Below are 47,531 nucleotides of genomic sequence, written 5' to 3'. Positions count from 1 at the left end.
TCCTTCAACACCCACTTAGGATCGCGAATTAAATAACTTACAATTTTAATTGTTATTGTGGGATGGGCGTCCCGCCCCTCCTTTTTGGACGGGCGGGACGCCCATCCCACTTTCAAAAGTGGAAGTTATTTAATTCTCATTCCTAATAGCGACTGCTCAGGGAGATTGTGCTGTATTTTAACAACAAAAACTTATTTGAATACCTGTAGTAATCTCGCTAGGGCTCCTTTTAAATTGCTATTAATTCCTAGAGTTAAATATTTTAGCCACCCTCATTTAGGCACTGTCCACAACTAGATTATTGGGAATCAAGCTAAAAAAAATACGTAGAATATCCGGCTTTTGTCTGCTTAGGGAGCTTTCTACTGAGAGCAGTTGGTTTCAAAACAGCGAATTACCACGAATCAATTACTAATTGCCGATTAATTTATTCAGAGCGATTCTGTTAGTCAAGTAAATTTTTATCGTTTTTTATCGCTGACAGCTAACCTTCAGCCCTAGGATCGGCTATATAATGTATTTGGAAGTACATTAATTTGTCCGCAAAGCGGTATAGTCCCATCGCCGCCGATCGCGTCAGCTTCTAAATAAACATAGTCCGCTGTCAATAACAGCAAGGAAGTGGGGAATCATGTCCAAAATTTTAGTAGTGGACGACGTTAAGAGCGAACTAGAAATTATCTGCCGCATTCTTCAAGATGCCGGATTGGATGTGATGCGGGCAGGTGACGGCGAAGAAGCGATCGCCCTGATCCGCAAAACCCCTCCGGCTTTGGTCGTTTTAGATGTAGTGATGCCACGAATGAACGGGTTTGAAGTGATCAGAGAATTGCGGGGCGATCGCACAACTGCCAAATTGCCCGTAGTATTTTGTACTCATAAAAACACCGAGATCGATAAAGCTTGGGGAACTGATTTAGGGGCCGACGCTTACGTCAGCAAACCCTTTGAACCTCAACAACTCGTCCACATAGTGCAGCGCCTGCTTTCAGCGTAAACCGAATATAAAGCGATCGGCCGCTTCCCAAAAAACATTATACCGACAAACCCCGTTTTTTTTAATAAACTGGGTTTTTGAATTCCATAAAAGTTTATGTTTAATGATAAAAACCTGCTTATTTGCCCAACCGCGATTTATTTAACGGAAACATTTGAGGCACCCAAAGTGATGCTGAAAAACTCGATGGGCGATCGGCTTTAGGGTCAAAGCAACACTCTAATTTGTAAGCTACACTAGAAACTAAAAATAAGCCATGAAAATAACGGCTCCCCCCGCTGGGGGGAATCAGACAAGTGCAACAAAGCAATTTCTCCTGTTCGGTCAAGGAGGCAGTCTGTTCGGCATAGAATTAGAGGCAGTGCGGGAAGTCCTTTCCCTCAAGGAACAACCGATTTCCCTGGTTCCCAATACCCAGCCATTTTTGCTGGGATTAACCAACTTGCGGGGCGAAATCTTAGCAGCGGCAGACTTTGGACTGTTTGTAGGTATTGAGTCGGTTGACACCTACCACCCAAACAGTCGCATCTTAGTGGTAGAAGCGCCCGATCCACGAGACGTGAGATTGTTGTCGAAAATGCGCCTGGGATTAGCCGTCTCCCGCGTCGAAGGAGTTTTACCTCTCAATCCCGATCGCATTGTCTCAGCACTAGATGTCAGTCCTGACCTAGCTCCATTCTTAAAAGGTCTGTACAATTCCGAAGGACGCTTGCTAATGATTGTCGATGTAGAAGCGATCGCCCATTCCGAACGCTGGTAAAAATCAACAATACAGATAAGTCTGCAACGGCTGTGCATGAATAAATTTAACTAACGATCGCCCGCATCCGATTTGCCCATCCTTAATCTTATGATCGAAATTCTCTATACCTGGATCGCAACGACTTTCACCCTGACGTTGCCTGACTTCTCCCAATCGGTGGTAACTGGAGCTGCTAATTGCATCATTTGTGTGTGTTACTTTGCCATCGCCTGGATAATCAGCTTAGGTTTGTGGCGAAACCGTCAATTCGGGTTCGACATCTTCGCCACAGCCACAGCAGGCATATTTTGGAGCTGCGCTTTCGGCCACAGCGGCCACGCCGCCGAATACCTAGGGCTGCCCCACTCTCAGGTGGCACAAAGTGTGTTCGATTGGATAACTGTAATGGTGGCGCTCGTTTTTTTGAGTTTGTCCAACCGTTACGGATTCTTAGTAGGTTCCAAGCAAATCTTGAGCTCTAAAAAAGAAACAGAACAAGCACTGAGCGAAACTACCCAGCGATTTCACGCAATCTTCGACCAAGCTTTTCAAGCGATCGCAGTATTAGATCCAGACGGTACTCTGATCGAAGCAAATCAGACAGCGCTAGAATTGGGCGATTTCCAAGCATCAGAAGTGCTGGGGCTGAAATTTTGGCTGACACCAGGGTGGGCATCATCTCCAACCAACCAGCAGCGCCTAAAAATGAACATTAAACAAGTCTCTGCAGGCAAGTTTGTCCGGGAAGAATACGAAATCACCGGCCCCAACAACCATGTGACAGTAATTGACGTGTCCTTTAAGCCGCTGTTAAATGAAACAGGAGAAGTATTTCAAATCCTCGCCGAAGGCCGCGACATTACCCAGCGCAAACAGACAGAAGCGACCTTGCAGCAGCTAACGGCAGAACTAGAGCAGCGAGTGAATGAAAGAACCGAGCAGCTCCTGCAAACTAATGCACAATTGGAACAGGAAATTCGCGATCGCACCACAGTACAAGAGCAATTAAAAGCCTCAGAAAAATTTTTAAACAACATCCTTAACAGCATCCCCGACCCGATTTACGTCAAAGACAAACAGCACCGCTGGTTAATATTAAACGATGCTTTTTGTCAACACCTAGGTCACAGCAGAGAAGAACTAATTGGCAAATCCTACGACCAGTTTTTGCCCAAACAGGAAGCAGAGACATATCGAAAAAAAGACGAATTAGTTTTTTTGACAAATACCAGCACCGAAATCCAAAAAACTATCACAGACCAAGCAGGAAACACCCGCTTTGTCTCCGCCAAAAAATCTACCTTTGTAGATGCCGAGGGTAGACAATTTCTCGTTTGCGCGATTAGAGATATCACCAATCGCGTGCAAATGGAAGAACAACTGCGGCAGACACTGGCAGAAGTAGAAAGCTCCCAAAACTTGCTGCGAACAGTCATTGACGCTACGCCAGACTGCATTTTTGTCAAAGATCGAAACTTGCGCTACACCCTAGTCAATGCAGGTTTCGCCGCCGCCTTCGGCAAAACCCAAGCAGAAATTATCGGTAAAGACGACGCAGAAATTGGTATATCGGTCGATCGCATCTTCGCCAACTTCCACGCCGAAACCGATTCCGAGAACCAAATCCAAAACTTCCGGGCCGGCAACCACCGGGAGCATCCCGGTTACAACGACTTAGCCACCTTAGCCGACGGCAAAGTACACAGCTTCGACACCCAGAAATTGTCCCTCAAAGATGCAGAAGGCAACATTTTAGGAATGCTCGGCTTGGCGCGCGACATCACAGATCGTCGCAAATCTGAACAAGAACTATTGCGGTTCAAAGCAATTTTAGAAACCACAACAGACTGGGTAGGCATCGCCGACACCCAACAGCGCACCATTTATATCAACCGCGCAGCCAGAGAAATGTTGGGAGTTGGCTCTGACGCCGATTTAACCGGAATCCGCATTTCTGACCTGACATCCCCCAAAAGTATCGACACTCTTGTGAACGTCGGCATCCCCGCAGCTTGCCGGGACGGGGTGTGGAGTGGCGAGACAGTTTGGCAGAGTTTAGACGGCGAAGAAATACCAGTTTCTCAAGTAATTGTTGCCCACAAATCCGAGAATTCAGAAGTTGAATTTATCTCAACGATCGCCCGCAACATTACAGAACGCAAGCGCGTAGAAGAAGCCTTGCAGCAGAACTTGCAAATGCTCGACCTTGCCAGCGATGGCTTGATCGTTCGGGATATGGACGGCACGATTAATTATTGGAGTCAGGGAGCCGAACGGATGTACGGCTGGACAAAAAAAGAAGCCTTGGGGAAAATCACCCATACTCTATTGCACACCATTTTCCCCCAGCCTTTAGCCGCTATTTCGGCACAGTTAGAAGAGCAGGATTATTGGGAAGGAGAAGTAATTCACACCACCAATTATGCTACCAAAATTACCGTATTCAGTCGCTGGAATTTGCAGCGAGATGAACAGGGAAAACCGAAAGCAATTTTAGAAACTAACAACGACATCACGGAGCGCAAGCAAGCAGAAATCGAAAAGCAAAGATTGATTTCGCTCGTAGAAAGCAGCTCGGATTTTATCGGCACTGCCACCATGGAGGGAGAGGCAACATACCTGAATGTCGCGGGAATGAAACTAGCAGGATTGCTAAATATTGAAGAAGTCAAAAGCAAAAGTATGTATGACTTCTTCTCAGTAGAAGATGGTAAGATTTTCAAAGAAGAAATCGTGCCGGCTACTGTACGAGACGGTTTTTGGCAGGGCGAATTCCGCTTGAGGAACTTTCAAACCGGCGAAGACTTTCCCGTTGACTTCACCCTATTTACAGTCAAACACCCAGAAACCGGCGAGCCGATGGGGTTCGCAACAGTTACTCGCGACATCACCGATCGCAAACGTGCAGAAGAGATGCTGCGCGATCGCGAAAGACTATTCCGAGCCATTTTCGACCAATCGTTCCAATTCATAGGTCTGCTCAAACCGGACGGCACCGTTTTGGAAGCCAACCAAACAGCCCTCGCCGCCGCAGGCCTGCGGAGCGAAGAAATAATAGGCACTCCGTTTTCCGAAACCCTGTGGTGGCAGATTTCCCCGGAAACCAAGCAACAGATACAAGAAGCGATCGCCCTCGCCGCGGCGGGCGAGGTAGTCCGTTACGAAGTGGATGTGCTAGTTGCCAACGGTGCAGTGGCGACAGTTGACTTCTCCATCAAACCCATCACAGACGACAGTGGCAAAGTCTTGATGCTAATTCCAGAAGGCCGCGACATTAGCGATCGCAAAGCCCTAGAACGAGAATTAGTTTTGCGTCAAACCCGCTTTGACGCATTTTTCACAGCCGCCCCGGCCTCAATGTTTATTTTTGACGAGCAGTTGCGCTTCGTCCAAGTTAACGAGAAATTAGCCGAAACCACCGGCGTCTCAGTTGCCGAACACCTCGGCAAGACTGTGAGGGAAGTTATACCCGAAATGATCGATACCCTACAGCCGATGTTGCAGCAAGTTCTTGTCACCAACCAACCGTTTTTAAACGTTGAGGTGTCGGGCACAACCGTCAACGAACCGGGCGTCCTGCGAGATTGGCTGGCGTCATACTTTCCTTTGCCCGGCCCTGACGGCAAACCCATCGGTGTCGGCGGTGTGGCGATCGAAATTACCGATCGCAAAAAAGCAGAAGAAGAGCGCGATCGATTTTTTACCCTTTCCCTAGACTTGGTTTGTATTATAAGTTTTGAAGGCAAATTCAAGCGTATCAATCCCTCTTGGGAAAACACACTCGGCTACAAGGCGCATGAACTCGAAGACAACTATTATATCGATTTAGTCCATCCAGACGATCGCGAATCAACCCGAAAACAAGCGGAAAAAGTAGCTAGTGGCGCCGAATTAAAATCTTTTGAAAATCGCTACCGCTGCAAAGACGGTTCCTACAAGTGGCTGTCGTGGAAAGTGCGACCTGAAACCGAACAACAGCTCATGTATGCAGTCGCTCGCGACGTTACTGAAAGCAAACAGGCGATGGTGCAACTGGAAAAAACAACAGCCCAATTAGCCCGTTCCGAAGACCAATTTCGGCAACAAACCAATCTCTTGCAACTGCTAATAAATAGCATGGGCGACGGCATAATTGCTGCCGACGAAAAAGGCAATTTTGTGTTGTTCAATCCCGCCGCCGCAGATATCTTTGGCACGGGTTCGACAGATACTCTTCCCGACGAATGGTCGGCAAGATACGGTTTATTCTTGCCCGATACGGTAACTCCCTATCCCACAGCCGAGATCCCCTTAACACGGGCAATTAGAGGAGAATCTCCTGAGAACGTAGAGGTTTTCACCCGCCACGCAGGGAATCCAGAGGGCCTGTGGGTGAAAATTACCGGCCGGCCGCTCAAAGACGAAACGGGCGCACTCAAAGGCGGCGTAGTAGTTTGCCGCAACGTCACCCAGGAAAGAGCGTCCCAGCAGCAAATGCAGCAGTTGGCCGAGACACAGGAACGCTTGCTGCAAGAACTCAAAACGCGGCAAAATGCCCTAGACGAATCGGCGATCGTCAGCGAGACCGATCTGCAAGGCATGATTACCTACGTCAACGACGGATTCATTGAAATCTCCGGTTACAGCATGGGAGAACTCCTGCACCGCAACCACCGCCTCGTCAATTCCGGCTACCATCCCCAATCATTTTTTGAAGAAATGTGGGTGACACTTTCTCGCGGTTTGGTGTGGAAAGGGGAAATCAAAAACCGACGTAAAGATGGCTCGTTTTACTGGGTAGATTCGACGATCTCCCCCATCTTTGATACCAGCGGCACAATAGTCAAATATATCGCCATTCGCTTTGACATTACCGAGCGCAAAGAGGCAGAAGAACGACTAGGAAAATTAGCAGCAGAACGTAAAGCTGAAGCTGATTCTCTGACGCAGCAAGTCCTTAAATTGTTGGGAGAAATTAAAGGCGCGGCTCAAGGCGACTTGACAGTCAGGGCGGAAGTGACTAACGATGTTTTAGGTGCTGTCGCCGACTCTTTCAACTTCTTAATCGGTTCTCTGCGGAAAGTAGTAACGGGAATTCAAACTTTAGCCGAACAGGTAACATCTGCCACCGACGAGTCAATTAACAATACCAGTCAACTCACCCAACAGGCAGAAATTCAAGCAGCAAAAATATCTGCCATCATGCGCGAAATAGAGCGGATTGTGAATTCGATCCGCGACGTGCGAGATGTTTCGGTGCGGGCCGAAACAGTGGCTCAGCAGTCTTCTCAAACGGCTGAAGTCGGCGGTATGGCGGTCGATCGAGCTGTCGAAGGCATTAACGGGCTCCGGTTGACGATCGCCTCTACCTCGAAAATGATGAAGCGTTTGGGCGAATCTTCGCAGCAAATTGGCAAAATTGTGACTTCGATTTCTCAACTTGCTTCGCAAACTAATTTATTAGCTCTGAATGCTACTATTGAGGCGGCGCGAGCCGGCGAACAAGGTTTAGGCTTTGCAGTTGTTGCCGAAGAAGTGCGGAAATTAGCAGAAAGATCCGCCGGCGCTACGGAGGAAATCTCGGAAATTGTCGGTACAATTCAAGAAGAAATCAGCCGCGTGATGAAGGCAATGGAATCGGGGACGCTGGAGGTAGTGGAAGGCACTAAGCTAGCAAGCGAAGCTAAAACCCACCTCAATGCCATCATCGAAGTTAGTCGAGAAATGAATGCTTTGGTGCAGAATATTACTATTGCATCTGCCAAGCAAACTGTTTCTGCTGAGGGAATTGCTAACAGTATGCAGCAAGTCAACGAGATTGCGAATACTACCGCACAAAAAGGTGCGGATGTCAAAGCATCTTTGGACGAGTTGTCTGGTTCTCTGGGCCAATTGCAAAAGTCGGTGGCGAATTTCCGTTCGTAATTTTAGAACCCCGACTTATTGAAGAAGTCGGGGTTCTAGGTATTGTGGCAGTGTGCGATGATGAATGGTAAGATGGCTGAGTATTTGAAATATTTTTAGGTTGTGGCGATCGTGTTTGAGATTGAGTTTACAGACCAAGCGATTGAGGATTTGCAGTGGTTTAAGAAACACGAACAGAATGTAATTGTTGACGGTATTGAGGCTAACCTTTGTTATGAACCCACTACCGAGACGCGCAACCGGAAAGCCCTGCGTCCAAATAATACAGCAGAATGGGAATTGAGATTGGGCGTATATCGCGTTTTGTACAACGTTGACAAGCAAGTTAAAATTGTCAGTATAGAGCGCATCGCTGGTAAGCAGGGGAATAGATACATATTTCAAGGAGCAGAGGAAGAACTATGATGAACTGGGATTATCGAGTATTTTTTGAGGAGGGCGGGTACACAATTCGCACGGTGTATTATGACGATAAGGGTGCGATCGCAGCCTGCTCTGAAAAAGAAACCGCACCTTTTGGAGAATCAGTGGAAGAACTTCAAGAAGAATTAAACCAACTCCTTGCTGCTCTAAAAAAACCAGTTATTTCGGCTGACGATGTGCCGCCTCCAAGCGATCGCCCGAAGGCAAAAAGAGGAAAATCATTGCAAGCAGTGCGGCAACAACTTGGCTTGGGATCGGAAATAACGAAAGAAAATTCCTTGAGTTCAAACGATTAGCAAAGAACCGAGGTTATCGGTAAGAGTTCAAAACTACTGGCCGCTTATCTTGGCCGCTCATATGAATGATGACGATTTAAACGAATTAATAGATGCTTTTACCGCAGAATGCGAAGAGTTTCTTCAGTCAATGGAGACGAATCTGCTGGCGATGGAAGCTGCGGGTTTGAAAGAGCGACAAGCTGCCGTTAAAGAAATGTTTCGGGCGGCTCACTCGATTAAAGGTGCGGGTTCGATGTTGGGCTTTCAAAACGTATCGGCGGCGGCTCACACGCTGGAGGACTGTTTTGTCATTTTGCGCGATCGCACAGACTTGGCGGCCCTGGAACCGACTACTGTGAGTGTTTTGCTGCAGGGGGTGGATGCTCTCAAAAAGATTACGATCGAATCAGTTCAACACTCCGATGTCACAACTCCGGATCAAACGGAAAACTTGGAGGCGATCGCCCAAATTTTCGATCAGTTCCAGGCCAAGTACGGCAACTCAGAACCGTCGCCAGTCCCCACAGTCAGCCAATCGACCGCCCCGGAAACCCTGAAACAGATTTTTGAACACCAAGTGCCGGCACTCTTCAATCGCCTAGAAACCGAGCTTTCCCAAGCTCCCGAGGCAGATTTGGCAACAAGCGTCACCGCCCTCAACCAGGTTTACTACCAACTCTCCGGTTTGGCTGGAATGCTGCAATTGCCGGATTTTGGGAAAGTCGCCGCAGCCCTCAGAGATTTGATCGACTCTCCAAACTTGACTCTACAACGGTTGCAATCCGAGGGTTGGGCGATCGCCCAAAACTTGCAAACCGCACGCCAACAAATATTGGAAGGAAGGGCGATCGACATCCCCGACATCTCCCCCACTCCCCCCCACTCCCCCTCTCCCCCTCTCCCACTCTCCCCCATTTCCACTCCCCCCGAAATCTCCCCCTCCCCCACTCCCCCCGAAATCTCCCCCACTCTCCCAGTCCCCAACCCGCAAAGGCCGACAATCCGGGTAGACTTAGAACGCTTAACGGAATTGGTGAATCTAGTCGGGGAATTAGTCATCAACCGTACAAATTTAGAACTTCAAGAATCCGAACTGCGGGGCGAAGTCAAGCGCATCCGCCGCAACATCGTAGATTTGAACCAATTCGGCGGTCAGTTGCGAGAAGAATACGACAGACTGAGCTTTGCAGAGTGGAGAGGGGGAAACGGGAACTCTGGATTGGGAAAACTTGCAGCCGCAGAAACAGAATTCCCCATGATTGCTAACGGCAAATCCTCTCCGGCCCATGCTCACTTCGATATCTTAGAGATGGATCGTTATACAGAGTTCCACTCGACAGCCGCCGAAGTCATCGAAACTGCCCAAGCAATTTCTCACTCCGCCACCAAATTAGACACTTTAGCCATGAAATTCGAGCGCAGTACCGACCAACTGCGCCGCATTACCGAACAACTACGCAGCCGCGTCATGCAGTTGCGAGTCGTGAGTTTCAGTCGCGCCGTCGATCACTTGCCCAGAGCCCTGCGGGAGATGTGTATCACATACGATAAAGATGTCAACCTGCTGCTAGTGGGAAGAGATACCAAAATAGACGAAAGTTTGCTCGATGCTTTGCGCGATCCCTTAATACACTTAGTGAGAAACGCTTTCGACCACGGCATCGAAATTCCCGAAGTTCGGCAAGCAAGCGGCAAGCCGGCCAGCGGTCAAATTGAAATAGAAGCCCGCCACCAAGGTGGCCAAACTATTATTACTGTCGCCGATGACGGCAAAGGTATTGACCCGGAAATGATTCGCCGTAAAATTGTCACAAAGGGTTTGGCTACGGAGGAACAAGCTCAAGAATTTTCCATTGCCGAACTCTACGATTTTCTGTTTTGGCCGGGTTTCAGCACTACAGAAGGGGTCAGTGACCTTTCGGGGCGAGGAGTCGGGCTCGACGTGGTGCGAACAAATTTGCGGACTGTGCGGGGGACTGTGAAGGTAGACTCTCGCCTGGGAAAAGGTACGAGTTTTATCATTAAACTGCCACTGCTGCTGTCGATTACTGATGCTTTGATGGTGAAGACAGATCACAATAAAATAGCAGTGCCGCTGGATGCAGTCGAGGAAATTCTGCACATTAAAGCCTCGGAAGTTCACATTGCCGGCAATCAGCCGATGCTGTGGTGGCGGGAGGAATTTATTCGTTTGGTGAGGATGCAAGATTTGCTCGAATACAGCGTCCTCCCGCCGGATGCCCCCTCTCCTGACCCTTTGACCCAAGAGGAAATTCCTGTCCTGGTTTTGGCTTCTACCGAAGGAATGCTGGCGGTGGCCGTGGAACGGCTGATCGGTCAGCAGGAAATTGTGGTTAAACCTTTGCCACCGCCTCTATCCAAGCCTCGCGGCGTTTTGGGGACTACGATTTTGGGGGACGGGCGCGTGGTGAATATTCTGGATGTGGACGATTTGGTGGGCCAACCTGTGGTAAATAGTTCGATCGCCGCTGTCTCCGGTAAAGTGCAGGAGATGCCGGCGAGTGCGAGTCGGTCACCGCAGATTTTGGTAGTGGATGATTCCTATACAATTCGCCAGTTGTTGTCTCTGACGCTGACTCGTGCTCGCTACCGGGTGGTACAGGCTAAAGATGGTGTGGATGCCCTGGAAAAGTTGCAAAATGGTCTTGATTGCAGTTTGGCGATCGTGGATATTGAAATGCCTCGGATGGATGGATTTGAATTGTTGCGATCGATCAGATCGACCCAGCGGTTTGCTAAGATTCCCGTAGCCATGCTGACATCCCGTAGCGGGGCAAAACATCGGCAAATGGCAATGGAATTAGGCGCAAATCAATATTTCACCAAACCTTACAGCGAAGCCCAACTTTTACAAGCTATCCCCAAATTAATCCACCACTCAATAATTTAATCCACAATCTCAAATTTCTAATCAAATAATCGCTAACCTCAAACGAAACTTAGACCAAAAGTAATTGCACCCGCTAATTATAGTTAAAAGCTACGCAGCCGACTCACCTACTAAAATCCCATAATCTTCTATTTAAAACCTAATATCTATTCTGGTTGTATCGGAATGATTTAACCGCAGAGGACGCAGAGGATACAGAGAAAGGGAAGAGAGAGATGAATAATTCAGATCCCAAGGGAGTTGATATAAAATGAATAATCTTCAATCTAAAATCAAATAATCCTCAATCTAAAATCTAAAATCTAAAATCTAAAATCGAATGACTCACGCCAATTACAATCGCCGCTTTCGGAGCAAGAAACACGCCACTGTTAGAATTGCTCCTCATAAGTTTGTTTCCTTTGAACTAGGAAATATTTACTATGCTGTTCCTATTGAGCGAGTGGAACGCATTGTTAAAAACTTTAATGCCTACGGTCTTTTACCTAACGGTAATAGTTTACTGCGGCATCAAGAAGAACTGATTACCATAATTAATTTATCCACAATATTTCCCAGCAGTCCGAGCATTACTGAGTGCAAATACCTGATTATTTGTACTTTAAATAAAAGCGCTCGGTTGGGAATTCCCCTTCCTGATATGCCAAAAATTTTGGAAATTACCGAAGAAAGCTTCTGCGAGATTCCTGAATTGTACCGTCAACAGCAACTGCCTCCGGTAATAGAAAAGTTAATTCGCGCACCTGATGGTTCCGAAGTTTTTTATCTGAATTTCGATTTATTTACCGAAATGTAGGGAATTCACTTTTCGAGGTATTATACCATATAAATGGTATTTTTGCAAACAAAAAGTTATTGATTTATGAAAAAACTCACAATAATGTCGATCGCCCTACTAATTTTTGCAGCAACTCTCGATTTGCCGAAGGTGGGGCTGCAACTAAGTGCGATCGGGCAAATAGAAACACCCCAACCAATCCCAACACCCCAACCAATCCCAACACCCCAACCAATCCCAACACCCCAACCACAAACACCCCAACAAATCCAAACACCCCAACAAATCCAAACACCCCCAATCCAAACACCCCAACCAAAAGCAAACGACCCCAAAAAGCTCGGCTACGTCTCCCCACAATTTGCCGAAAATTTCTCCCAGCAACAAATCGACCAAATCAACGCCAACGTCGAAACGCTGCTGCTAACTCAAAGCTGCTCCCGCTGCGACCTCCGAGCCGTAAAATTAGTTAACCTTAACTTAAAAAATCCCATCCTGACAGGATCGGATTTATCAGATGCCAACCTCAGCGGTAGTCGCTTCGAGATATCAGATTTTGTCAACACCAATCTAGCTCGCACAAACTTAAGCGGAGCCGAATTAGTAGGAGCGAGAATCAGCAACGCTAACCTTAGAAAAGCTAACTTGACAAAGACAAATCTAGACGGTGCAGACTTGCGATTTTCCGACTTGAGAGATGCCAATCTTTCCGATGCCAACCTCCGCAATGCTAATATAGATGGCGCTACTATCGATCGAGCAAGCATGGCCGGCACCACAATGCCCGACGGCAGGAAAAATAATTAATATAGTCTCGTTTCCGGCGCGATTGAAATCGCTTCTTTTCAAACAAAGTGGGGATGGCGTCCGAACGGAATCCCTTGTTCCCAGGCTCAGCCTGGGAATAAATATCTAGAGGCTCTGCCTCATTCCCTCGTTTCCTGCTTCCCTCTTCCCTCTTCCTTCCATCCGTTACATCCGTTACATCCGTTACATCTCGCGCAAGCGAATCCGTTGCCGAACTTCCTTCAATTCTATTCAAACAGCCAAAAACCTCTGAATCACCTCATCACTTAACTCGCTAGTGCTTCCAGAAGCCACAATCCCGCCTTTTTGCATAGCATAATACCAGTCAGCTTGCCGCACAAAATGCAAATGTTGCTCCACCAACAAAACAGAAATTCCCCTAGTCGCAACTACGCGGCGCACCGCAGCTTCAATATCTAAAATAATCGATGGCTGAATCCCCTCCGTAGGTTCATCCAAAACCAGCAACTGCGGCTCACCCATCAAAGCCCTAGCAATAGCTAACTGCTGCTGCTGTCCCCCGCTCAAATCACCTCCCAGGCGATCGAGCATAGTTTTCAAAACCGGAAATAACTCAAAAATTTCATCAGGAACTTCAGGATTTTTGGTTTTGGTTGGTTTCGCTTCCAAACCTAACAAAAGATTTTCTTTTACAGTCAAACGTGGAATAATTTCACGCCCTTGAGGCACATAACCAATGCCTAATCTAGCCCGCTGGTAAGTCAACTTAGAAGCAATAGATTCTCCGCCAAAAGCAATAGTGCCACTGCGCGGTTGCAACAACCCCATAATCGTTTTTAGCATAGTAGTTTTGCCCACACCATTGCGGCCGATCAAGCAAACCATTTGCCCCGCCATGACGCTTAAATCGACATCGCGCAAAATGTGACTTTCGCCGTAATAAACATTCAAATTAGAGACTTGTAGCATATTCTTTGGAGTAGTAATGAATAATTGGTAATTGGCAATCGGTAATCGACAACAGTCAACTAACTAATGACTAATGACTAATGACTAATGACTAATGACTTCTTACTCTTCAGGTTTTCCCAAATATACCTCAATTACTCGATCGTCATTTTGCACCTCATCCATAGTCCCCTCACACAAAACCGTACCCTGATGCAACACCGTCACCTGCCGCGCAATTTGCCGCACAAACTCCATATCGTGTTCAATTACCAACACCGAATGACTTTCGGCCAACGAAATCAGCAACTCCCCAGTTAACATCGTTTCCTCATCCGTCAAACCCGCCACAGGTTCATCTACCAACAACAAATCAGGAGATTGAGCCACCAACATTCCAATTTCCAACCATTGCTTTTCCCCGTGAGAAAGCAAACCCGCCGAAATATCAGCCTTAGCAACTAAACCAATGGTTTCTAACAAACCAGAAACCGTGCGTTTTTCAGCAGCAGAAGCAGGCTGGAACAAAGTTGAAAAAACATTTTTGTGGCGACTGCAAGACAATTCCAAATTTTCGCGTGGCGTTAAATTCAAGTAAACTCGCGGCGTCTGAAACTTGCGGCCAATTCCCAAACGCGAAATCCTATCTTCCGACAACTTGCGTAAATTTTGTCCCTTAAATAACACCCTGCCCTCAGTCGGCTGCACCTTCCCAGTAATTGAATCGAGAAAAGTAGTTTTCCCCGCACCATTGGGCCCAATAATAACTCGCAGTTCGCCCGCATCCATGCTGAAATTTAAACCGTTGATGGCTTTAAAACCATCAAAACTCACAGTCAAGTTTTCTATTTCTAATACTTTGCCATTCATAGGTAATTTCTCCGGGTAGGGTGCGTCAGTTAAAAGTCTCTCGGTAAGCCAGAAAATCTGTGGGCTGACGCACCTGAGAGCGCTGATTTTCTCTGAGAAGGTGCGTCAGTTAACAGTCTCTGGGTAAGCCGGAAAATCTGCTAGCTGACGCACCCTACACAAGCAGATAAATGGTTATTTTACTCTAAACTAAAACTGCTAGAGCTGCTCGAAATAGGAGGTGGAGAAGCAGCTAAAATCCGTTCAGCTAACTTCGAGAGTGGCAAACTTTGCACGTATACTTTTCCCGGCCCAGTCATCTTTGCCAAAAACAAGCCTTCACCTCCAAATAAAGCATTTTTAAACCCGCCAACAAACTGAATATCGTAATCTACAGTCGCTGCAAAAGCTACTAAACAGCCGGTGTCTACTCGCAACACTTCGCCAACTCCCAAATTTTTCTCAACTATTGTTCCTCCCGCATGAACAAAAGCTAGCCCGTCACCCTGCAACTTTTGCAGAATAAAACCTTCTCCGCCAAAGAAACCGGCACCGAGCCGCTTGGTGAATGCTACCTCAATGTCAATGCCGTTGGCCGCACAGAGAAATGAGTCTTTTTGACACAAAAATTTACCGCCAAGTTGGCCTAAATCTAGGGGAATTACTTTACCCGGATAGGGGGCGGCAAAAGCTACGCGGGCCTTGCGATTTCCGGCATTGACAAAGGTGGTAATGAAAAAACCCTCTCCTGTCAGCATTCGTTTGAAACCTTGAAATAAGCCGCCGCCTGTGGATGTTTGCATTTGGATGTCGCCTTCCATGTATGTCATGGTTCCAGCTTCAGCCCTGACGCCTTCTCTGGGGTCGAGTTCAATCTCGATGAGTTGCAAATCGTCGCCGTAGATTTTGTAGTCAATAATATCTGCCATATGTTGTCCCTCAAGTTAAAGAACGAAGCTACTTGCTACGGATATCTAAGTAGGTGGACATATATATTGCGTCTCCTCAGAGAGAAACGCAGATTTTCCCAAGTCTATTGCGATTGCTTTGTTTGTCTGTTGTAGGTGACATTTATTTATGTCAGCCTACTTATAAATTACACGATATTTTTGCACTCAATGTTCAAGTTCTTCTTTTTCGAGCTGCACTTGGGGGTCTTGTTCCAGGCTGGGGTAAGTAGATACGTACTTCGGTTTTCTGAACAGGGCGCGGATTTGGTCGAAACTTTGATCTTGCAGCCATCCGACTATGCCGTCGGGCAGGACTGTTACTACTATTAAAAATAGCGCGCCTTGGAAAAATAGCCACACTTCGGGAAATTGTTCGCTCAAAAAACTCTTGCCAAAGTTGACTAGCAGCGCTCCTAATATTGCTCCAGATAATGTGGCGCGGCCTCCCACTGCGACCCAGATTACCATTTCAATTGAAAAGGCAATATCCATTGCTTTTGGCGAAATGATTCCGGTTTGTACGGTAAATAATGCGCCTGCAATCCCGGCTAAACCGGCGGAAATTGCAAAGACTAAAACTTTATATCCTGTGGGATTGTAACCTGAGAAACGCAGGCGCACTTCGTCGTCGCGAATTGCTACTAGCAGGCGACCGAAGCGTCCGCTGGTCAGCCATCGGCAGAGGGCGTAACTTGCTGCTAGAAATAGTATGGTGAGAATGTAGAAAATATATTGAGTATCTCGGTCATTGACTGTGGCTCCGAACAAGGTTTTAAAGTCGGTGAGTCCGTTGGTGCCGTTAATCAGTTTTTGCTGACCGTTAAAGAAGTTGAAAAATACAATGGTTGCTGCTTGGGTAAGAATTGAAAAGTAAACGCCTCGAATCCGATTGCGGAATACTAAATAACCTAAAAGTGCACCCAAGATGGCGGGGATGAGAACTATTGCTAATGCTGAGAAGGGAAATGAATAAAATGGTTGCCAAAACCAGGGGAGTTCGGTAACGCCGTAGAGGTTCATAAATTCTGGCAATTGACTGCTGGCGGTTGGGGGAATTTGCAGTTTTAGGTGCATGGCGAAGGCGTAGCCGCCGATCGCAAAAAACACCCCATGCCCTAAACTAAGTAAACCCGTGTATCCCCAAATCAAGTCTATGCCGAGGGCGGCAATTGCTAGTGCTAAAAACCGCCCCAATTGATTGAGGCGAACGTCGGGGAGTATTCCTGGGATGAGTAAGATGAATGTGAGGGCGATCGCGCTGACAATTGCCGCTTCTTTTAGCCAGGGTTTTTGATGTGTTTTCTGCATTTTTCGCTACACTCGCAGTTGTAATTTTTAATTTTCTACCGTCCGCCCTTTTTGCGGGAAAATCCCTCCCGGCTTCACTTGCAGAAAAGCCATAATTAAGGCGAATACCATTACTTTTGCCATGCTGGTTGTGGCGAAAAATGTGAAGAAGTCGGCTAAAGGCTTGATAGGAGCGAACATTAATGCTAATGTTCCAGAACCGATCAGGTAATTTGCAGTGCCGATCGCGATCGCAGCAACTACACTCCCCACAATCTTGCCGACACCGCCCACAACCACCACCATAAAAGTATCGACTATATAATTTTGTCCAGTATTTGACCCTACCGAACCAATCAAACTAATCGCGCACCCAGCGACACCAGCCAAGCCTGAACCCAAAGCAAAAGTCAGCGCGTCTACTTGTTCGGTAGGAATACCCAAACACGCACTCATGCTGCGATTTTGCGTCACGGATCTAATCCGCAATCCCCACACCGACTTTTGCAAAAATAGGTAAATTCCCGCCAAACAAATTCCGGTGAGGACAATAATAAAAATTCGCGCGTAGGGCAACTGAAAATTGCCCAGCGGTATGCCGCCGCGCAGCCATGCAGGCGCAGTCACGTCCACATTTTGAGCACCAAACCAAGGTTGAGTTACTGCCAGTTTGTAAGTTTGCCCTAAAAAGGTGCTTACCGCCCAGGAAATACCCAAAGATAAAGGCAAAATTAGGGCGATAATTTTGCTGCGAATGCGATCGAAATCCAGGCGCGATTTCAGCAACCGCAAACCGCCAAAAAACAGCAAACAAAACACCGCAATCCCAATTACCAGCACCCAACTGACGCTGCGGACAAACTGCTGCAAAATTAAACTTACGCCCCAAGTTGCCAGCAGAGTTTCTAGTGGCCGCCCGTAAAGATAGCGAATCACTCCCCGTTCGAGAATTAATCCTACCAATGCAGCGACTAGAAAAGCTAGGGGAATTGCAAATAAAATGTAGGTTTCAAAAGCAAATCCTCCGATACCTTTGAAGACATTTTGCACTACGAAAGTTGTATAAGCCCCCAGCATCATCAACTCGCCATGAGCCATATTAATTACGCCCATCAGCCCGAAAATAATCGCTAGTCCCAGGGCTGCAATTAGTAAAACAGCGCCGATGCTAAGGCCGTTAAATAAACCATCTAATATCGCCAATTGTGTTACTCCTGCATCAAGTCGGTTAACTTTGTTCGCGGATAATTAGGGGCTGATTTTACCCCATTGGTGTCAAGTTAGAACTAAAACCCTCTGTATATTTCGCTTGTAGCCGAGTCTCGATCCCCCTAAATCCCCCTTAATAAGGGGAGTAGGGGGTGACTTTGAAGAGTCCAGTTCCCCCTTATTAAGGGGAGTAGGGGGTGACGCAAGAACACTCTTGTCCCCCCCTTCTTAAGGGGGGCTAGGGGGGATCGGGCTTAACCCAAGCGTATTGAAATTGGTATTACCTACTTATCAAACTTTGAATTTGCCACCTTTTGCGGGGTCTGACCAATCGCAAGCAAAGCCTTGTGTTTCAGCAACAAATTGATTCCAAGGCACCGGCTTCACTGCTTCGGGTGTAGCAAATGCGATGTTAAATAAACCGTCGTCTCTAACTTCGCCCAACCGCACAAATTTAGAAAGGTGATGGTTAACTTCCATCGTTACTGTGCCCCCCGGCGCGTCAAAGGTTTGACCCAAAGCTGCTGCCCGCACTTTTTCTAAATCGTCGGCTGTCCCTGCTTTTTCGACGGCTTGCTTCCACAGGTAAACCATGATGTAAGCTGCTTCCATCGGGTCATTTGTCACTCTATCTTTGCCGTATTTTGCCTTGAAAGCTTCCACAAATTTTGTATTAGCCGGAGATTCTACAGTCATGAAGTAATTCCAGGCGGCGTAATGGCCTTTAAGATATTCTACCCCGATCGCCTTTACTTCTTCTTCTGCAATACTGACAGACATTGATGGATATTTGTCCGGGCCCAAACCTGCACCCTGCAACTGTTTGAAGAATGCTACGTTGCTGTCGCCGTTGAGGGAATTGAAAATGACGCCGCCGTCTGGCAAAGCTGCCTTAATTTTAGTAATAATTGGCGTGACTTCTGTCCCGCCTAAAGGAATGTAATCTTCCCCAACTAATTCGCCGCCTTTGGCTGCTAGCTGTGCCTTGATAATGGTATTTGCCGTGCGGGGGAAAACGTAGTCAGACCCGACTAAGAAGAATTTTTTCCCTTTATTTTCTAGCAGCCAGTCAACTGCTGGTTCGATTTGCTGGTTTGGTGCTGCCCCAGTATAAAAGATGTTCTTGGAACACTCTTGACCCTCGTATTGTACGGGATACCAGAGCATATGATTTTTTTCTTCAAATACTGGCAATACTGCTTTGCGACTAGCAGAAGTCCAGCAGCCGAAGACGGTGACAACTTTATCTTGGTCGATCAATTTTTTGGCTTTTTCGGCAAAAGTCGGCCAGTCTGAGTTGCCATCTTCTATTACTGCTTCGATTTGTTTTCCGAGGACGCCACCAGCTTTATTGATTTCTTCGATCGCTAATTGTTCGGCATCGACAACGCTTTTTTCGCTGATTGACATCGTGCCGCTCAAGGAATGCAAAATTCCTACTTTGATCGTGTTTCCGCTACCTGCTGCTGGTGTAGTTCCTGTTGATGTGGGAGAAGCTGCGGGAGTTGCTGTTGGAGTTGGAGTTCTACAAGCTTTTAGAAATAAACTTGATGTTAGGGTAGCAGAACCGTATAAAAGAAATTTCCGTCGATCGAATCGCTTTGTCATTTTTTCTTGTTACTCTTGAATAGATGAGTCAGATGATTGAGAATAATAACACATAGCGACTTGATATTAAGACTCGCGTCAGCAGACTGTTGTATTTTTAGCTACAAAACTTATTGTTTTTGAGAAAATGAATGTTTTGTGGGGATTGAGGGCAACTGCGCCAGAAACCGGGCGGATACCTTGTTAGATTTTAGATTGACTGATGACATCAGGGTGGCGATCGCGGGCTTACCGGATTTTTTTGGGAAACCAGGTTGAGACACCAAAATACGTCTTTTCAGCAATTAGTGTGTAATTAGAAACCCGGTTTCTTTACATAAATTATCTTATTGATGCTACCAGTTAGGCATACACTGGTCGATCGCACAAAATAGAAAGCGGGTTTCTCGCTCTCCACAGGTTATTGATGCTAAAACTTAGGCAGCAACCGAGTCGATCGCACTTGCATAGGCGAGTATCAAAGCAGGTGACGATCGCACTTCGCTTTGAGTACGATCGTCACCTGTAGAAATGCCCCTGATTTATGGAGAATAGCGGACTCGAACCGCTGGCCTCTGCGGTGCGATCGCAGCGCTCTACCAACTGAGCTAATTCCCCTGATTGAGTTTTAATTTAGCATTTTAGATGCCGGATTGCCGAATCTAAAAGGCTTACAGGTCTTGCTGGCTCTCACTTTCGCAGACCGTCACTTACACTAGCACGTAACTGCTAAAAAGGTCAAGTGTTTTCCGCAGCCGGCTCAGTGGGGGCGATCGAGCAAAATGCCACCACTCTATCCAACTCTAAATCAGCAAAATAGTCCACCGTCCAATTAGCTTGACGCTGGATCATGTGAAACGGGTAAGTGTGAGTCACACCCGCAACCTGAATCCCCGCTTTTTTCGCCGCTTCAATCCCCGCAAAAGTATCTTCTATTGCCAAACACTCGATCGGTTGCAGGTTAAAGTCGGGATATTTCTGGTTGAGAAGTTGCACAGCCAATAAATAGCCATCGGGTGCTGGTTTGCTCACCGTCAAGTCGTCGCCTGCGACAATTAACTCAAAGTTTGCCGCCAAACCGGCTCGATCTAACACCAATTCTATATCCGATCGCATTGCCCCGCTAACTACAGCCATTTTCAGTCCGGCGGCCCGAATTTTGTCAATAAATTCTGCCAAACCGGGATAAATCGGCAGTTTCTCCAAAGTATCTATTTGAGCTTTGTAAGCTTGGGCCTTGCGCTGCAGCAGTCGATCGAGATATGTTTCTGTTAGATATCGTCCTCGGCGCTTGAGCAGTTCGGTAATGCAAGCGCGATCGCTCCTTCCCAAACAAATTTCTCGAAACTCCCCACGTTTGAGATGGAGATTTTCATCGAGCATCAATTGATCGATGATTTTCTCGTGAATAGGCTCGTCATTAACAATCACGCCATTAAAATCAAATAAAACTGCTTTTAGAGTCATTAGTCATGAGTCATTAGTCATTAATCATCAGTCAATAGCAAGTTAGTAGGGGCGGGTTTTACCAACCATCTCAACCTAAAACTAACCATCTATGAAACCCGCCCCCAAAGGGCGAAAAATACACCTCAACAATACATCAAGCAGGAGCTGGAATGCCCGGTAAATCGCCATCAAAATCAGGAGTTCGATCGCCCCAATTCCACCCCCTCGCCACCCGCACCTGTTCCAAATCTTCCCCAGGCAAAGGTTTCACGCCCTGCGTCACCTGATTTACCCACCAGTGTTCGTGAGTTTGCACCGCCGCGAATCCTGCCGCCCCCACCCAAGCATCGAGGCTGCCAGCCGCGTAAGACTTAATATAAGGCTCTTCAAAGATATCAGTCAGCCACTCTGTCTGCTGCAAAGTTTTTTGATTTCCGTCCAAAATTGCCACTTGTCCCCCAACCTTCAGCAGTCGGAAGCTTTCTCGCAAAATTGCCCGCGATACAGCAGGTGGCGTCTCGTGAAACAGCAAGGAAGCTGCGACTAAATCGAAGCTGGCATCGGGAAAAGCAACGCTTTCGGCATTTCCGTGCAACCACTGGATATTTAAGCCGGCTTTTTGCGCTTTCATGTCGGCAACTACCAGCATATAAGGCGACAAGTCCAGCCCGACAACTTCCGCTTCGGGAAAGGCTTGCTTGAGCATGAGCGTTGTCGAACCGGTGCCACATCCCAAATCGATGATTCGGCGCGGTTTCACCCGCACAGCGTCAATTAAGCCTTGCCTGACGACTGTTTCGTGGGGAGGCAAAACATATTGCGTGATGGGATCGTAGGAAACGGCGGCGCTGGGGTTGAGGTAGCCGCCTTTAATGCCGTGAAAGTTTTGGCTGCTGTAATATTCGGGGTAAACTAAGTTGGGTTGTCGGTAGCGATCGCCCGCTGTTTCCCAGTCGATACCTTCGTAGAGTCGTTTCAGTGCTTCTTCGTCGATCGCCAGTCGAATCAGGGGCGACAAAAAGCGCTCGAAAATTGTATCCTTGCCAACAGCCATAAAACACCTTTAACAAAAACTCTTCTAATTTTAGCCAACGGCCGTCAACTTAGCATTAATTAAAACTGTTTAGTCCCTCTTCCCTCTTCCCTCTCTCCATTACCTCCGTTACAAAATCCGTCGGCTTCCTTTCCCCCTTCCCGCTTATACGAGTTTAAAAAATGCAACTATAGACACGCTCTAAACACTTATTTCCTCGGTTATTCCCCTATCTAAAATCTAAAATCTAAAATCTAAAATCGTATTACTTTTCGTTACTAATGGGAATTTTTACCAAAAACTCCGTGCCGCCGCCCGGAGGTTTAGAAATTGTGATGCTGCCCCCATGTCCATCCACTACAATTTTGTAGCTAATTGCTAACCCCAAACCCGTGCCTTTGCCCACCTCTTTAGTAGTAAAAAATGGGTTAAAAATTTGGTCTTTAACGCTGTCGGGAATGCCGGGGCCGTTGTCGGCGATCGCCACTTTCAGAAATTTAGCGCCATGTTCGCGAACTACTCCCGTGGAAATAGTAATAATTTTATCCAGGCGATCGATCTCGTTCAAAGCATCGATCGCATTACTCAGCAAGTTCATAAACACCTGATTGAGCTGAGAGGGATAGCACTCGACTGAAGGCAGTTTTCCGTATTTTTTGACTATATAAATTCTATTTTTAATGCGGTTGGAAAGCAGCAGCAAGGTATTTTCTATACCTTCGTGAATGTCCGCCAGCTTTTTGTCAGATTCATCAAGGCGAGAAAAGTTTCGCAAAGAAAGAACTATGCTGCGAATGCGTTCGCTTCCTATTTTCATAGAATTCAATATATGCGGCAAATCCTCCTCTATAAATTCTAACTCGATTTCTTCGGTAAAATCTGCGATTTTCTGTGGAACCTCTGGAAAGGTTTGTTTGTATAAACTCACCAATTCTAATAAATCTTTAGTATATTTGCTAGTGTGAGGCAAATTAGCCGAAATGAAGTTAACGGGGTTGTTGATTTCGTGCGCTATTCCAGCCACCATTTGACCTAGGGATGACATTTTTTCGCTCTGCACTAAATGAGTTTGAGTTTTTTTCAGTTCATTTAAGGCACTATTAAGCAGTTTTACTTGGTCTTGGGTTTGACTGTAAAGGTGAGCTTGAGTAATTGCGATCGCCAATTGGTCTGCCACAGCTTTTAACAGTTGGATTTCCTCCCGGCTCCAAAGCCAATGAGTAACATGGCTACAAATTAAATAACCCTGCGGCTGGTTCTGAGTCTGAACAGGTACGGCTAAATAGCTATTAGCTTTAAGTTCCGGCGGTTGAGTTACACCCTTCGCCCAAGTGTCGCTCGAAAGAATAATTGCTTCGCCTTGACCACTCCGTACTAACACATTTTCGAGAAAGTAAGACTCAAACTTTATGGCTTGTGTCGGAGAATCAGATGGACAACATTCCCACAGAATTTGTAACGTTTTTTCTTGCGGTTTGTACCATCCAAAAGCCGCCCGTTCTAGGTGAAGCAAACTTACTATTTCTTCGACTGTACTTTGCACAATTTTGTCTAATTCCAGGGAAGCGCGAATGCGTCCGGCAATCCGGTTGAGCATGGCTTCTCGCTCCGCTTGAGCGCGATTGTTTTCGGAGGAGTAAATTAGCCAAATTGCTGCTAGCATTGCCGGGATGAGCAGTCCAGCGACTACGGATGTCAGCAAATTTAATGCTTGCAGTTTGGATTCAATATTTTCGCGGGGAATTACTAAAGCCATCGACCAGTTAACTTCCTTGAGGGGAGCATAGGCTACATACACCCATTTGTTATCTATTTTTACCAGTTCGATGTTCGTCTGACGGTCGATCATCTGCCGCGCAATTGTGGAGAGTGCGGGGTCTTTTGACTGTAAAAAGCTTGGGGCCTCCCGGTCGATATTTCCGATTAAGTTATTGTTGGGATGAACAATTGGCACTCCTTGTGAATTGAGCGCAAAAGCATAACTGTCGGAACCGTACAGCAAGCTGTTAGCGACAGATGTTACTCGGTCTAATTTAATGCTGCCTGAAAGGACTCCCATTACTTGATTTGGAGCGGGAGGCAAGGCCCAAATAGGAGCTGAAATAATAATCGTAGAAACTTTTGTACTGCGGCCTATCAGCGGGTCGGAAACGTTGAGCTGTCCGGCCATTGCTTTTTTAAAGTGTTGGCGGTCTTTACTGTTCGCGCGGTTGCCTAAAGTGTTGATAAATGAGCCGTCCGATTGAGTTAATGACAGGATGAAATACTCTTTTAATCTGTATATTTCTCCTTGCAACCGGGGTTCGACTAATTGCCAATTGAGAGTGCCAACCGTAGGATCGTAAGCAATGGTTTCTATTTCTGCTTTGCGGCTGCTTAGCCAGCGGTCGATTTCATCGGTGCCTTTTTCTAGTTTTAATAGTGCTATTTGCTTTAAATTGTCAAGGATTAGTCCGCGTACAAAAAAATAGCTGATGCAAGCAGTTGTGCTAATGGTTAAAGCGGTGGTGGCCAGAATTAGCAGGGTCAGCAAATGGCGGCGCTGCCGTCTGTGTTGCCAAAGACTGTGCGCTTGCTGCCACCGCGATTGAGTCGAATTGCTGATGTTTTGCCAAAAGCGGCGCAGCTTTTTTGTTTGTGGCGGCGGCGCAGACACAGATCCGGCTTGATTTGCTGGGTTTTGCATCATCAAATGTTCCCTCAGAGTCAACTTCATCAAACGGTCTTCGTCATTCGGCAGACTTAATATCAGGCAAGTAGTGAGACTGTTTAAGAAAAGAATGCAACTGTAGCCAAGATTCAAACCCTCGTAGTCATCAGTCATTCGCAATCTAAAATCTAAAATCTAAAATTTAAAATAATATGACTTACATTCCGGATTGCAAACAATTTTTCTTATGGTTGGGCACTCGCCTTCTATTTTGGCATCAATTTTATATTTCGACCTTCGATTTACCTATTTGAGGTTTGTGCTTTACGATATCTTTAATATCTATCTCGTTTGTATAACAAAATAATTGTAAATAACACAGAGAAAATACGGAGTTTTTTAGATTGCTAATGTATTATAATGTATGAGCAAAACTCTCTTGACAATTTTACTGATTTGTGATTTGGTTTCAAGGGGAAATTTTTTCGTCTAAAGCTTTTTTAGCCAAGCGGGTTGCATAAACGGTGAGGGCGATCGTTGCTAGCAAACCAATGCCGTAGAGAGTCCATTCAGCAGCAGTGCGCGATCGCCCGCTAGATCCTAGTGCAGCCAAACTCCCGGCCAGGGAACCGATATAAACATACATGACTGTTCCGGGAATCATGCCGATCCAAGATGCCAAAAAATAATCTTTTAGAGATACCTGCGTGACTCCAAAAGCATAGTTAAGCAAATTAAACGGAAAAATGGGAGAAAGTCGCGTCAGCAAAACAATTTTCCATCCTTCAGAGGCAACTGCGGAGTCGATCGCCTTAAATTTTTGATTGCCCTCTATCTGTTTGGAAACCCAGTCGCGAGTTAAATACCGCCCTACCAAAAAAGCGCAAGTTGCGCCTAAAATCGAGCCGATGGAAACACAAACCGAACCGCCAACGACTCCAAACAAAACGCCAGAACCGAGAGTCAGCAAAGAACCGGGGATAAATAGAACCGTTGCGACAATGTAAATGAGAATAAAAGCTGCCGGGCCCCACGGGCCGAGACTCGCGATCGACTCCAAGGCATTTTTCAGAATTCCTTGAAAGTTAAAAAACCTAGTCGCTGCAATTAAAGCCACAGCTAAACCAATCCCTAAAATCAGTTTCCACCTATTTGATGGCGGCGGATTTTCATCGGGCGATCGCGAATCATTCATTACCTAAACTCTCCACTCATTCATTGCATACACCGTAAGGTCTATAGTTGCGCTTTAGCGCTAAAAAACTTTGTAATAAAGCGCAACTTTTCCCTTAAATTAAATCAAAGTACCGCCACAGCTAGAACCGCTACCCGCCGTACAGCCGTAACAATAAGCAGCCGTTTGCACATCTTGAATCACATCTAAACTGCCAGATGCAAGCAATTTAGCAGTATTTATCTTTTCCCCACTGCCAGTTTTCGCCGGCAGATTTTCCATTTGGTTAAAATCGCAGTCGTAGACATTGCCCAAATAGTCGATCGACAATTCGTTACGGCACATTAAATGTTCCAGAGTACCGGGATTAAAATTATCCTCCAAAAACCCCAGATAAGGCTTGTGAAGTTTCTTATGTTCCAAATGAAACTTAGTCCGTCCCACTGGCAAATTAGTAATCGCGAACAATTGATTAAAACAAATCCCAAAATGTTCGGCTAAATAAACCTTGTAATCTTCCTCTAACTTGCCTTGTTCCGGTGTTAGCGAAAACTTGTCTGTTGCCGGCACTTGTGGATTGTACACCAAATCCAGAATTAAATTTGGGTTTTTTCCGTATCCCAACTGATTTAGCTTTTGCAGCGCCCGAATCGAACTGTCAAAAACACCGTTGCCACGCATTTTGTCCACATTGTCAGCTTGGTAGCAGGGAAGCGACGCCACAATTCTGAGTTGGTGCTGCGCGCAATATTCGGGAATATCTTCAAAACCTTTTTCAAAGTAAATAGTCAAATTAGAACGAACAATTACCTCTTTACCTGCAGCCCTGGCAGCTTCCGCTAGCGGTTTAAAACCGTAAAGCATTTCGGGAGCACCGCCGGTGAGGTCAACAGTTTGAATTTGAGGAAAGCGGCGAATGATTTCAATTAATTGGTCGCAAATTTCCGGGGAAAGTTCTTCTGTTCGTGTCGGGCTAGCTTCTACGTGGCAGTGAGTGCAAGCGAGGTTGCAGCGTTTGCCGAGATTAATTTGTAAAACTGTAATCTGCTTTTTAGTTAAAGCTGAGTGAAGTTTGTTTTTGAAAGGCGTGACTGCGGTCTGAATCATGTGCTAAACTTTTTAGTCTCTGCTCGCAACGGATTTAGAGGCGTTCCGGCGGAACGCCTCTCATAATTTAGCACTAATTCTTTGGATGCGAAAGCGACAAATTTTAACTGTCGCTACAAAGTTAATTGAAACTCACATCTTGCACCATTCTTAGAAACAGGCTTTTCGGCCTGTTCCACAGGAGATTAATTTTCTTGTGGAACAGGCCGAAAAGCCTGTTCATAAAAGCCTTATTGACAATACTGCAACTCAGTTAAAGCTGACATCTTGCACCATTCTCAATAACAGGCAAGATGCCTGTTCCACAGGAGATTAATTTTCTTGTGGAACAGGCCGAAAAGCCTGTTCCTAAAAGGCTTATTGACAATACTGCAAGAGCTGAGTTAAAACCGACAAGGCAAGAATTCTCATTTTGACAGTCATCTTACTTTAGAGAGTCCACTAATTTCTCAACTCGTGCTTTAATTTCATCTCGAACGCGGTGAAAAGTTTCGATGGGTTGTCCGTCGGGATCGTCGAGTTGCCAATCTTCAAACACTTCTCGCAATACCCACGCTTCGGGTAAATTCACGCCGCAGCCACAGAGAGAAATTACTGCATCGTAGTCTTCAGCATTGAATTCGTTTAATGGGTTGGATGTTTGATCGGTGATGTCAATGCCAATTTCTGACATGACTTGAATTGCTGTCGGATGAACTCTGCTTGATTCTAACCCGGAACTGGTGACTCCAATCTTGCCGGCGCCGATGGTTTTAGCAAATCCTTCTGCCATTTGCGATCTGCAGGAGTTTCTTTTGCAAACAAACATTACTTTTTTCATGGTTTTTGTTGGTTGTTGGTTGTTAGTTGTTAGTTGTTAGTTAGATGTTTCAAGGGCGCGATTTGCTAGGGCGATCGCCTCTTTAGCTGCTTGTTCCTTGCGTTCGCTGTAGCGATCGGTCAAATAGTCGGTTTGCTCCCGCAACAGCAAGGTAAACTTGTACAGTTCCTCCATTACGTCGATCGCGCGATCGCGATAAGGCGAATCCTTCATCGTCCCATCATCGTTAAATTCCTGATAAGCCTTAGCAACCGAAGACTGATTCGGAATCGTAAACATCCGCATCCAGCGGCCCAAAATTCTCAAAGTATTCACAGCATTAAAAGACTGGGAACCGCCGCTGACTTGCATCACCGCCAAAGTTCGGCCTTGAGTTGGTCTGACAGCCCCAATATTTAAAGGAATCCAGTCAATTTGATTTTTCATAATGCCGGTAATATTGCCGTGCATTTCTGGACTAGACCACACTTGACCCTCCGACCACAGGCTCAATTCCCGCAACTCTTGAACCTTCGGATGCGTATCGGAAACGCTACCATAAATCGGCAGTTCTAGAGGATTAAAAAACCTAACTTCGGCACCGAAATCCTCAATAATTCGAGCAGATTCTTCCGCCAACAAGCGGCTGTAAGAACGCTCTCTTAAAGAGCCATATAAAAAAAGAATTCTGGGTTTATGAGTGAATTCGTTCATGAGATTCTAGCAATTGGAATTGGGAAGACAACGAGGGTCTCGCAGCGAGGCAGTTTCTGGTTTTCTGGGGAACCAAAATGCTGTTCGCTTGCAGATTTCTACTAACATTAACATCACTGGAACCTCAATTAAAACACCTACAACTGTAGCCAAGGCTGCACCTGAGTTTAAGCCAAACAGCATCACAGCCGTAGCAATCGCTACCTCAAAATGATTGCTGGCCCCAATCAGCGCGGCAGGTGCTGAATCTTCGTAGCACAAGTTGAGTTTTAAAGCTGCTACATAAGAAATCAGGAAAATGAAGTTTGTCTGGATAAACAGAGGCACAGCAATTAAAAGAATGTGCAGAGGATTGTTAACAATCAACTCTCCTTTGAAGGCAAACAAAAGAATTAGCGTAATCAAAAGGGCAGCCGTAGCAACTGGACTCAGATATTGCATAAACTCTCGTTCAAACCATTCTCGCCCTTTATGTTTAAAAATCCAGAAACGGCTATACATTCCGGCGGCTAAGGGCAAACCGACATAAATCAATACAGACAATACTATTGTCTGCCAAGGAACAACTAAATCATTTGCTGCTAACAGCCATCTGCCTAATGGTGCATATAAAAACAGCATTGCTAGGGAATTAATGGCAACCATAACGAGGGTATGTCCTTGATTGCCGTAGGACAGATATCCCCACATTAAAACCATCGCAGTACAGGGGGCAATTCCTAATAATATTGTACCTGCAATGTAGGAACTAGCGATGGAGACTTCACTGCCACGAATTATTTCGGTGCCGGTAATGAGGGGGCGAAATAGCCAACCTAAGAAAAACTGAGAAAATGCTACCATTGTAAATGGTTTGATAACCCAGTTGACGACTAATGTTAAAATCACTGGTTTGGGCGTTCGCGCTGCATTAGCCGCCTGGGTAAAGTCTATTTTTACCATGATGGGATACATCATAAAAAATAGACAGATGGCAATAGGAATTGACACCTGATAAAAGCTGAGAGCATCAAGGGTGACGGCGACGTTAGGGAATAGTCTACCGAGAAGAATACCGCCTAAAATACAAAGAAATACCCAAAGGGTGAGGTATCTTTCAAAAAAACTGAGTTTGCTTCCTGCTTTGACAGGTGAGTTAGTTGCTTGAGGATGGTTCATTTAGTTAACTGGTAAGTGAAACTTGATGAGAAAAAATTAAAATTTTGCCTCTTTTCGTAATAACTCTCCAATGGTTAAGTCAAACCTAGCTTGACCATCGAAGAAAGTCCCAACTTTGCCATTGTAGAAATTCTTGTAAATCAGTTGATAGCCTTCGCTTGGTAGGGGAATGTAACCGACCGACTGGACTAAACTTGGTGCTTTTTTCATGTAGAATTGCACAAACTCGCCCACCTCTGGTTTATTTTGGACAGCGGTGTAACTGACATAGATAAAAAGAGGTCTACCGAGGGGTTGATATTGAGCGTTTTCTACAGTTTGTATGCTGGGTAGAACTGGCCCTTTACCATTGTCTATTCCTAATGCTTTTAATTGATTTTGATTGGTTTCGTAATAGCTTAATCCAAAGTAACCCAAGGCATTTGGATCTTTGATAACTCCTTGGGCTAAAACATTATCATCTTCACTAGCTGTATAGTCGGTACGGCTGGATTTCGCAGTACCTACTGTTGCTTCTGTGAAGTAGTCAAATGTACCGGAATCTTTGCCTGCACCGTAAAGGGTTATAGGTTGATTTGGCCAATTAGGTCGAATCTGATTCCAGCGGGTAATTTTTCCTTGGGCGGCGGGTTCCCAAAGTTTTTTTAGTTCGGCTACTGTGATGTCTTTTGCCCAGCTATTGTTGGGATTGACTACTACTGTGAGCGCGTCAAAGGCGACTGGTAATTCGTAGTAGCGGATGCCTGCTTTGTTGCAGGCTTCCATTTCCCCTGCGCTGATGGGGCGCGAGGCGTTGCTGATGTCTGTTTCGCCAGCACAAAACTTTCTAAATCCTCCACCAGTACCGGAGAATTCAACAGTAATTGATGCTTTTTTGGGATTGGTATTTTGATATTCTTTGGCGATCGCATCCGTAATTGGATACACGGTGCTGGAACCGTCTATTTTAATGCTTTGCGATTCTGGCGACTGGACTTGTCCGCAGGAGCTGAGAAGCCCGATCGCACCTATGGTCAAAGCAATTATACTTAGTGCGGAAACCTTGGCCTTTTCTGCTCGGTTCATTGACCTCACCCAATGCCATAACTAAGGGGTACACTGGAATCATATCAATAAAATTTGATATGTCAAGTATGAGGGAAGACAAACAGGCAATCAACACATTAAGAAATGTTGATGGGTTAATCTGCGTCAGAACAGGGGCGTGCCGGCAGGATCTGGCTGAAGCGGCGGTATTCGGCGAGGTACTGTTCGAGGGCGACAAACTGAGCTAAATTGAGGCTGTAGTAAATCCAGCGGCCTTCTTGGCGGCTGCGGACTAAAGCTGCATCCTTCAAGGCTTTGAGGTGAAAAGAGAGTTTAGGCTGAGGGACAGAAAGCCGATCGCACAATTCGCAAACGCACAACTCCTGTTCTCGCAGCAACTCCAGAATCTGAATCCGCAGGGGGTCAGAAAGAGCGTGAAAGCCGGAGGAGACAAGTTTTTCCGAAATCTGTCGCTGTGAAATGCGATCGGACGCAGCCGTAGAATTTTTAAGCATCAATTATTTAGAAAACATCCATACAAAACATCATAGTTTCTCAAGCTTCATCCTAGAAAATCAGTGCATTCACCATCGACAGATTCTTCGGGCTTGATTACTTAGGATTCTGTACCCTTGCCGGCACATCAGTGAGTCCCGCCTTCTGCATCAGCGAAATCACCCCTATAGATAGAATTCCCCCAATAATTGCCCCGACAACTACCAGGATGATAAAGACTTTTTGCAGAGTTTTTTTAGTAGCTGGGTGGTACTGTTTCGGCAATGCTTCACCTTGCTCGTCAACTTCTTGCTCCAAGGGGTCTAGCGGATTGGAGGGATTTGAGTTAAAGGGATTGGGCGCTTGATTCATGGCTGGCTTTGGTTAAAGGAGATCAACAACTATTTTAACTTGCGATTTGCCCTCACAGCTTAAATAATACATTCGGGTTTTACTCAAGACTCTATAAATTTTATTAAGATACCGAGAATTTTACCAACATTATTAATAAAATATTCGCTGGTGTCAATCTCGATCGCAATTCCTTATAACTTGAAAAATTTCCAAATACTTCCAGTTGTGACAACTCCATAAATGGTCTGAATGTCATTTTCTTGACAAGCGAATTTCAAAGGTGGTACCCGCCACGTGATTTATCCGTGGAATCAATCCAAAATCGAAAATCGAAAATCCTCAAGCCCCCCCCATTTATCCGTGGGGTCGCCTCTAAAATCTAAAATCTAAAATCTAAAATCGATTGACGCTGGTTAAATATTTGTGCTGCGATCGTTTCTGCCATGCACTGTCCTAAGCCGGATTGGATGTTGTCATTTTTGGCTTCAACCAAGGCGATAACTGGGGATTCAATGACTAGCTGTTCCGGCGATCGGCTAATTAGAAAATCGCAATAACCGCTCAAACCCCTAGCAGCGTCTACATTGAATTCTCGACCTGAAAATAAACTCATCCGTTGCGGCAGCAGTTTTTTAATCTCAACTAATATTGGCGCGACAATTAGCTCGGAGCGAGCTTTCTCGGAATTAATTTCTAGTGCTAAAGGCAGATTGAATTGCAAATTTTCTTGCAAAAAACTGCTTGGTTCTATTTCGGGAATGTCAGCAAACAAGCCCATCTTGCTCGAAAAGGCGATGCCGAAAGTTGCCTTAATTTGTTCTATGCTAAATTGACTGTAGGGCATTTAACTCCCTCTCTCAAAACAATAATTTTTTCAAACATCGCAGCCGGGGCGGGTTGCTCTGATTTTACTACTTAAATTACAGATTTTAGTGAACCCGCCTCTACAAATTTTTACACTTCTGCTTTTGACAGGCGATCGAGAGAAATTGTTGCCGCCTCAGATACTTGAGAATTGCTATCTTTTTCTAGGTATTTCAAAGCCGAAACGCTCTTAACACTCGGCAAATTGCCCAAAGCTTCAGCCAGCCTCTGGCGGATCAGCCAATCTTCCGACTGAGCAAAATTGAGGATGCGATCGATCGCCCCAATATCTTTAATTTCCCCCAAAGCCGAAATTGCCGCCTGCTGGATCACCACTTGATCGCTGTCGAGAGCTTTCAGCAGCACATCGCGAGCCCGGGGATCTTTGAGATTCCCCAGAGAAACAGCAGCGCTGAAGCGCACCAGCCATTGAGTATCTTCGTAAAAAGCGCGCACCAAAGCATCAAAAGCTCTGATATCTTCGAGATAGCCCAAAGCACCCGCAGCGTCAGCGCGAATGCCGTAATCCGGGTCTGTTTCTAGCAATTTGACTAGAATAGGATAGCACTCTGCTGTCGGTTTGACCCCAAGAGCAAACACAGCCATCGATCGTACTTGCAAACTTTCGTCGTTCAACACCTTTTTAATCAAAGGCACCGCCTCTGCAGCAGGCACATTCCGCAAGTTGGCCAAAGCCACCATGCGATCGGCGGAATTTTGGCTTTCTAACTTGGCTGCAATTTGCTCTAAGCTTAAAGTTGTCATTATGGATAAATCTTGTAGTAAAACTTTACATTCGGGTTATTTTGATTATAGGGGAGTCTCAGGGGAAAAGCAGGCCGTAAAAACCGCCCTGCGTATTTGAGATGAATGAGATTGCGGATTATTTCCATTAATCTGAAGCTCAGATTAATGGAAATAATCAATTAGAAAGTCTATTATTTAAGTCGCAAGCACAGGCGAGGTGTTACACTATATCGGATAATCCCTAGACTTTATTGTACAGTGCTTAACAAAGCAACAAAAAACTTTTCGTTTATCCCCCAAAAAAATTATGATTGTCGTTGAAAGGCATTACATAGATCGGCAGCATCAGTTTTTTAAACAGTTTGATGACTTATCTTTCCTGTCCAAAAAACTCTACAATTATGGTAACTATTACATGAGGCAACACTTTTTTAACTCTGAGTCAAAAGTTGGCGCTGCCAAGAGTCTAAAACAGTTATATGCCATCCTAAAACCCACAGCCGACTATAAATCCTTACCTGCTAAAATTAGCACTCAAGTTCTCAAACAAGTTATTCACGATTCGGAGGCTTGGAAAAAATCAATCAAGGCTTATTACCGAGATATCCATCAATTTTCATCCCCCCCCCGAATTCCCAAATACAAACATAAAACCTGTGGACGTAACTTGTTAATTTATGATAACCAATCGATAGAACAAAGGGAAAAAAATAAAAATAATGGGCTACTTCATTTATCTCAAAGTGACATAATAATTGCTACAAAAGCCCAAGATGTCATAGAGGTAAGGATAGTTCCTGCCACAGCGACCTACGTTGTTGAGGTTGTTTATAAAAAGCCTGTAACGTTGGTGGATTTAAACCCTCAACTCATAGCAGGTAGAGATTTAGGGATTGATAACCTCGTCGCTTTAGCATCAAATAAGCCAACATTTACTCCAACTCTCTATGATGGAAAACATCTCAAATCAATCAATCAAGGTTTCAATAAGCGCCGAGCCTTTTTACAGTCAAAAATTGAGAAAGGGAAATATACCACACCTCAAATCCAGCAAATCATCTTTAAGCGAAACAAGCGAGTTGAAAACTATCTTCATCAAACCAGCAGTTTGATAGTCAAGCGGTTGGTGGACGCTCAAATCGGGCAGTTAGTTATTGGGAAAAATGTGGGGTGGAAACAAAATTTACAATTAGGAAAAAAAACGAATCAGACGTTTGTAGCAATTCCTCACGCCAAGCTCGTAGAAATGATTACTTACAAAGCTGAGTTAGTGGGGATCAAGGTAACAGTTACAGAAGAATCTTATACAAGTAAGTGCAGCTTTTTGGATTTAGAGCCTGTCGGTAAGCAAGAGTCTTACCAGGGTAAGAGAGTTAAACGTGGGTTGTTTCGGTCGGGGAATGAAACGCTGATTAATGCTGATGTGAATGCAGCATTAAATATGATTAGAAAAGTAAACGGAAACTCACCCTTTGAGGAGTGCAGCAACCGTATAGAGGTGTTTGCAGTTTCACCTGTACGGGTTTCACCTGTACGAAAAGAGCCACAAAAAATCCGGTAATGTCAAGTATTGCCCGGTTTTTTGTGAACTGTTTCTGCCGTTCCCCAAGGCTTTGCCCGATCGTTAGCCGCCCTCTGACAACCTGCCATCCACTATGCCGTTCTACCACCCGCCCTTTTACTCCTCAGCCTTAGAACAAGCGATCGATCGCTACCCCCTCACTGCCGGGCCAGAAACTTCCTTAGCAGTGGCGATCGCGCTGATGAGTCAGTTGCAAAACAGTTGTCCCCTAGTCAAAACACCTGTACCCTCAGACCGGGGGGCGATGACCGAAACAGCCGCGCCGGAAAAGGTGCGGGCCCGCTGCGTGTTCGTCGTCCAGAACCAGCAGACTATTACCACAGGCAACTTATCCGACAACCCCAGCCGCGGACTGTTAATCGGCATATTAACTCCCGCCGACCTAGTGAGGCTGATAGCTTCTGGCACAATAGACAGCCAGCACAAAGTAGCCCTGCACAAAATACCAATTTCCGAAGTGATGTCTCCGGTGTCGGTCTCCCTCACAGAATCCGACGACCAAGACGTGTTTACCGCCTTATCCTTATTTCGCCAGCACAAGATTCGCTATTTGCCGATCGTCAATCAATTTCGCCACTTGGTAGGAGTGCTGACACGGGAAAGAATTCGCCAAGTATTGCAGCCTTCAAACATTCTTAAATTGCGGCGGGTAGCAGAATTAATGACTACGCCAATTACAGCGCCTCACACTGCCTCGCTGCTGAGCATAACCGAACTGATGTCAGAGCATCAAGTCAGTTGCGTAGTGATTACAAAAAACAAAGAATTAACAATGGAGAAACCCAAAGATGACTATACCTCCATTTTTCACTATTCCTTTCACCAACCCCTGGGAATTATTACCGAATATGACATTGTGCAGGCACAGTTTCTTGAACTAAATTTCAAGCAAACCCCAGGTCAAAAAATCATGAGAACTCCCCTGCAATTTCTTCAACCCTCCGATTCCCTATGGACGGCGCACAAAGAAATGCAGCAGCAACAAGTGCAGCGGTTAGTCGTGTGCGGGGGGCGCGGAGAACTGTTGGGCATTATTACTCAGACCAGCTTGCTCAGAGTCCTCGATCCCACCGAAATGTACCGAGTTGTCAAACAGTTGCAGCAGTCGGTTTATCAATTGCAAGCCGAAAAAGTGGAACTGTTGCAAAGCCGCAATGCCAAACTGGAACAGCAGGTGCGGGAACGGACGGCAAAACTCCACGAACAATTGCAGCGCGATCGGCTGTTAACTCACATTTCCTTGCGGATTCACCAATCCTTAAACCTCGAAGAAATTCTCAACGCCAGCGTCGATGAAGTCCGCCAAGTTTTGCAAGCTGACCGAGTAGCCATCCTGCATTTAGAGTCGAGCAATTACGGCATTGTAGTGGCAGAATCAGTTGCCGAAAATGGGCCTTCAATCTTAGGAGAAATCCTGCCCGATAATATTTGGCAAGAATCTGCTTCGGTGATAGAACAGGAAATTTATGCCGTCCCCGACATCGACCAAGCCCGTTTGAGTGCCGAAAAATATGCCTGGTTCCACCAAGCGCAAATCAAAGCTTATTTGATTGTACCAATTTTGCAAGACGGCAATTTGTGGGGGATGATGTGTGTTCATCAGTGTTCCCAATCCCGTCAGTGGCAGCCTTCGGAAGTGGATTTGCTGCTGCAACTGGCAACTCAAATCGCGATCGCCATTCAGCAAGCCCAACTCTATCAGCAAGTCCAAAATCTCAACACCGACCTCGAACGCCAAGTCCAAGAACGCACCGCAGAATTGCAGCAAAAAGTTCACGAACTCCAGCATTTAAATGTCCTTAAAGATGAATTTCTCAGCACAGTTTCTCACGAACTGCGGACGCCTTTAGCTAATATAAAAATGGCTATTCATATGTTGAGAATTTCTCCCACGCTAGATCGACGCCAGATTTATCTAGAAATTTTAGAAACAGAATGTACTAGAGAAACAGACTTGATTAATGCTTTGCTAGATTTGCAGCGGCTCGAAGCTGCAACTTGTCCGATCGACCTCGAACCAGTAAACTTAGAACTCTGGCTGCCTACTATTATCGACCCGTTTTACACCCGGGCCCACGACCGCCACCAGGATTTGCGAGTAGAGTGCGATCGTCACCTCCCCACGATCAGTTCCAACCGCGCTAGTTTGGGACGAATTTTAGCCGAACTCCTCAACAATGCCTGCAAATATACTGCCAATGGCGGCGAAATTTTTCTGAAAGTTGAGTGCAAAAACGGAGAGGGGGAACAAGGAGAACAAAGGACAAATTCGCGACAAGCAAGTGCTGTGGCTTCAGAAATCCAATTTACACTCAGCAATCAATCGTCCATCTCAATAGAGGAATTGCCTCGAATCTTTGAGAAATTTTATCGAGTTCCCAACGCAGATCCTTGGAAACAAGGAGGTACAGGTTTGGGTTTAGCTTTGGTTCAAAAACTTGTGGAACAGTTGCAGGGAAAAATTGAGGTTGAAAGCAGCAATGGCTGGACTAATTTTATCGTTACATTTCCTACCAACCCCGATGGAAATTAGTCCGCACTCAGTCAATTTGAGATTTGAGATTTGAGATTTGAGATTTGAGATTTGAGACTTGGGCCTAAGAGGTTGGGCGAGCGCGAGCTTCAAGTCGCGCTCAGTCCAAGGATTTTTGATTTTCGATTTACTCCACAGACGAATCTGGGAGATTGAACAAGAATCTAAAATTTTGGGAGTTCCATGACCACGAATTTCAAAGGTGGTATCCGCCACGTGATTTATCCGTGGAATCAATCCCAAATCGAAAATCAAAAATCCTCAAGAAAGAGCATTTATCTCGCGCAAGTCAATCTAAAATCTAAAATCTAAAATCTAAAATCGATTGACTCATGTCGAGGGCTGGTATCCTTTTTTTGGGGGTCTTCTTTGTTGGGTTTCACTCTTTTTTTGGAGCTAGTTTGCGGATACGAGACGGTGCTGGTGTCAAATTCAAATATTCACTTTTATCTTCAACAACTGATGCTCTCGATGCTGGATACTTCTTGCGTTTAGGGGCATGATTCGCAACTGTGCCCAAGCATGGTATGCCAAAATTTTCTAATTGACTGAAAACTTTTTTGACTACAGAAAAGGGAACCTGGCGAATTGCTACAACCATCAGTATGCCATCGGTGCGCGCTGCTAAAAAATTCGTATCTTTACTGTCAGCGAGCGGCGGCGTATCGTAGATAACTAAGTCAAATTTTGCCTGAAGTTCTTCCATTAAATACTGCATCTGAGATGATGCCAGCCGTCTGGCAGTACCAGGATTCGGGATACCAGCAGTTAATACAAAAAGATTATCTGCTAGATGCGATCGTTGGATAATTTCATTGGGTTCGTTTTTATGGTCTAGCAAGTTGCTCAATCCCTTGACATTAGGCACTTCCAACAGCAAGTGCAGGCTGGGGGAATGCAAATTCGCGTCTACTAACAGCACTCGCTGACCCGCCAGCGCTGCCACGTGAGCTAAGTTTAAAGCAACGGTAGATTTGCCTTCGCCAACTGTAGCCGAACCAATTGCCACAGAGCTAATCGTTCGATTTGAAGAAAGAAAGCGGATATTAGTATAAAGAGAGTCAAAAGCTTCTATAAATTCCGCAGCAATTTTCTTATTACCCTCTTTTCCTTCAATATAAGCATAGGCATTAGCAATAGAAGGCGGCAATTTTCTAGCATTTTTGTCCAGAGGAATTGCTCCCAATAAAGGCACATCAACCGCATCTTTCACGTCATCAGCACAGTAGAAAATATTGCGGATTTTTTCAATGAGGATAGCAGCTCCCAGACCCAAAACTAGCGCTCCAACAACTGCCATCACTAATTTGTTTTTAGCTTTCGATGGAACTGGCATCAGGTTGCCCTTCTCATCTAGCGGTATCCGTGGTTCAGAAATTATTTCCCAAGGTACTTGGCTTTGAGCTGCTTGGACGCGCAGAGTTTCCCGCTGGCTTAGAAGTTGATCGCGGGTGCGGGCGGCTACTTCTAATTGCTGTTGCAGTTCGTTGTAGCGGCGGGCTATGGTGGGAAATTCTGTTGCTTGCCTGTTTAAATTGTTTTTAGTTTGGCTGATTGCCTGACGGCGAGCTTCTAAGACCTCAACTTGGTTAGCAGTATCAACCAATTGTTTAATCAAGCCTATGCGAATAGAATTTTGAAAATTCTGAACTTTAGAATTGGCTTGGGTACCGACTAAATTTTGCCCCAAAATTCTATCAGTTTGCTGGTTGAGCAAAGCTACTAAATTTGCCCGCTTGCGCTCTAAAGCTTCCACTATAGGGTTAGCAGATTTAAAACGAGCTGTTTCTACAGCAATCTGACCTTCTACTTCCTTAACCTTGGTCAGCAACTCTTTATATTGAGGTTCTTCGCTTAAAGCTGAAGCAGCAATAGCTTCATTTGGTGTAAAATCTAATTGTTTTTGCAAGTTAGCGTACAGCGTTTTCTGTTCTTGCAGTAGCCTTTGAGTTTCTAACTCTAAAGTTTCTACGGCACGAACTTGCTGGATTAATTGCGCGCCTTGTTCTTGAGGATTGGTAATCTGTTGCTCCTGCTGTATCACCTGTAACTCCGATTTCAGGTCGTTTACGCGCTTATTGAGTCCCGGAAGCTGGTCTTCAATAAATTTAACACCTTCACCAATCCGAGTCTTGCGTTCATCAAGACTGTACTTTAAATATTTCTTTTTAGTTTCTTGTAAAACGAACTCAACAAATTCAGGCTCATTCCCCATGAAGCGAACTTCCAAAATTTTAGTCATCGTCATCTGATCTTCTCCGAGCCGCAAAACGACTAATTCTTTTTGAAGCATTTTCTCAGTGAATTTTGGATATCGTTTTTGGACTTGTTTAACAATAGCTGACAGCATCTGAGGACTCTGGAGAATTTGAAGTTGAGTTGCGTAGTCCAAACTAAAAAAATCTCTACTAGGTACTCCTCCCCCCTCGCTGCGATTGGCTAGGGCAGAGGGGTCAGCAATTCTTGCCTCCGTTGTCACGGGTTCCACTAGCATCCGAAAATCGCCTTGATATGTTTTCTTGGCTCCCTTGATCTGATAAACAACTCCGCCGACTACTAGACCTATAATCCCAATAATGATTAGGGCTTTTCGCTGAACAGTCCTCAACAACGGCTTTACATTCAATCCTTTCTGAGGCTGCGCGCTTAAATCTTCTCCCTCGTCAACGGAAAATTGCTGCACCTGTCGGCTCTGGTTGCTAATGGGTACGATATGAGCGTCCTGTTCTCTTTCCATGTTGACCTCTTTGATATTTTGTGGGTAAAATCAGCTTTCTTCTGCGAGCCTTCAGGTTGATACTTTGAGCATTGGCTTAAGGATATCACACGAAATTATTGGTTGGTCGAGCCCACTTCCTTCTAATAGTTCTCACTACTTTCACATAGTATACAAAAATCACTAAATCCTTATGCTATGCCGGCGGTAAAAGTTCTTTTACAACTGCTGGAGAGTTAGATCAGACTGCATTTGGCTCGGCTGCGTTGTGCTTGTATTTAGGGTTTCCGGGCGACGAAGCCAACTTTTTCAGGTGTTGCTCAGCTTCGCGACAGCGGGTTCCATAACTTTACCAAACTTTTACAATTGACCGTAACACCTCAGCCGCCGCTTGCGCTGGTATTGGTTTGTCCTCTATGCCATTTTTCGGTTCGGAGTCAACGACAAAAGCACTTGTTAACTTACGCGCTAACTGAGCGGCTAAAAAGTGTTGCATTTCCCCTGTAGATATAATTAGCCACATTCGGCAGATTTTTGGGAACGGCAACTAATCGAATCAATTTCCGAAAAAAATCTGTTTCTTCTTTTAATTATAAACTTTTTGAGGAGTTAGATGAATGATTAAGTGTATATACTTATTTTACCGTGGTAATTATATCGCAAACTCATTTCGATAGTGCGCGAGCGACATAAAATTTAATAATTTGTGTTCTCAAGCTCGATCGACATTTAGAACAACTCAAGCATTCGGGGTTTTTCTACTGGGGCGGATGGCGCGGCGCGATTTATGTATTTTCGTAAAAAAAACTAGGTTTCTGCGTTCCGGGGCTATTACTAAAACTATCGCTTTTATTCGCCCTCCGAGCAAGCTATAGCAATCCTTTCAGGAAACGCGCAACGTTTTTTTTAAATTAACCGATGCCATAAGAAGATGACACATTGTTCAAGAAAAAAATAGTTTGCATAGGATGGGAGGATTGCTATTAATATCGCCCGGATTAGCTATCGGTAGTTGTTATTTTTCGAGTTTACGAATTACCAACTATTGGTTATTAGCGCTTACTGATTTTCTGCTTTTCTTTCTCGCAGCTTCAACAATATTTCTGCATGAACTTCGCGGGTTATAGGATAAAAGTATGTGAGAATCATCCCAGCAATTAAAGCAATTGTGGGGAGGGGCCCGATCGCAACTCGAATCGCAAACAGTGCAGACTCTGGCTGTACGGGTGCAGGCTGTCCCGGAACTGTAGATAGAAATCCAGCTCCTTCTAATGCTTGACCTACCAACCACAAACCCCCTGCCAATCCGATTTTTTGCAGCAGTACCATAAACGAATAGAAAACCCCTTCGCGTCTTTCTCCTGTTTGCAGTTCGTCTAGTTCGATCACATCCGGTATCATCGACCAAGGTATTAGATAAGCCGTGGAAACTCCGACACCTGCCATGACTGCTAATAAGTACATCTGCAATACTTGTCCTGGTTGGAGAAAAAATAGTCCAGCTTGAGCAATAATCCACAGACTCATGCCCATAAAATATACGGCTTTTTTGCCGTATCTCTCGCTGACTTTACTCCAAACAAATAGCATGATTAATGCAGTGCCTTGAACTGCGATCGCCACCAAGCTAAAAACGTACTGTGGCTGTTGCATCCAGTTAACAACAAAGTAGGGAATAATAGTAGCCGTCAACTGCACTCCCAGCCAAGAAAAAAGATAAATTCCAATGACGTACAAAAAAGGGCGATTGCTAAATGCAATCTGCAACTGTTCTTTCAGTGGCAAGGATGTAGAATTATCGAGTTCGGCGTTTTCTAATAGTTGGGCTGCGACGTGCTTGCGAGTTCCCAAAACGCACCAGTACAAAGGCAAGACAGAGATAACTGCACAGATTGCACCTAATACTAAATATTGTTGATTCGGGTCTTTTTCAAATACACGAAAGATAATTAGAGCTAAGATTAATGAAAAGATGCTGCCGCCAATGGAGAAAGCAAACCGAAAACTATTAAGGCTAGTGCGTTCGTTGTAGTCTTGAGTAAGTTCTGGAGTCAGGGCAGTGTAGGGAAGATTGACAGCCGTGTAGGCGGTGTTGAACAAAATACTGATTGCAACATAGTACCAAAATAACACTGTGTGATCCGTGCTAGGTACAATCCACTGCAATAAGAAGAATATGCCGAAGGGAATGCCACCATATATTATCCAAGGATATCGGCGGCCCCAAGGATGAGAAGTGCGATCGCTCAAAACCCCCACAATCGGGTCATTTATAGCATCCCAAATCTTGCCAACTACCAAAATATTACTGGCTAAGCCGGCAGGTAAACCAGCAACATTGGTAAAGAAAACTAGGAGGTAAAATGCCAAAACATTAGCGGTAATTGCCGGGCCGAGGTCGCCGGCACCGTAAGCTAATTTTGTTGAGAGGCTGAGTTTTTGTGTTTTGGGGTTGTCGGCTGCAGGTCGAAGCCCGGAAGTGTTGCTCATAAACTTTGATGTCGAGATTTTTTGGCAGTCACAGTCTTTCCAGTAGGAGTATAACTCGCGCTACGCCCTAATACTAAGTTTTTTGTAGCGATCGGGATTATTCTGAATAATTGGTAATTCATAATTGGTAATTGATAGATTTGTTGGGGCGGGTTCACCAACAATAATCGCCCCAAAACAAACAATCTCAAAAACCAGCCCCAACCCAACTTTCCAAGCCAAATGTACGTTCAGATTTACGGTGGGGTGGGGGCGGGTTTATATGAATTGTCGGTCATTGTTATGTATGGTTTGTGAACCCGCCCCTACAACGTTGTGGTAATTCGAGCGATATCAATATACACAATACCCGTAGATACCGTAGCAGCTACGCACCATAGAAGGGGCGGATTTTACCCGAAATATCGATCCGTAGCTAAAGATATCGATAAACCCGCCGCCCACAGACTTAAGGAAATAGTTGCGAAATCTGAACTTCTATTTCTGGAAAGGCCAGCATTGACAAAACATCATCTTCATTAAATACTGTTTCTTGTCGGTAATTTGCCTCGCCCGGTTCGCGAAAAACATAAACTTGCCGCGTGTTAACATCAAGTATCCAATAATCAGTAATTCCCGCCTTAGCATAAGCCGGTGCTTTCCGCTTGCGGTCTGTTTCTAAAGTCGTGTCAGCTATTTCTACTAATAAGAAAATATGGTCGGGTGCGGGATGAAAATCTTGGTACAGCCGAGGGTCGATTTGCACGCTCAGCAATATCCGGTTCTGGTTCTGAATTTATACTTAGAGTAACCGGGTCTTGAATGCGAATTAAAGCAAGTCCTGCCAGCAGATTTCTCAGATAGTCGGCTGCACAGAGATTAGTTGCTGCGTGGGGAGGATTTTTTGCACTGCTTGAAATAATTTGCCCGTCAATTAATTCGACTCGTTCATCGGGATTGAGAATGCCAGTTTCGGTCATGCGGCGGTATTCGGCTACAGTCCACAAGCGTACATCTGTTACAGTCATGGCACAATTTCCTTTGGCGATATTATCTATTATCGATGCACATTCTAGTTTTGTATTAAATTGCTAGGTCAACAATCTCGATTTAGCTGTAATTGCTCCCACACACCACAAAATAGCATTGACAATTTCCGAGCGCTGAATATCTTCTGCGTCTAAAAAACTTGCAAACTCTTCTTCAATATTCAAATGATCGGCAAAATCATAAAGTATGCGCTTGTATTCAGTTGGCATCGGTATTAAAGTAGCTTTCACTAAATCGAAAAGCGCGTTCAAACAGTTGAGGATAGTAGCTGACTCGTCAAAATCTTCGGCATCGAGCAAGTATAGCGTTTCTGCAATGTCGCAAATAGCGTCTATTTGTGTGGGGGGCTTTCCCAGTTCGCTGACATCGATATTGCACAATTGGAGAGCGTTAATCGCTAGTTCTGGACGGGTAAAAAATACAAGTTGACCGCCGGCTACTAAGGGCGGCTCTTGTTCTCCATAGACAATTAGAGTATATAGATTTGGTATTTCGGTGCCGGGGTCGATCCGCAAACCGAACAGCCACAACAATTTTTCTGTATTTGGGTTTGCTGTTTGCAGTGTTGTTGGGAAAATATTTGGTTCTGACATGAATGTTTAATCCCTATAATACGCTCTTAAACTCGGTTTCTACGCAAATTTTTTGTCTTTTAGGACTTACGCAATCATTCCAGGTATGGGGGCAACCACGGGGGTTTGCCCCTACAAAACACTATATATTGAGGCGGTGCGTAAGTCCTGTCTTTGTGAGAAATCTAGAGATAAACCGGGTTTATAAGGCAAGAGTGCGTAATCTTTTTCCTATAAATTTTGCTGAATTATGTTGCAGCATTCGGCAACTGTTGCTCTTTTTTCCATTGCTGCTACTAGGGCTTCGTAAGCTGATTGGTGGCTTTCGATCAGGTTTTTTGCTCGCAGCAAACCCCAGTTTTGTTTGAGTTGAATTTCGGAAATTGGACGGCGCATTTGTGTTAAAATTGCACTAATTTTGGTGCGGTCTTCTGCTCCTCCTTGTGCGCTGCCGTAAACAAATTTTTCGGCGACTATTCCGGCCATCCACACGGTGCAGTATTGGTCTAAAAGTTGGGCGGAAAGTGTGCCACTTTGGAGTTGAGATGCTAATTGTTCGTCTTCAAATCGGACTCCACCTTGGGCTGTTTGACCTTGTTTAAATGCTTCCCAAGCGTTGAGGGCGTAGCTGGTTACGGGAATTCCCAATAGGTGGGCAACTAGGAAGTGTCCGGCTTCGTGGTGAAGGATACGATCGCGCTTTTGTTTGGAAGTTCCCCCCAGCCAATCTAATAAAATTGTACCGCCTTGACCTTGCCACTGGAAACTGTCGAGGGTGGCTAGCCCCAACAGGCAAAAAGTGGCGATCGCAGGTACGGCTTCTGGCAAGTTGAATAGGGGGCCCAACAATATTGAAACGGTGATGGCAAAGATAGAAATAGCGATAATATTCAAAGAAGTGTCTTTCATAATCGGGAATTGGTAACTGGGAATTGCTAATGGGGAATTTGTAATAGGGAATTGGTAATGGGAATTGGTTTTAGAGGTAAACTCAGGTACGATCGCGCGATCGGTTTGGCAGCGTCGGGTCGATCGCAGCAGCCGGGACTTCCGACAAAAACACCACCTTCCAGTTTGACTGAAAATTGTCCCTCCGAAGCCACCGATATTAAAAAGATATTAAAATAAATCAAAGTCCAGTAAAAGTGTTAGTGGAATCCTTCATGTCAGTTTTGGCAGCGATCGCAGTTTTAGGTATCTTGATTGTCGTTCACGAACTCGGCCACTTCTTGGCGGCGAGACTTCAACACATCCATGTCAACCGCTTCTCCATCGGTTTCGGGCCAATCCTCTGGAAGTACCAAGGCCCGGAAACTGAATACGCCCTCCGCGCCTTTCCCCTGGGAGGTTTCGTGGGTTTCCCGGACGACGATCCCGACAGTACAATTCCCCCAAATGACCCGAATTTGCTCAAAAATCGCCCCGTGCTCGATCGGGCGATCGTCATTAGTGCAGGGGTAATTGCCAACTTAATTTTTGCTTATTTCCTGCTGGTGGTGCAATTGAGCACTGTCGGCGCTGCACAAATGAACTACCTACCGGGAGTTAAAGTCCCGGAAGTCGCTGCGGAAGTCAGTTCGGCCGCGAAACAAGCGGGAATTCGATCGGGCGACGTTGTTCTGTCTGTTGACGGCAAGGAATTGGGCGCTTCCGGCGAAGCAGTCAAATTATTGGTCGCAGCAATCCAAGATCATCCCAACCAACCCCTAGCGTTGGAAATTCAGCGCCAAGAACAAAAATTTGTGGTGACAGTAACTCCTGAAGAGTCGCCCGACGGCAAAGGTCGCATTGGCGTGCAGCTAACTTCTAACGGCACTGTGGTGCGGCAGAGGGCCGGAATTGTAGAGGCGTTTAGCAAGGCCGCCAAAGAATTTGAGCGGATTGTGGTGCTGACGGTTCAAGGTTTTGGGCAGTTACTTAGCAATTTCAGCCAGACTGCCGACAAGTTGTCCGGGCCTGTGGCGATTGTGGCGATTGGTGCAGGGATTGCCAAATCGGATGCTGCGAGTTTGTTTCAGTATGCGGTGCTAATTAGCATCAATTTGGCTGTGATTAATATCTTGCCTTTACCTGCTTTGGACGGCGGTCAGCTAGCTTTTCTGTTAATAGAAGGACTGCGGGGCAAGCCTCTGCCGAACCGCATTCAGGAAAATGTCATGCAGACAGGTTTGGTGTTGTTGCTGGGTTTGGGAGTTTTCTTGATTATTCGCGATACTGCTAATTTGGCTGGGTTTGATTTGCGAAATTTCATGCAATAGTAAATGAAGGAAGAGGGAAGAAGGAAGTTCGGCAACGGATTCTGTAACGGATCTAACGGATCTAACGGATGTAACGGATTTCAGGAAGAAGGAAGAAGGAAGAATTATGTCTACTTTTCCGTTTTCCTATTTTCCTATTTTTCCCTCTCTTTTTTTCCTACGCAAGCGAGGTAGAGCCTTTCGTTATGGGTTCCCCGGTCGTGCCTGGAAGTTAAAAACAAATAACAAATGACTAATGACTAATGACTAATGACTAAAAAGTTAAGTTTAAAACAACGATCGCTCGAAATTCTGATTCGCCTCAAACGCCTCTATCCAGAAGCTCCTTGCACTCTCAACTACGAAACTCCCGTGCAGTTGCTGGTGGCGACGATTCTCTCGGCTCAGTGTACGGACGATCGCGTAAATTTGGTAACGCCGGCTTTGTTTGAGCGTTTCCCCGATGCGGTGGCTTTGGGAAATGCTGATTTAGAAGAATTGGAAAGTCTGGTGCGATCGACTGGTTTCTACCGGAATAAGTCTAAAAATATTAAAGGTGCTTGTCAGGCGATCGTCAATAAATTTAACAATCAAGTGCCGCAGCGGATGGAACTGCTGCTAGAATTGCCCGGAGTTGCCCGCAAAACGGCTAATGTCGTTCTCGCCCACGCTTTTGGTATTAATATGGGCGTGACGGTAGACACTCACGTCAAACGTTTGACTCAGCGGTTGGGATTGACCGAACATACCGATCCTATAAGGATCGAGCGGGATTTGATGATATTGTTGCCGCAGCCGGATTGGGAAAATTGGTCGATTCGGTTGGTTTATCACGGCAGGGCAGTTTGTAATGCGAGAAATCCGGCTTGCAATATTTGCGAACTGGCAGATTTGTGTCCTTCTGCTAATAGTTTGGTCTTGCACCAAGGTTAAGTACAGGCAAGATGCCTGTACCACAAAAAAAATGAGTTATTGCAGATTTTTACCCTTCTGCTAATAATTAGGTGTTGCACAAATGCTAAGTACAGGCAAGATGCCTGTACCACAAAAATGTAGAGTTATTGTGGAACAGGCATCTTGCCTGTTGCTAAAAGTGTAGAGTTATTGTGGAACAGGCATCTTGCCTGTTGCTAAAAATGTAGAGTTATTGTGGAACAGGCATCTTGCCTGT

The 47,531-nt window shown here is 45.5% G+C and carries 40 protein-coding genes and 1 tRNA gene; 14 read left to right on the top strand and 27 right to left on the bottom strand.

The annotated features are described in order from the left end of the window. The first annotated feature begins 631 nt into the window (after positions 1-631). From QUB20_RS04800 to QUB20_RS04765, 8 genes are all read left to right on the top strand, one after another. A complete protein-coding gene (locus QUB20_RS04800) occupies positions 632-997 on the top strand; it encodes a response regulator (RefSeq protein WP_333058429.1) in 366 nt (121 codons plus the stop codon). A 256-nt stretch (positions 998-1,253) separates the two neighbouring features. After that, a complete protein-coding gene (locus tag QUB20_RS04795; protein ID WP_333058426.1) occupies positions 1,254-1,757 on the top strand; it encodes a chemotaxis protein CheW in 504 nt (167 codons plus the stop codon). Between the two features lie 90 nt (positions 1,758-1,847). Beyond that, positions 1,848-7,643, top strand: coding sequence for a PAS domain S-box protein (locus QUB20_RS04790; RefSeq protein WP_333251114.1), 5,796 nt, complete (start codon positions 1,848-1,850; stop codon positions 7,641-7,643). Between the two features lie 102 nt (positions 7,644-7,745). After that, positions 7,746-8,048, top strand: a complete 303-nt coding sequence (locus QUB20_RS04785) for a type II toxin-antitoxin system RelE/ParE family toxin (RefSeq protein WP_333251116.1) — start codon at positions 7,746-7,748, stop codon at positions 8,046-8,048. Beyond that, a complete protein-coding gene (locus tag QUB20_RS04780) occupies positions 8,045-8,362 on the top strand; it encodes a hypothetical protein (protein ID WP_333251119.1) in 318 nt (105 codons plus the stop codon). The genes QUB20_RS04785 and QUB20_RS04780 overlap by 4 nt, the downstream gene beginning before the upstream one ends. Positions 8,363-8,423: 61 nt before the next feature. Beyond that, positions 8,424-11,255 (top strand): hybrid sensor histidine kinase/response regulator, encoded by a 2,832-nt coding sequence (locus tag QUB20_RS04775; RefSeq protein WP_333291198.1) that lies wholly within the window; start codon positions 8,424-8,426, stop codon positions 11,253-11,255. A 319-nt stretch (positions 11,256-11,574) separates the two neighbouring features. Next, entirely contained in the window at positions 11,575-12,051 is a 477-nt protein-coding gene (locus QUB20_RS04770; protein ID WP_333244139.1) for a chemotaxis protein CheW, read from the top strand. A 66-nt stretch (positions 12,052-12,117) separates the two neighbouring features. After that, a complete protein-coding gene (locus QUB20_RS04765; protein ID WP_333242431.1) occupies positions 12,118-12,840 on the top strand; it encodes a pentapeptide repeat-containing protein in 723 nt (240 codons plus the stop codon). 231 nt (positions 12,841-13,071) lie between these two features. Here QUB20_RS04765 and urtE read toward each other — a convergent pair whose 3' ends face one another. The 12 genes from urtE to arsS all read right to left on the bottom strand — a co-directional run bounded on the left by urtE (position 13,072) and on the right by arsS (position 27,044). Continuing rightward, positions 13,072-13,770, bottom strand: a complete 699-nt coding sequence (gene urtE, locus QUB20_RS04760; RefSeq protein ID WP_333244135.1) for an urea ABC transporter ATP-binding subunit UrtE — start codon at positions 13,768-13,770, stop codon at positions 13,072-13,074. A 102-nt stretch (positions 13,771-13,872) separates the two neighbouring features. Then, positions 13,873-14,619 (bottom strand): urea ABC transporter ATP-binding protein UrtD, encoded by a 747-nt coding sequence (gene urtD, locus QUB20_RS04755; RefSeq protein ID WP_333242438.1) that lies wholly within the window; start codon positions 14,617-14,619, stop codon positions 13,873-13,875. A 179-nt stretch (positions 14,620-14,798) separates the two neighbouring features. Beyond that, positions 14,799-15,527, bottom strand: a complete 729-nt coding sequence (locus QUB20_RS04750) for a TIGR00266 family protein (protein WP_333244131.1) — start codon at positions 15,525-15,527, stop codon at positions 14,799-14,801. Positions 15,528-15,713: 186 nt separating this feature from the next. Then, entirely contained in the window at positions 15,714-16,856 is a 1,143-nt protein-coding gene (urtC, locus tag QUB20_RS04745) for an urea ABC transporter permease subunit UrtC (RefSeq protein WP_333244128.1), read from the bottom strand. A gap of 27 nt (positions 16,857-16,883) precedes the next feature. Then, positions 16,884-18,038: an ABC transporter permease subunit gene (locus QUB20_RS04740; RefSeq protein WP_333244125.1), complete on the bottom strand. Its 1,155-nt coding sequence runs from the start codon at positions 18,036-18,038 to the stop codon at positions 16,884-16,886. A 297-nt stretch (positions 18,039-18,335) separates the two neighbouring features. Continuing rightward, positions 18,336-19,652 carry an urea ABC transporter substrate-binding protein gene (gene urtA, locus QUB20_RS04735; protein WP_333244122.1) on the bottom strand — a complete coding sequence of 439 codons (1,317 nt, stop codon included), beginning with the start codon at positions 19,650-19,652 and terminating at the stop codon, positions 18,336-18,338. A gap of 524 nt (positions 19,653-20,176) precedes the next feature. Next, positions 20,177-20,249 (bottom strand) — tRNA-Ala (locus tag QUB20_RS04730). A 120-nt stretch (positions 20,250-20,369) separates the two neighbouring features. Further along, a complete protein-coding gene (locus QUB20_RS04725; RefSeq protein WP_333244119.1) occupies positions 20,370-21,098 on the bottom strand; it encodes an HAD family phosphatase in 729 nt (242 codons plus the stop codon). A 136-nt stretch (positions 21,099-21,234) separates the two neighbouring features. Beyond that, positions 21,235-22,134, bottom strand: a complete 900-nt coding sequence (locus QUB20_RS04720) for a class I SAM-dependent methyltransferase (protein WP_333244116.1) — start codon at positions 22,132-22,134, stop codon at positions 21,235-21,237. A gap of 244 nt (positions 22,135-22,378) precedes the next feature. Continuing rightward, a complete protein-coding gene (locus tag QUB20_RS04715) occupies positions 22,379-24,937 on the bottom strand; it encodes an ATP-binding protein (protein ID WP_333244113.1) in 2,559 nt (852 codons plus the stop codon). A 295-nt stretch (positions 24,938-25,232) separates the two neighbouring features. Then, positions 25,233-25,958, bottom strand: a complete 726-nt coding sequence (locus QUB20_RS04710) for a TVP38/TMEM64 family protein (protein ID WP_333244110.1) — start codon at positions 25,956-25,958, stop codon at positions 25,233-25,235. Between the two features lie 99 nt (positions 25,959-26,057). Continuing rightward, complete coding sequence (gene arsS / locus QUB20_RS04705) at positions 26,058-27,044, bottom strand: arsenosugar biosynthesis radical SAM (seleno)protein ArsS (protein ID WP_333244107.1); 987 nt, start codon at positions 27,042-27,044, stop codon at positions 26,058-26,060. A gap of 293 nt (positions 27,045-27,337) precedes the next feature. Between arsS and QUB20_RS04700 the strand changes: the two genes are divergently transcribed. Then, the gene (locus QUB20_RS04700; protein ID WP_333291196.1) at positions 27,338-27,460 is read left to right on the top strand and encodes a hypothetical protein; all 123 of its coding nucleotides are present in this window, start codon (positions 27,338-27,340) and stop codon (positions 27,458-27,460) included. Between the two features lie 8 nt (positions 27,461-27,468). Here the strand turns inward: QUB20_RS04700 and arsC are convergent, their stop codons facing one another. From arsC to QUB20_RS04660, 8 genes are all read right to left on the bottom strand, one after another. Continuing rightward, complete coding sequence (gene arsC / locus QUB20_RS04695; RefSeq protein WP_333145636.1) at positions 27,469-27,864, bottom strand: arsenate reductase, glutathione/glutaredoxin type; 396 nt, start codon at positions 27,862-27,864, stop codon at positions 27,469-27,471. A 36-nt stretch (positions 27,865-27,900) separates the two neighbouring features. Continuing rightward, entirely contained in the window at positions 27,901-28,557 is a 657-nt protein-coding gene (gene arsH / locus QUB20_RS04690) for an arsenical resistance protein ArsH (protein ID WP_333244104.1), read from the bottom strand. A gap of 6 nt (positions 28,558-28,563) precedes the next feature. Beyond that, positions 28,564-29,715 carry an ACR3 family arsenite efflux transporter gene (gene arsB, locus QUB20_RS04685; protein ID WP_333055609.1) on the bottom strand — a complete coding sequence of 384 codons (1,152 nt, stop codon included), beginning with the start codon at positions 29,713-29,715 and terminating at the stop codon, positions 28,564-28,566. 36 nt (positions 29,716-29,751) lie between these two features. Next, positions 29,752-30,780 (bottom strand): PstS family phosphate ABC transporter substrate-binding protein, encoded by a 1,029-nt coding sequence (locus QUB20_RS04680; protein ID WP_333244101.1) that lies wholly within the window; start codon positions 30,778-30,780, stop codon positions 29,752-29,754. Between the two features lie 116 nt (positions 30,781-30,896). Continuing rightward, a complete protein-coding gene (locus QUB20_RS04675; RefSeq protein WP_333244098.1) occupies positions 30,897-31,256 on the bottom strand; it encodes a metalloregulator ArsR/SmtB family transcription factor in 360 nt (119 codons plus the stop codon). Between the two features lie 97 nt (positions 31,257-31,353). Beyond that, on the bottom strand, positions 31,354-31,608 hold the full coding sequence (locus QUB20_RS04670; protein ID WP_333075830.1) for a hypothetical protein: 255 nt from the start codon (positions 31,606-31,608) through the stop codon (positions 31,354-31,356). Positions 31,609-31,969: 361 nt separating this feature from the next. Next, on the bottom strand, positions 31,970-32,434 hold the full coding sequence (locus QUB20_RS04665; RefSeq protein ID WP_333244095.1) for a hypothetical protein: 465 nt from the start codon (positions 32,432-32,434) through the stop codon (positions 31,970-31,972). 110 nt (positions 32,435-32,544) lie between these two features. Beyond that, complete coding sequence (locus QUB20_RS04660; protein WP_333055612.1) at positions 32,545-33,219, bottom strand: HEAT repeat domain-containing protein; 675 nt, start codon at positions 33,217-33,219, stop codon at positions 32,545-32,547. A 289-nt stretch (positions 33,220-33,508) separates the two neighbouring features. Between QUB20_RS04660 and QUB20_RS04655 the strand changes: the two genes are divergently transcribed. Both QUB20_RS04655 and QUB20_RS04650 read left to right on the top strand, forming a co-directional pair. After that, positions 33,509-34,762, top strand: coding sequence for a transposase (locus QUB20_RS04655; RefSeq protein ID WP_333244092.1), 1,254 nt, complete (start codon positions 33,509-33,511; stop codon positions 34,760-34,762). Positions 34,763-34,856: 94 nt separating this feature from the next. Further along, positions 34,857-37,316 (top strand): CBS domain-containing protein, encoded by a 2,460-nt coding sequence (locus QUB20_RS04650; RefSeq protein WP_333055614.1) that lies wholly within the window; start codon positions 34,857-34,859, stop codon positions 37,314-37,316. A gap of 379 nt (positions 37,317-37,695) precedes the next feature. Here the strand turns inward: QUB20_RS04650 and QUB20_RS04645 are convergent, their stop codons facing one another. From QUB20_RS04645 to QUB20_RS04615, 7 genes are all read right to left on the bottom strand, one after another. After that, positions 37,696-40,053, bottom strand: a complete 2,358-nt coding sequence (locus QUB20_RS04645; protein WP_333242486.1) for a polysaccharide biosynthesis tyrosine autokinase — start codon at positions 40,051-40,053, stop codon at positions 37,696-37,698. A gap of 328 nt (positions 40,054-40,381) precedes the next feature. Beyond that, complete coding sequence (locus tag QUB20_RS04640; protein WP_333242489.1) at positions 40,382-40,555, bottom strand: hypothetical protein; 174 nt, start codon at positions 40,553-40,555, stop codon at positions 40,382-40,384. Between the two features lie 536 nt (positions 40,556-41,091). Further along, positions 41,092-42,522, bottom strand: coding sequence for an MFS transporter (locus QUB20_RS04635; protein WP_333244087.1), 1,431 nt, complete (start codon positions 42,520-42,522; stop codon positions 41,092-41,094). Between the two features lie 448 nt (positions 42,523-42,970). Further along, the gene (locus QUB20_RS04630) at positions 42,971-43,267 is read right to left on the bottom strand and encodes a Uma2 family endonuclease (protein WP_333244084.1); all 297 of its coding nucleotides are present in this window, start codon (positions 43,265-43,267) and stop codon (positions 42,971-42,973) included. Next, the gene (locus tag QUB20_RS04625) at positions 43,191-43,529 is read right to left on the bottom strand and encodes a Uma2 family endonuclease (RefSeq protein WP_333244081.1); all 339 of its coding nucleotides are present in this window, start codon (positions 43,527-43,529) and stop codon (positions 43,191-43,193) included. Before QUB20_RS04625 ends, QUB20_RS04630 begins: the two co-directional genes overlap by 77 nt. A 63-nt stretch (positions 43,530-43,592) precedes the next feature. Continuing rightward, entirely contained in the window at positions 43,593-44,144 is a 552-nt protein-coding gene (locus QUB20_RS04620) for a hypothetical protein (protein WP_333244078.1), read from the bottom strand. A gap of 210 nt (positions 44,145-44,354) precedes the next feature. Further along, positions 44,355-45,032 carry an ATP-dependent Zn protease gene (locus tag QUB20_RS04615; RefSeq protein WP_333244074.1) on the bottom strand — a complete coding sequence of 226 codons (678 nt, stop codon included), beginning with the start codon at positions 45,030-45,032 and terminating at the stop codon, positions 44,355-44,357. A 57-nt stretch (positions 45,033-45,089) separates the two neighbouring features. Between QUB20_RS04615 and QUB20_RS04610 the strand changes: the two genes are divergently transcribed. The 3 genes from QUB20_RS04610 (at position 45,090) to nth (ending at position 47,293) form a co-directional block, all read left to right on the top strand. Then, entirely contained in the window at positions 45,090-45,251 is a 162-nt protein-coding gene (locus QUB20_RS04610) for a hypothetical protein (RefSeq protein WP_333105714.1), read from the top strand. Positions 45,252-45,286: 35 nt separating this feature from the next. Next, the gene (gene rseP / locus QUB20_RS04605) at positions 45,287-46,381 is read left to right on the top strand and encodes an RIP metalloprotease RseP (RefSeq protein ID WP_333244071.1); all 1,095 of its coding nucleotides are present in this window, start codon (positions 45,287-45,289) and stop codon (positions 46,379-46,381) included. 249 nt (positions 46,382-46,630) lie between these two features. Then, entirely contained in the window at positions 46,631-47,293 is a 663-nt protein-coding gene (gene nth / locus QUB20_RS04600; RefSeq protein WP_333231660.1) for an endonuclease III, read from the top strand. The last annotated feature ends 238 nt before the right edge of the window (positions 47,294-47,531 follow it).

Source organism: Microcoleus sp. B4-C2 (genome assembly GCF_036705265.1).
Taxonomy (GTDB): domain Bacteria; phylum Cyanobacteriota; class Cyanobacteriia; order Cyanobacteriales; family Microcoleaceae; genus Microcoleus.
This window is presented reverse-complemented; position numbering and strand designations above follow the sequence as displayed.

Excerpts from the sequence above, each read along its gene's own strand:
- QUB20_RS04720 (WP_333244116.1), bottom strand. The coding sequence starts at position 22,134 with ATGGCTGTTGGCAAGGATACAATTTTCGAGCGCTTTTTGTCGCCCCTG.
- QUB20_RS04620 (WP_333244078.1), bottom strand. The coding sequence starts at position 44,144 with ATGTCAGAACCAAATATTTTCCCAACAACACTGCAAACAGCAAACCCA.
- arsH (WP_333244104.1), bottom strand. The coding sequence starts at position 28,557 with ATGAACGAATTCACTCATAAACCCAGAATTCTTTTTTTATATGGCTCT.
- QUB20_RS04795 (WP_333058426.1), top strand. The coding sequence starts at position 1,254 with ATGAAAATAACGGCTCCCCCCGCTGGGGGGAATCAGACAAGTGCAACA.
- QUB20_RS04665 (WP_333244095.1), bottom strand. The coding sequence starts at position 32,434 with ATGCCCTACAGTCAATTTAGCATAGAACAAATTAAGGCAACTTTCGGC.
- QUB20_RS04670 (WP_333075830.1), bottom strand. The coding sequence starts at position 31,608 with ATGAATCAAGCGCCCAATCCCTTTAACTCAAATCCCTCCAATCCGCTA.
- QUB20_RS04780 (WP_333251119.1), top strand. The coding sequence starts at position 8,045 with ATGATGAACTGGGATTATCGAGTATTTTTTGAGGAGGGCGGGTACACA.
- QUB20_RS04715 (WP_333244113.1), bottom strand. The coding sequence starts at position 24,937 with ATGACTGATGACTACGAGGGTTTGAATCTTGGCTACAGTTGCATTCTT.
- urtE (WP_333244135.1), bottom strand. The coding sequence starts at position 13,770 with ATGCTACAAGTCTCTAATTTGAATGTTTATTACGGCGAAAGTCACATT.
- QUB20_RS04765 (WP_333242431.1), top strand. The coding sequence starts at position 12,118 with ATGAAAAAACTCACAATAATGTCGATCGCCCTACTAATTTTTGCAGCA.
- urtC (WP_333244128.1), bottom strand. The coding sequence starts at position 16,856 with ATGCAGAAAACACATCAAAAACCCTGGCTAAAAGAAGCGGCAATTGTC.
- urtD (WP_333242438.1), bottom strand. The coding sequence starts at position 14,619 with ATGAATGGCAAAGTATTAGAAATAGAAAACTTGACTGTGAGTTTTGAT.
- QUB20_RS04680 (WP_333244101.1), bottom strand. The coding sequence starts at position 30,780 with ATGAACCGAGCAGAAAAGGCCAAGGTTTCCGCACTAAGTATAATTGCT.
- QUB20_RS04675 (WP_333244098.1), bottom strand. The coding sequence starts at position 31,256 with ATGCTTAAAAATTCTACGGCTGCGTCCGATCGCATTTCACAGCGACAG.
- QUB20_RS04790 (WP_333251114.1), top strand. The coding sequence starts at position 1,848 with ATGATCGAAATTCTCTATACCTGGATCGCAACGACTTTCACCCTGACG.
- arsB (WP_333055609.1), bottom strand. The coding sequence starts at position 29,715 with ATGAACCATCCTCAAGCAACTAACTCACCTGTCAAAGCAGGAAGCAAA.
- QUB20_RS04655 (WP_333244092.1), top strand. The coding sequence starts at position 33,509 with ATGATTGTCGTTGAAAGGCATTACATAGATCGGCAGCATCAGTTTTTT.
- arsC (WP_333145636.1), bottom strand. The coding sequence starts at position 27,864 with ATGAAAAAAGTAATGTTTGTTTGCAAAAGAAACTCCTGCAGATCGCAA.
- urtA (WP_333244122.1), bottom strand. The coding sequence starts at position 19,652 with ATGACAAAGCGATTCGATCGACGGAAATTTCTTTTATACGGTTCTGCT.
- QUB20_RS04700 (WP_333291196.1), top strand. The coding sequence starts at position 27,338 with ATGCCTGTTCCACAGGAGATTAATTTTCTTGTGGAACAGGCCGAAAAG.
- QUB20_RS04640 (WP_333242489.1), bottom strand. The coding sequence starts at position 40,555 with ATGTGGCTAATTATATCTACAGGGGAAATGCAACACTTTTTAGCCGCT.
- QUB20_RS04625 (WP_333244081.1), bottom strand. The coding sequence starts at position 43,529 with ATGACTGTAACAGATGTACGCTTGTGGACTGTAGCCGAATACCGCCGC.
- QUB20_RS04725 (WP_333244119.1), bottom strand. The coding sequence starts at position 21,098 with ATGACTCTAAAAGCAGTTTTATTTGATTTTAATGGCGTGATTGTTAAT.
- arsS (WP_333244107.1), bottom strand. The coding sequence starts at position 27,044 with ATGATTCAGACCGCAGTCACGCCTTTCAAAAACAAACTTCACTCAGCT.
- QUB20_RS04710 (WP_333244110.1), bottom strand. The coding sequence starts at position 25,958 with ATGAATGATTCGCGATCGCCCGATGAAAATCCGCCGCCATCAAATAGG.
- QUB20_RS04775 (WP_333291198.1), top strand. The coding sequence starts at position 8,424 with ATGAATGATGACGATTTAAACGAATTAATAGATGCTTTTACCGCAGAA.
- QUB20_RS04635 (WP_333244087.1), bottom strand. The coding sequence starts at position 42,522 with ATGAGCAACACTTCCGGGCTTCGACCTGCAGCCGACAACCCCAAAACA.
- QUB20_RS04650 (WP_333055614.1), top strand. The coding sequence starts at position 34,857 with ATGCCGTTCTACCACCCGCCCTTTTACTCCTCAGCCTTAGAACAAGCG.
- nth (WP_333231660.1), top strand. The coding sequence starts at position 46,631 with ATGACTAAAAAGTTAAGTTTAAAACAACGATCGCTCGAAATTCTGATT.
- QUB20_RS04610 (WP_333105714.1), top strand. The coding sequence starts at position 45,090 with ATGGGAATTGGTTTTAGAGGTAAACTCAGGTACGATCGCGCGATCGGT.
- QUB20_RS04770 (WP_333244139.1), top strand. The coding sequence starts at position 11,575 with ATGACTCACGCCAATTACAATCGCCGCTTTCGGAGCAAGAAACACGCC.
- QUB20_RS04750 (WP_333244131.1), bottom strand. The coding sequence starts at position 15,527 with ATGGCAGATATTATTGACTACAAAATCTACGGCGACGATTTGCAACTC.
- rseP (WP_333244071.1), top strand. The coding sequence starts at position 45,287 with ATGTCAGTTTTGGCAGCGATCGCAGTTTTAGGTATCTTGATTGTCGTT.
- QUB20_RS04645 (WP_333242486.1), bottom strand. The coding sequence starts at position 40,053 with ATGGAAAGAGAACAGGACGCTCATATCGTACCCATTAGCAACCAGAGC.
- QUB20_RS04615 (WP_333244074.1), bottom strand. The coding sequence starts at position 45,032 with ATGAAAGACACTTCTTTGAATATTATCGCTATTTCTATCTTTGCCATC.
- QUB20_RS04660 (WP_333055612.1), bottom strand. The coding sequence starts at position 33,219 with ATGACAACTTTAAGCTTAGAGCAAATTGCAGCCAAGTTAGAAAGCCAA.
- QUB20_RS04800 (WP_333058429.1), top strand. The coding sequence starts at position 632 with ATGTCCAAAATTTTAGTAGTGGACGACGTTAAGAGCGAACTAGAAATT.